At 69.0% G+C, this 56984-nt stretch carries 48 protein-coding genes and 2 pseudogenes; 28 read left to right on the forward strand and 22 right to left on the reverse strand.

From position 1 onward, the window contains the following. Nucleotides 1-385: 385 nt before the first annotated feature. The 7 genes and pseudogenes from PUT80_RS37305 to PUT80_RS37335 all read left to right on the forward strand — a co-directional run bounded on the left by PUT80_RS37305 (nt 386) and on the right by PUT80_RS37335 (nt 9615). Nucleotides 386-2464 carry a hydantoinase/oxoprolinase family protein gene (locus PUT80_RS37305; protein WP_275294928.1) on the forward strand — a complete coding sequence of 693 codons (2079 nt, stop codon included), beginning with the start codon at nt 386-388 and terminating at the stop codon, nt 2462-2464. Next, the gene (locus tag PUT80_RS37310; protein WP_275294929.1) at nt 2461-4173 is read left to right on the forward strand and encodes a hydantoinase B/oxoprolinase family protein; all 1713 of its coding nucleotides are present in this window, start codon (nt 2461-2463) and stop codon (nt 4171-4173) included. The genes PUT80_RS37305 and PUT80_RS37310 overlap by 4 nt, the downstream gene beginning before the upstream one ends. Before the next feature lie 40 nt (nt 4174-4213). Further along, nucleotides 4214-5542, forward strand: coding sequence for an MFS transporter (locus tag PUT80_RS37315; RefSeq protein ID WP_275294930.1), 1329 nt, complete (start codon nt 4214-4216; stop codon nt 5540-5542). Continuing rightward, nucleotides 5539-6090, forward strand: coding sequence for an isochorismatase family cysteine hydrolase (locus tag PUT80_RS37320; protein WP_238604701.1), 552 nt, complete (start codon nt 5539-5541; stop codon nt 6088-6090). The genes PUT80_RS37315 and PUT80_RS37320 overlap by 4 nt, the downstream gene beginning before the upstream one ends. Next, entirely contained in the window at nt 6087-7250 is a 1164-nt protein-coding gene (locus tag PUT80_RS37325; RefSeq protein WP_275294931.1) for a glycine C-acetyltransferase, read from the forward strand. The genes PUT80_RS37320 and PUT80_RS37325 overlap by 4 nt, the downstream gene beginning before the upstream one ends. After that, the gene (locus PUT80_RS37330; RefSeq protein WP_275294932.1) at nt 7247-8041 is read left to right on the forward strand and encodes an SDR family NAD(P)-dependent oxidoreductase; all 795 of its coding nucleotides are present in this window, start codon (nt 7247-7249) and stop codon (nt 8039-8041) included. The genes PUT80_RS37325 and PUT80_RS37330 overlap by 4 nt, the downstream gene beginning before the upstream one ends. An 85-nt stretch (nt 8042-8126) precedes the next feature. Beyond that, nucleotides 8127-9615: pseudogene (locus tag PUT80_RS37335) on the forward strand (CoA-acylating methylmalonate-semialdehyde dehydrogenase). Between the two features lie 42 nt (nt 9616-9657). Here PUT80_RS37335 and PUT80_RS37340 read toward each other — a convergent pair. After that, entirely contained in the window at nt 9658-10416 is a 759-nt protein-coding gene (locus PUT80_RS37340; protein WP_037817858.1) for a GntR family transcriptional regulator, read from the reverse strand. A gap of 108 nt (nt 10417-10524) precedes the next feature. Here PUT80_RS37340 and PUT80_RS37345 point away from each other — a divergent pair, with 108 nt between their 5' ends. Both PUT80_RS37345 and PUT80_RS37350 read left to right on the forward strand, forming a co-directional pair. Beyond that, nucleotides 10525-11670 (forward strand): pyridoxal phosphate-dependent aminotransferase, encoded by a 1146-nt coding sequence (locus tag PUT80_RS37345; RefSeq protein ID WP_275294933.1) that lies wholly within the window; start codon nt 10525-10527, stop codon nt 11668-11670. 84 nt (nt 11671-11754) lie between these two features. Further along, the gene (locus PUT80_RS37350; RefSeq protein WP_275294934.1) at nt 11755-12600 is read left to right on the forward strand and encodes an SAM-dependent methyltransferase; all 846 of its coding nucleotides are present in this window, start codon (nt 11755-11757) and stop codon (nt 12598-12600) included. 96 nt (nt 12601-12696) lie between these two features. Here the strand turns inward: PUT80_RS37350 and PUT80_RS37355 are convergent, their stop codons facing one another. Both PUT80_RS37355 and PUT80_RS37360 read right to left on the reverse strand, forming a co-directional pair. Continuing rightward, nucleotides 12697-14223 carry an MFS transporter gene (locus PUT80_RS37355; protein WP_275294935.1) on the reverse strand — a complete coding sequence of 509 codons (1527 nt, stop codon included), beginning with the start codon at nt 14221-14223 and terminating at the stop codon, nt 12697-12699. A 138-nt stretch (nt 14224-14361) separates the two neighbouring features. Further along, nucleotides 14362-14988, reverse strand: a complete 627-nt coding sequence (locus tag PUT80_RS37360; protein ID WP_275294936.1) for a TetR/AcrR family transcriptional regulator — start codon at nt 14986-14988, stop codon at nt 14362-14364. Nucleotides 14989-15082: 94 nt separating this feature from the next. On the opposite strand from PUT80_RS37360, the gene PUT80_RS37365 reads away from it, so the two are divergent. The 6 genes from PUT80_RS37365 to PUT80_RS37390 all read left to right on the forward strand — a co-directional run bounded on the left by PUT80_RS37365 (nt 15083) and on the right by PUT80_RS37390 (nt 20902). Then, nucleotides 15083-15712 carry a DUF5701 family protein gene (locus PUT80_RS37365; RefSeq protein ID WP_275294937.1) on the forward strand — a complete coding sequence of 210 codons (630 nt, stop codon included), beginning with the start codon at nt 15083-15085 and terminating at the stop codon, nt 15710-15712. Between the two features lie 425 nt (nt 15713-16137). Beyond that, nucleotides 16138-16746 (forward strand): CatB-related O-acetyltransferase, encoded by a 609-nt coding sequence (locus tag PUT80_RS37370; protein WP_275294938.1) that lies wholly within the window; start codon nt 16138-16140, stop codon nt 16744-16746. An 18-nt stretch (nt 16747-16764) separates the two neighbouring features. Next, on the forward strand, nt 16765-17604 hold the full coding sequence (locus PUT80_RS37375) for an aminoglycoside adenylyltransferase domain-containing protein (protein WP_158714546.1): 840 nt from the start codon (nt 16765-16767) through the stop codon (nt 17602-17604). 122 nt (nt 17605-17726) lie between these two features. Next, entirely contained in the window at nt 17727-19157 is a 1431-nt protein-coding gene (locus PUT80_RS37380) for an aminotransferase class V-fold PLP-dependent enzyme (protein WP_275294939.1), read from the forward strand. Nucleotides 19158-19391: 234 nt separating this feature from the next. Beyond that, a complete protein-coding gene (locus tag PUT80_RS37385; RefSeq protein ID WP_275294940.1) occupies nt 19392-20420 on the forward strand; it encodes a MerR family transcriptional regulator in 1029 nt (342 codons plus the stop codon). Then, on the forward strand, nt 20417-20902 hold the full coding sequence (locus PUT80_RS37390) for a hypothetical protein (RefSeq protein WP_275294941.1): 486 nt from the start codon (nt 20417-20419) through the stop codon (nt 20900-20902). The genes PUT80_RS37385 and PUT80_RS37390 overlap by 4 nt, the downstream gene beginning before the upstream one ends. A gap of 346 nt (nt 20903-21248) precedes the next feature. Here PUT80_RS37390 and menC read toward each other — a convergent pair whose 3' ends face one another. Both menC and PUT80_RS37400 read right to left on the reverse strand, forming a co-directional pair. Beyond that, entirely contained in the window at nt 21249-22358 is a 1110-nt protein-coding gene (gene menC, locus PUT80_RS37395; RefSeq protein WP_275294942.1) for an o-succinylbenzoate synthase, read from the reverse strand. After that, complete coding sequence (locus PUT80_RS37400) at nt 22355-23209, reverse strand: hypothetical protein (protein WP_275294943.1); 855 nt, start codon at nt 23207-23209, stop codon at nt 22355-22357. Before PUT80_RS37400 ends, menC begins: the two co-directional genes overlap by 4 nt. 92 nt (nt 23210-23301) lie before the next feature. Here PUT80_RS37400 and PUT80_RS37405 point away from each other — a divergent pair, with 92 nt between their 5' ends. After that, nucleotides 23302-24876 (forward strand): helix-turn-helix domain-containing protein, encoded by a 1575-nt coding sequence (locus tag PUT80_RS37405; protein WP_275294944.1) that lies wholly within the window; start codon nt 23302-23304, stop codon nt 24874-24876. A gap of 183 nt (nt 24877-25059) precedes the next feature. Here PUT80_RS37405 and PUT80_RS37410 read toward each other — a convergent pair whose 3' ends face one another. Beyond that, nucleotides 25060-25512, reverse strand: coding sequence for an Lrp/AsnC family transcriptional regulator (locus PUT80_RS37410; RefSeq protein WP_037817843.1), 453 nt, complete (start codon nt 25510-25512; stop codon nt 25060-25062). A 108-nt stretch (nt 25513-25620) separates the two neighbouring features. On the opposite strand from PUT80_RS37410, the gene PUT80_RS37415 reads away from it, so the two are divergent. The 3 genes from PUT80_RS37415 to PUT80_RS37425 all read left to right on the forward strand — a co-directional run bounded on the left by PUT80_RS37415 (nt 25621) and on the right by PUT80_RS37425 (nt 29004). Then, complete coding sequence (locus tag PUT80_RS37415; RefSeq protein ID WP_275294945.1) at nt 25621-27030, forward strand: pyridoxal-dependent decarboxylase; 1410 nt, start codon at nt 25621-25623, stop codon at nt 27028-27030. An 85-nt stretch (nt 27031-27115) separates the two neighbouring features. Further along, on the forward strand, nt 27116-28009 hold the full coding sequence (locus tag PUT80_RS37420; RefSeq protein ID WP_275294946.1) for an SDR family NAD(P)-dependent oxidoreductase: 894 nt from the start codon (nt 27116-27118) through the stop codon (nt 28007-28009). A 35-nt stretch (nt 28010-28044) separates the two neighbouring features. Then, nucleotides 28045-29004, forward strand: coding sequence for an AraC family transcriptional regulator (locus PUT80_RS37425; protein ID WP_275294947.1), 960 nt, complete (start codon nt 28045-28047; stop codon nt 29002-29004). On the opposite strand, the gene PUT80_RS37430 is transcribed toward PUT80_RS37425, so the two are convergent. Beyond that, the gene (locus PUT80_RS37430; protein WP_275294959.1) at nt 29001-30620 is read right to left on the reverse strand and encodes a helix-turn-helix domain-containing protein; all 1620 of its coding nucleotides are present in this window, start codon (nt 30618-30620) and stop codon (nt 29001-29003) included. The genes PUT80_RS37425 and PUT80_RS37430 overlap by 4 nt on opposite strands. A gap of 183 nt (nt 30621-30803) precedes the next feature. Here PUT80_RS37430 and PUT80_RS37435 point away from each other — a divergent pair, with 183 nt between their 5' ends. Together PUT80_RS37435 and PUT80_RS37440 are read left to right on the forward strand one after the other, a co-directional pair. Continuing rightward, a complete protein-coding gene (locus PUT80_RS37435; RefSeq protein ID WP_275294948.1) occupies nt 30804-33140 on the forward strand; it encodes a molybdopterin cofactor-binding domain-containing protein in 2337 nt (778 codons plus the stop codon). 8 nt (nt 33141-33148) lie between these two features. Further along, the gene (locus PUT80_RS37440) at nt 33149-33625 is read left to right on the forward strand and encodes a (2Fe-2S)-binding protein (protein ID WP_037817840.1); all 477 of its coding nucleotides are present in this window, start codon (nt 33149-33151) and stop codon (nt 33623-33625) included. On the opposite strand, the gene PUT80_RS37445 is transcribed toward PUT80_RS37440, so the two are convergent. Beyond that, nucleotides 33600-34565 carry an EamA family transporter gene (locus PUT80_RS37445; RefSeq protein WP_275294949.1) on the reverse strand — a complete coding sequence of 322 codons (966 nt, stop codon included), beginning with the start codon at nt 34563-34565 and terminating at the stop codon, nt 33600-33602. The genes PUT80_RS37440 and PUT80_RS37445 overlap by 26 nt on opposite strands. Nucleotides 34566-34753: 188 nt before the next feature. On the opposite strand from PUT80_RS37445, the gene PUT80_RS37450 reads away from it, so the two are divergent. Together PUT80_RS37450 and PUT80_RS37455 are read left to right on the forward strand one after the other, a co-directional pair. Further along, a complete protein-coding gene (locus PUT80_RS37450) occupies nt 34754-35233 on the forward strand; it encodes a carboxymuconolactone decarboxylase family protein (protein ID WP_275294950.1) in 480 nt (159 codons plus the stop codon). A 179-nt stretch (nt 35234-35412) separates the two neighbouring features. Continuing rightward, nucleotides 35413-35541 (forward strand): annotated as a pseudogene (locus tag PUT80_RS37455) (carboxymuconolactone decarboxylase family protein); the annotation flags it as partial. A gap of 74 nt (nt 35542-35615) precedes the next feature. Here PUT80_RS37455 and PUT80_RS37460 read toward each other — a convergent pair. From PUT80_RS37460 to PUT80_RS37495, 8 genes are all read right to left on the reverse strand, one after another. Next, complete coding sequence (locus PUT80_RS37460; RefSeq protein ID WP_275294951.1) at nt 35616-35849, reverse strand: lipoyl domain-containing protein; 234 nt, start codon at nt 35847-35849, stop codon at nt 35616-35618. Then, the gene (locus PUT80_RS37465) at nt 35846-36880 is read right to left on the reverse strand and encodes an alpha-ketoacid dehydrogenase subunit beta (protein ID WP_037817836.1); all 1035 of its coding nucleotides are present in this window, start codon (nt 36878-36880) and stop codon (nt 35846-35848) included. The genes PUT80_RS37460 and PUT80_RS37465 overlap by 4 nt, the downstream gene beginning before the upstream one ends. 23 nt (nt 36881-36903) lie before the next feature. Next, complete coding sequence (locus PUT80_RS37470; RefSeq protein WP_037817835.1) at nt 36904-37884, reverse strand: thiamine pyrophosphate-dependent dehydrogenase E1 component subunit alpha; 981 nt, start codon at nt 37882-37884, stop codon at nt 36904-36906. Nucleotides 37885-37973: 89 nt separating this feature from the next. Then, nucleotides 37974-38711 carry an IclR family transcriptional regulator gene (locus PUT80_RS37475; RefSeq protein WP_275294952.1) on the reverse strand — a complete coding sequence of 246 codons (738 nt, stop codon included), beginning with the start codon at nt 38709-38711 and terminating at the stop codon, nt 37974-37976. A gap of 78 nt (nt 38712-38789) precedes the next feature. Beyond that, the gene (locus PUT80_RS37480; RefSeq protein WP_275294953.1) at nt 38790-40415 is read right to left on the reverse strand and encodes a hypothetical protein; all 1626 of its coding nucleotides are present in this window, start codon (nt 40413-40415) and stop codon (nt 38790-38792) included. A gap of 126 nt (nt 40416-40541) precedes the next feature. After that, nucleotides 40542-41498: a hypothetical protein gene (locus tag PUT80_RS37485; RefSeq protein ID WP_134728834.1), complete on the reverse strand. Its 957-nt coding sequence runs from the start codon at nt 41496-41498 to the stop codon at nt 40542-40544. Nucleotides 41499-41541: 43 nt separating this feature from the next. Further along, entirely contained in the window at nt 41542-41886 is a 345-nt protein-coding gene (locus tag PUT80_RS37490) for a PadR family transcriptional regulator (protein ID WP_238604677.1), read from the reverse strand. Nucleotides 41887-41937: 51 nt separating this feature from the next. Next, nucleotides 41938-42339 (reverse strand): RidA family protein, encoded by a 402-nt coding sequence (locus PUT80_RS37495; protein WP_275294954.1) that lies wholly within the window; start codon nt 42337-42339, stop codon nt 41938-41940. 93 nt (nt 42340-42432) lie between these two features. On the opposite strand from PUT80_RS37495, the gene PUT80_RS37500 reads away from it, so the two are divergent. From PUT80_RS37500 to PUT80_RS37510, 3 genes are all read left to right on the forward strand, one after another. Continuing rightward, nucleotides 42433-43407 (forward strand): WYL domain-containing protein, encoded by a 975-nt coding sequence (locus PUT80_RS37500; RefSeq protein WP_275294955.1) that lies wholly within the window; start codon nt 42433-42435, stop codon nt 43405-43407. Nucleotides 43408-43512: 105 nt separating this feature from the next. Continuing rightward, complete coding sequence (locus tag PUT80_RS37505) at nt 43513-44820, forward strand: lipase family protein (RefSeq protein WP_037817822.1); 1308 nt, start codon at nt 43513-43515, stop codon at nt 44818-44820. Between the two features lie 119 nt (nt 44821-44939). Further along, nucleotides 44940-46133 (forward strand): cytochrome P450, encoded by a 1194-nt coding sequence (locus PUT80_RS37510; RefSeq protein WP_037817821.1) that lies wholly within the window; start codon nt 44940-44942, stop codon nt 46131-46133. A gap of 67 nt (nt 46134-46200) precedes the next feature. On the opposite strand, the gene PUT80_RS37515 is transcribed toward PUT80_RS37510, so the two are convergent. The 5 genes from PUT80_RS37515 to PUT80_RS37535 form a co-directional block, all read right to left on the reverse strand. After that, nucleotides 46201-48924, reverse strand: coding sequence for an alkaline phosphatase family protein (locus PUT80_RS37515; protein WP_275294956.1), 2724 nt, complete (start codon nt 48922-48924; stop codon nt 46201-46203). Nucleotides 48925-48928: 4 nt separating this feature from the next. After that, on the reverse strand, nt 48929-50278 hold the full coding sequence (locus PUT80_RS37520; RefSeq protein ID WP_037817819.1) for an ABC transporter permease: 1350 nt from the start codon (nt 50276-50278) through the stop codon (nt 48929-48931). Beyond that, the gene (locus PUT80_RS37525; RefSeq protein ID WP_037817817.1) at nt 50275-51204 is read right to left on the reverse strand and encodes an ABC transporter ATP-binding protein; all 930 of its coding nucleotides are present in this window, start codon (nt 51202-51204) and stop codon (nt 50275-50277) included. The genes PUT80_RS37520 and PUT80_RS37525 overlap by 4 nt, the downstream gene beginning before the upstream one ends. 119 nt (nt 51205-51323) lie before the next feature. Then, a complete protein-coding gene (locus PUT80_RS37530) occupies nt 51324-52277 on the reverse strand; it encodes an MsnO8 family LLM class oxidoreductase (protein WP_037817814.1) in 954 nt (317 codons plus the stop codon). A gap of 76 nt (nt 52278-52353) precedes the next feature. Next, a complete protein-coding gene (locus tag PUT80_RS37535) occupies nt 52354-53748 on the reverse strand; it encodes an APC family permease (RefSeq protein ID WP_134664913.1) in 1395 nt (464 codons plus the stop codon). A gap of 164 nt (nt 53749-53912) precedes the next feature. Between PUT80_RS37535 and PUT80_RS37540 the strand changes: the two genes are divergently transcribed. Both PUT80_RS37540 and PUT80_RS37545 read left to right on the forward strand, forming a co-directional pair. Next, on the forward strand, nt 53913-54524 hold the full coding sequence (locus PUT80_RS37540) for a TetR/AcrR family transcriptional regulator (protein WP_238604670.1): 612 nt from the start codon (nt 53913-53915) through the stop codon (nt 54522-54524). Next, nucleotides 54521-55588, forward strand: a complete 1068-nt coding sequence (locus tag PUT80_RS37545; RefSeq protein ID WP_275294957.1) for a P1 family peptidase — start codon at nt 54521-54523, stop codon at nt 55586-55588. The genes PUT80_RS37540 and PUT80_RS37545 overlap by 4 nt, the downstream gene beginning before the upstream one ends. A 106-nt stretch (nt 55589-55694) precedes the next feature. Here PUT80_RS37545 and PUT80_RS37550 read toward each other — a convergent pair whose 3' ends face one another. After that, the gene (locus tag PUT80_RS37550) at nt 55695-56408 is read right to left on the reverse strand and encodes a hypothetical protein (protein WP_275294958.1); all 714 of its coding nucleotides are present in this window, start codon (nt 56406-56408) and stop codon (nt 55695-55697) included. Between the last annotated feature and the right edge of the window lie 576 nt (nt 56409-56984).

A 56984-nucleotide genomic window follows, 5' to 3' on the forward strand; every position in this document is an offset into this window, starting at 1 on the left:
CCTCCCCGCCGCACGCCACATCGCGACCTCGTCGCACCCCACCTCGCCTCCGCACCGCATCCCCGCCGCACCCCCTCGCTTCCCCGCCGAGCCCCACCGCACGTCCTCGCCGGGCCCCACCTCACACCGCCGAACCCCCTCGCATCCCAGCCGCGCCGCACCTCGCGTCGGGCGCCTGCCGCGGCCGAAACCCGGACATCACCTCTCCCGCACCATCCAGCCCTGCCGAACCCGCAGGTCCACGCACTGAACCGCACCGCAAACCCCCGCCTCACCGCTTCCTGTTACTACCAGTTCTGAATTAAAAAATGGCAACTGCTCCTTGCTGATATCTCAACGCACACTTACTGTGATCCCAGTCGCTCGCTGAACGAAGGAGATCGCAGTGCCTCGCAGTCACGATCCTCAACCGGCCGGCTGGCGGGTCGGCGCCGACATCGGCGGTACGTTCACCGACGTCATCGCGCTGGGCCCGGCAGGCGAGGTCGTCCCGATGAAGGTGCCGTCGACCCCGCCCGAGTACGGCGAGGGCGTGGTGACGGCGACGACGGCGGTGCTGTCGGCCGCCGGGACGGAGGCGGAGTCAGTCGTCGCGATGCTGCACGGCACCACGGTGGCCACCAACGCGATTCTGTCGATGAGCGGAGTCCGGACCGCGGTGGTCACCACCCGCGGCTTCCGCGACGTGCTGGAGATCGGGCGGCTGCGGCGTCCGTCGCTCTACGACCTGTCCTGGTCGAAGCCGGAACCGTTGGCGCGCCGGAGGAATCGCTACGAGCTCGACCAGCGCATCACCGCCGACGGGCAGCTCTCCCCCTCGGCCGACGCGGACGAGGTCCGTGCGCTGGCCGGGCGATTGCGCGCGGACGGCATCGAAGCAGTCGCCGTGTGCCTGCTCAATTCCTACATCCGGCCGGACGAGGAACGGCGGGTCGCCGAGTTGCTGCGTGCCGAACTGCCCGAGGTCTACGTCACCGCATCAGTCGACGTATCCCCTCAGCCGCACGAATTCGAACGCACCAGCACCGCGGCCGTCAACGCTTACGTCGGCCCGGCGGTGCACGGTTACCTCACCCGGCTGGAAGCGGGACTGCGCGCCGAGAACGTCCGTGCGCCACTGCTGGTCATGCAGTCCAGCGGGGGCCTGCTCGATGCCGCTTCGGTCGTGCGACGGCCGGTGCAGATCATCGAGTCCGGCCCTGCCGCCGGGGTCACCGCCGTGCAGAAGCTCGGGCAGCTGATCGGACTGTCCACAGTGGTCGCCTTCGACATGGGCGGCACCACGGCGAAGGCCTCGCTGATCGAGCACGGGGAACCGTTCGTCTCGGCGGACTACGAGGTCGGCGGCGGGATGAACGTGGCGCGCGGGCTCAGTTCCGGGGCGGGCTACCCGGTGCGGGCGCCGTCGATCGACATCGCCGAGGTCGGGTCCGGCGGCGGCAGCATCATCTCCGTCGACTCCGCGGGTGCGCTCCACGTCGGACCGGCGAGCGCCGGGTCCCGGCCGGGGCCGGCCTGCTACGGCCAGGGCGGCGAACTGCCGACCCTGACGGATGCCAACGTCACGCTCGGATATCTCAGCCCGCAGTCCCTGGCAGGCGGGCGCGTCGCGATCCATCCGGACCTCGCCGAAAAAGCACTGTCCACAGTGGCCGAACAGCTCGGCGAAGACATCCCAGGGGCCGCACGCGGGGCATATCAGGTAGCCGTCTCTAGTATGACAACCGCGGTCAAAGCGGTCACCAGCGAACGCGGCAGGGATCCGCGCGAAGCCACGATGGTCGCGTTCGGCGGCGCCGGCCCGCTGTACGCCGCCGCGCTGGCCCGCGAACTGGGCATCGACACTGTGCTCGTGCCGGTGCACCCCGGACTCTTCAGCAGCCTCGGCCTGCTCGTCGCCGACACCGAACGACACGAGCTCTCCCCGTACCGCGCCGAATTCGCTGAGATACCAGCGCTCGCCGAGGAATTCGCGCGACTGTCCGAAAAGGTCCGCGAGGAACTCGGCGAGGACGCGATCGTGGACCGCCTGCTGGACATGCGCTACCGCGGACAGCGCTTCGAACTACGCATCCGTGTTCCCGACGGCGAGCTCACCGAGGACCTGCTCGCCGAGACCCGCGCCCGGTTCCACGCCGAACACAAGCGCACCTACGGCCGAGCTGGCACCGACGACCTGGTCGAGCCGGTGAACCTCCGGGTGCGCGGAAGGCAGCCCACTCCGGTGTCCATTTCGGACGTACTGGCTCTCCCGGAGTCCGAGAGCACGACACCATCGACCCGGGAATGTCGTTTCGCTGAAACAGTTTCCGCTCCAGTCATCACCCGCGCCGCGCTCGGTGCCGCCCCGGCGCCCGGACCGATGATCATCGAGGACATGGACGCCACCACCCTCGTCCCGCCCGGTGCGCAGGCGCACCGCGACCGGTTCAACAACATCGTGATCACCTGGAGTGCCGCATGATCCGCGACGCCGTGACGTTCGAGGTCTTCCGCAACGCCGTCACCGGGATCGCCGACGAAATGGCGATCACCGTCCTGCGCACCGCGCATTCGCAGCTCGTCGCGTCCAGCATGGACTTCTCCGCCGCGCTGTGCGACGCCCGCGGCCGGGTGATCGCCCAGGCGAACACGCTTCCGGTGCACCTCGGGTCCATTCCGGACGCGATGGAAGCGATCCTCGCCGAGTTCGGCGATTCGGTGGCGCCCGGCGACCTTTACCTGCTCAACGACCCGTCGCTCGGCGGCATGCACCTGCCGGACATCTTCGCGGTTTCCCCGGTGTTCGGCGGGGAAACGCTGCTCGGGTTCGCGGTCACCGTCGTCAACCACACCGACGTCGGCGGCTGGGCGGCCGGGTCGATGGCAGTCCAGTCCACTAATATCTTTGCCGAGGGAATTCAGATCCCACCCTCGCGGCTGATCGACGCGGGCACCACGAACGAAACCTTTCTGCGCGTGCTGCTGCGCAATGTCCGCGAACCGGAACTCCTGCGCGGCGACCTGGAATCCCAGCTGGCCGCCTGCCACACCGGAGCCGAAGGACTGCGCGCCCTCGCCGCTCGCCACGGCGTCGAACGGCTCTCCGAGCTGATCGACGAACTGCTCGACTACTCCGAAACCCTCCTGCGCGCCGCACTCGCCGAAGCCGTTCCCGGCACGTACGAGTTCACCGATCACATCGACGACGACGGACTCGGCTCCGGGCCGATCCCGATCCGCGTCAAGGCGACCCTGTCGGAGTCCGGAATCGAACTCGACTTCACCGGTTCCTCGCCGCAGGTCGGCTCCGCGCTCAACGCGACCGAATCGTTCACCCGCTCCGCCGCCTACGCCGCGCTGCAAGGCGTCCTCGCCTCCGACATCCCGGCGAACAGCGGCTTCTACCGGCCGTTCAGTTTCGTCATCCCGCCAGCGTCCATCCTCAATGGACAGCGCCCGGCCGCTCGCGGGGCACGCGGACTGGTCGGCTTCCGGATCATCGACGCGGTGCTCGGCGCGCTCGCACCGGTGTTCCCGGACCGGGTGCCCGCCGCGGGCGAGGGAGGTCCGGACGGCATCGCGATCGGGCTCGTCGGCCCGGACGGCGAATCCATGGTGCTGTGGGACCCGCTCGCCGGCGCGTGGGGCGCCCGGCCCGACCGCGACGGCGTCGACGGGATCAGCTCGCTGGGCGCGAACCTGACCAACACCCCGGTCGAGGAACTCGAACGCTCCGGCCATCTCCGCATCGACGGCTACGGCTACCTGCCCGACAGCGGCGGCGCGGGCCGCTGGCGCGGCGGCCTCGCGACGTTCCGCGACATGACGCTGCTGGCTCCCGAGGCCAGCGTGCAGATCCGGTCCGACCGGCGGAAGTTCCTGCCGTACGGGCTGTCCGGCGGTGCGCCGGGGACTCCGTCGCTCAACGTCCTCGACCAAGGCGGTCCGGGCGAACGCGTGCTGGAGTCCAAACCGCATTTCGCCATGACCGCCGGAACCCGGCACCGGCACGTGACCGCAGGCGGGGGCGGTCACGGACACCCGTTCGGCCGTGAGCCGGAACGGGTGCTCGAAGACGTCCTGGACGGCAAGGTCACCCGCGAGGGAGCCGAACGGGACTACGGCGTCGTAATCGACGACGGGGGGATCGACCTGGCCGCCACCGCCTCCGCACGCGGCAAGGCGCGCTGACGCACCACCACTCCCATTCCCCGACAGATCGGACTTCGCCATGAGTTCCCATGTCGCCGCCGGCCGGAGCACCGTCGCTCCGCGCACCTGGCGGAAAGCGGGCATCCGGATCATCCCGCTGGTCGGCCTCGCCTACGTGGCGAGCTACATCGACCGCGCCAACGTCGGCTACCTCGCCGCCCCGATGTCCCGCGACCTGCACTTGAGCACCGGCCAGATCGGGCTCGCCGCCGGACTGTTCTTCATCGGCTACATCCTGGTCGAGGTGCCGAGCAACCTGGCGCTGCGGCGGTTCGGCGCGCGCAAATGGATCGCGCGCATCATGATCACCTGGGGCCTGGTCACCGCGGCCACCTCGGCGGTGAACTCGGCCGCGACGCTGTATCTGGCCCGGCTGCTGCTCGGGTTCGCCGAGGCCGGGCTCGCCGCCGGGATCCTGCTCTACCTGACGTTGTGGTTCCCGCGCCGCCAGCGTTCCTGGGCGTTGTCGGCGTTCTTCCTGATGACACCGGTGTCCTCGATCATCGGCTCGCCGCTGGCCGCCGCGCTGCTCGAATGGGGCCAGCAACTGTTCGGCATCGCGGGCTGGCGCTCGCTGTTCCTGGTCGAGGGCCTGCTGACGGTGGTGGTCAGCATCCTGGTCTTCGTCTTCCTTCCCGACCGCCCCGCGACCGCGCGCTGGCTCGACGACGACGAGAAGGCAGCGATCGAGGCGACGCTCGCCGCGGAAGCCGAGGAACACCGGGCCCACGGCGCGCTTTCCGGCCTGCGCGAGGCACTGACCAGCCGCCGGGTCTGGATCATGGCCGTGACCTGGTTCGCCATCGCGTTCGGGCTCTACCCGCTCCAGTTCTTCCTGCCGACGATGCTGCGGTCCATCACGCACAGCATCGGCGGCGCGGGAGATGTCAGCAGCGTGCTGTTGTCCGCGATTCCGTACGCGGTGGCATTGCTGGCGCTGCTGGTATGGGCTCGTTTCGCCGCCCGGCGTACTGCAGTGACGGCCACTGCCATACCAATGGCGCTCGGTATTGTCGGCCTGCTGCTGGCGACGTTGACCAGCAGCGGCACGCTGTTCGTCATCGCGGTCTGCCTGAGCGTCTCCGGGATTCTCACCGCGATGCCGCAGTTCTGGCGGATCCCGGCGATCGGGCTGACCGGCGCGGCCGCCGCGTCCGGGATCGCGCTGATCAACTCGGTCAGCAATCTCAGCGGGTTCATCGGGCCGTACTTCACCGGCGCGGTCGCGTCGGCGACCGGCAGTTTCACCTATGCGCTGCTGGCGATCGCGATCATCATGACGGCAGGACTGACCGCCCTGCTCACCACGGGGCGGCGGATGGAACGACTGGACGGGAACCTTTCATGACCACTGCACTGATCGTCGGCGACATCCAGCGGGGCATCACGGACGGCTACCCGTTCGCCCGCCAGGTCGTGGCACCGCTCACCGGGCTGCTGCCGCGCGCCCGGAAAGCCGGGGCGCTCGTCGTCTTCGTGCACTTCGCCATGCGGGACAACGGGACCGACCTGCCCGACGGCGCGCTCTACCGGTCGTTCTTCGACGCCGGCGACGCGTTCCACGAAGGCTCGCCGGGCACCGAACTGGCGTTGCCGGTGTCCGAAGAGGACGTCGTCGTCCTGAAACGCCGCGCCAGTGCGTTCGCGGGCACGGACCTCGATCTCGTGCTCCGCGCTCGGGGCGTCCGTGACCTGGCGGTCGCCGGGGTGGCGACCAGCGCGATGGTCACCGCCACGTGCTACGACGCGGCGGATCGCGGTTACCCGGTGACCGTGCTGCGCGACGGATGCGCCGACAGCGATCCGGCCGTCAACGACTTTTTGCTGGACAAGGTCTTTCCCAGCCGAGGATTCGAGGTCGTGTCCTGCGCCGAATGGATCGGAGACACTGCGTGAACACGGCGTTGCTGGACCGGCTCCGCACCGAACTCGATGGCCGCCCGCCTCGGCACGACCTAGTGGTCTCCGGTGCGCAGGGACCGACGTTGAGCTTGGACGGCCAGACCCTGGTCAATCTCGCTTCGAACGACTATCTCGGCCTCGCCGGATCCCCGGAAGTCCTTGCCGCGGCCCGGGAAGCGATGCGCGATCAAGGACTCGGCGTGGCCGCGGGCCGAGTGCTCTGCGGCACTCGGAGTGTCCACAGTGCACTCGAGACGGCCATCGCCGAACTGGTCGGCACCGAGGACGCCGTGTTGTACGGCTCGTGCTTCGACGCGAACCTCGGTGTCTTCGCCGCCCTGCTCGGCCCGGACGACGTGATCTTCAGCGACGCGCTCAACCATGCCAGCCTGATCGACGGCATCCGGCTGTCGCAGGCCCAGCGGCGCGTCTACGCCCACTCGGATCTCAACGAGCTGGAGCGATATCTCACCGAGAGCACGGAGGCACGGCACCGGCTGATCGTGACCGACGGCGTGTTCAGCATGGACGGCGACCTCGCCGCGCTCCCCCGGCTCGCCGAGCTGGCGCGGCGGTACGACGCGGTGCTGCTGGTCGACGATTCGCACGCGACCGGGGTGCTCGGCGGCGGCACTGCCGAGCACTTCGGCCTTGCCGGTGAGGTCGACCTCGTCACCGGAACACTCGGCAAGGCACTCGGCGGCGCGGCCGGAGGCTTCGTCGCCGGGCCGCGCGCGGTCACCGAAACCCTGCGCCAGGTTTCGCGACCATACGTCTTCACCAACGCGATGGCACCTCCGCTCGCGGCCGCCGCACTGACCGCGATCCGGCTCGCCACTCACCGCCTAGAACTGCGAGAACGCCTGGCCGCCAACACTTCCTGGCTGCGCAGCGCCTTGCGGGATCTCGGGTACGAGGTGCTGCCCGGCGAACATCCGATCGTCCCGGTGATGCTGCGAGGCGGAACGCTCGCCGTTGATATGGCAGCGGCACTGCGACGGGAAGGCGTCCTGGTCTTCGCGCTCTCGCACCCGGTCGTCCCGGCGGGTGAAGAGCGGATCCGCGTGCAGGTCTCGGCCTCGCACACGCGGGAGCACCTCGAACAGGCGGCCGCGGCTTTCGGCCGGGTCCGCGGTCTGCTGGCGGCCGCATGACCGCCGTCGAGGATCTCCGCGCTCCTACCAGCACGGACAGCCGGGAACTCGCCGGACGGGTCGCGATCGTGACCGGCGGCGCGAGCGGCATGGGTCTGGCCACAGTGCACGCGCTGGCGAGCCGGGGCGCGACCGTCACGGTGTTCGACCCCGCCGCGCCAGCCGCCGAGGAACTGGCGGCGACGCTGGCGGTTCCGGCGGAGCGGATCCGGTCGATCGCGGTGGACGTCACGGATGCCGCTCGGGTCGGCCGTGCGTTCGACGCGGTGCTGGCCGAACAAACCCGGCTCGACATCCTCGTCAACGCGGCGGGTATCGCGCCACCGACAGCGTTTGAAGATATCACCGAGGCCGAGTGGAATCGGGTGCTCGCGGTCAGCGTGCACGGCACCTTCCTGTGCTGCCAGCGCGCGCTGCCCGCGATGCGAGCCGGCGGCTGGGGCCGGATCGTCAATTTCTCTTCTACCGCGGGAAAAACGATCAGCACCGCGGGCGGCGCGCACTACACGACGGCCAAGCACGGCGTCCTCGGCCTCACCCGGCACCTCGCGAAGAACTTCGGGCCGGACGGGATCACGGTCAACGCCGTCTGTCCCGGCCTGATCGACACCCCGATGGTCCGCGGCCTGCTTTCCGCCGCCGCGCTCGGCGACGCCACCCGCTCGTTCCCGGTGCCGCGCGCCGGGATGCCCTGGGAGGTCGCGGAACTCGTCGCGTTCCTCGCGTCCGACCGAGCGGCCTACATTACCGGCGCCGCGATCGACATCAACGGCGGCGACCTCATCGTCTGAGCTTCACCTCGGCGAAAACCCTTGCCAGATCACAGCACCGGGGCCCGGTGCTGCCCGAAACCCTGACCAGAAGGCGAGTTCCCTCGTGCACCCCACCATCCGACACCGCATCGGCGGCCGGGAAACCACCGGTCATTCGACCCCGGACCGCGCCGGTGTGGAACCCGGCGACCGGCGAGCGCCAAGCCGACGTCCTGCTCGCCGAGCCGGCCGACGTCAACGCCGCGGTGCGAGCCGCGCGCATCGCGGCGCCGGACTGGGCCGACACCTCGGTCATGCGCCGGGCGCGGCTCATGTTCGCGTTCCGCACGCTGGTCGAAAGCCGCCTCGACGACCTGGCACGGATCGTTTCCGCCGAACACGGCAAGGTTTTCGAGGACGCGAAGGGCGAACTCGTCCGCGGCCTGGAGGTGATCGATTTCGCCTGCGGAATCCCGCAGCTGCTCAAAGGCGAGTACTCCGACCAGGTCTCGACCGGCGTCGACCTGTTTTCCTTCCGGCAGCCGCTCGGCGTGTGCGCGGGCATCACGCCCTTCAATTTCCCCGCCATGGTCCCGATGTGGATGCATCCGATCGCCATCGCGACCGGCAATACGTTCGTGCTCAAACCGTCCGAACGCGACCCTTCCGCGGCCAACTTCGTCGCCGAACTCTACGCCGAGGCCGGTTTGCCCGACGGCGTCTTCAACGTCGTGCACGGCGACAAGGTCGCGGTGGACGCGTTGCTGGACCATCCGGACGTCGCCGCGGTGTCGTTCGTCGGCTCGACCCCGATCGCGCGGTACGTGCACGAGCGCGCGACCGCGAACGGCAAGCGCGTGCAGGCACTCGGCGGCGCGAAGAACCACGCCGTCGTCCTGCCCGACGCCGATCTCGAAAACGCGGCCGAGCACCTGGTTTCCGCCGCGTACGGATCTGCGGGCCAGCGGTGCATGGCGATTTCCGTGGCCGTCGCGGTCGGTGACGTGGCCGAGCCGCTGGTCAAGCTGATCGGCGAAAAGGCCCGTGCGATCAAGGTCGGTCCTGGGCTGGCACCAGGGTCTGAGATGGGACCTGTCGTGTCGCCGGAAGCACTCGAGCGCGTCCGGGGCTACCTCGACGCCGGGGTCGCGGCGGGTGCCGAACTCGTCGTCGACGGGAGAGATATCACCGTCGAGGACAGCGGATTCTTCGTCGGGCCAACGCTTTTCGACGGCGTCACCCCCGAGATGAGCGTCTACCGCGACGAGATCTTCGGCCCGGTGCTCGTGGTCGTGCGCGTCGATTCGCTGACCGAGGCGATCGACCTGATCAACGCGAGCGACTGGGCCAACGGCACCGCGATTTTCACCGGCAGCGGCCGGGCGGCGCGGCAGTTCCAGCGGTCGGTGCAGGTCGGGATGATCGGCGTGAACGTCCCGATCCCGGTGCCGATGGCGTTCTACTCGTTCGGCGGCTGGAAACAGTCCCTGTTCGGCGCGCACCACATGCACGGCCCCGAGGGCGTCGCCTTCTACACCCGCGCCAAGGCGGTGACCAGCCGCTGGCCGGAGGCGCCAGAGGAGGCGAGCCTGCACTTCCCGACCGCGGTCTGAGCGGTGCGGTCCGGGGAGACCGTGCTCCCCGGACCGCACCGGTCAATTCAGCGGTATTTCGATGTTCGCCCTGCTGACCGAAGTGCTCTTGGTCAGCACTTGGAGCACGTCACGGCGCACCCGCTCGCACCGGGCCCGCATCGAGAAGCGCGCACCCTCCGCGTCGCGGTCGCGCAGGCTCTCGAAAATCGCGTGCAGTTCACCCGGCGGGCTCGCGACGTCCGGAGCGATCATCAACACCATCCGCAGCACCCGTTCCAGTTCGTCGAGGACGTCGACGAGCGATTTGACGAGCCGGCTGTTGCCGCTGAAGTGGGCCATGATGGCCTCGAATTCGATCCCGACCGGCAGCCAGTCGTCGAGCGCCGTCTCGCCCGGGACGTAGTCCGACGCGATTTTCGACAGCACTTCGAGCCGCTCGATCGCGGGCACCGAGATGCCGTTGCGGGCCGCTTCGGCAGCCGCCTCGGCGGCCAGCAGCGTACGCAGGCCGCACAGATCGTCGGTGTCCTGCAACGTGATCGAGCTGACGAGGTAGCCCGCGCGCGGAAGCGCGCTGACCAGACCGTCTCGGCGCAGCCGGGCCAGCGCCTCGCGCACCGGCGTCTTGCTGATCTGCCACTGCTGCGCGAGCGAGGTCTCGGTGAAACTGCTGCCGGGACGCAGCGTCAGATCGATGATCTGCCGGCGGATCGCCCGGTACGCCTGACTGGTCCGGTCGAGGCCGGATTCGTCCTGGCCGACCAGCAGCAGCGCGGGGATGTGCGGCGTGCCGGTGAGAACGTCGTGGATGTCGGACACCCACTCAGAATACCAGTATTGCTGGTTGATATGGCACGGGTACATCTTCAGAGACCTCCAGAGATATCTACCGTTGATACTGATATCTCAATGTGCGAAGCTGGTCGTATGCCGCGAAGCAGTTCGACCTCCTGGACTCTCCCCGCCTCTCGCGATGTCCCGGCGCTGGGCGCGCTGAGCGCTCGCGACCGGGCCCGCCGCACCGGCGTCCGGATGCTCCCGCTCGTGGGAGCCCCGGTCCTGCCGATGCCCGAACACGTCCGCGAGGCCGTCCGGCTGGCGATGGACAAACCCGACCCGCGCGACAGCCGGGGCCTTCCCGAACTCCGGTCGGCCATCGCCGCGGAACTCGGTCCCGGCATCGATCCCGAACGAAGGCTGCTGGTGACACACGGCGCGCAGCACGGGCTTTCCCTTGTGCTGCGCACCGTCCTCGAGCCGGGCGACGAGGTGATCGTGCCGACCCCGGCGTACTTCTTCGACGGGGCGATCCGCGAATCCGGCGCCGTGCCCGCGTACGTCCCCTCCCGAGAGGACTGGACCTTCGATCTCGACCGCATGGCCGCCGCGGTCACCCCGCGCAGCCGCGCCATTCTCCTGTGCAATCCGGTCAATCCCACCGGCTACCTCCCCGATGCCGCAACCATCGCCGCGGTGGTCGGCCTCGCCGCCCGCCACGGCCTTGTCGTGATCTCCGACGATTCGTGGCGGCACTTCGCCTATGACCGGAACGAACACCATCCGATCGAGGGAGCGGCCGGGGAATGGCCGCACCTGATCACCGTCACCAGCCTCAGCAAGTACTACGCGCTGACGACCTGGCGGATCGGCTACGTGCTGGCCCCGCCGGAAATCGTCGACGCGATGGAACGCCGTCTGCAATGGGAAGCCGTCTGCTGCGGCGCGGTCGCACAGCACGCGGCGGCCGCCGCCCTCACTGGACCGCGCGAGTGGCTCGACCGCGAACTCGTGACGTACCAGCGGAAGCGCGACCTCGTGTGCGAGGGCATCGCGGCCAGCGGGCTCCCCGCACCAGTGCGCCCCGGCGGCGGCGCGTTCCTGCTCGCCGATTGCGGCCGGCTCGGCGCTATCCCGGAAGACATCGACCGAGCCTTGCTGCGCAACGGAGTCACCGCGATCCGCGGCGCCGACCTGCACGCTCCGGACACACACGTCCGGCTCACCTTCGGCGCGCCGGAACCCGTGCTGGAGGAGCTGGTCAGCGCGCTGAAACGAGCCCTGCTGGAGTCTTAGCCGCACCGGTTTCGCGGCGTCCCCGAAGTCCGCTACTCTCGGTGTGGCATCTATCACCGTGTCAACACGCGGGAGGTACGCGTCGTGACCGACGCCGTCAACGCACCGCCGGGGGTCAACCCGAACCAGTCGAGCGCCGCCCGCGTGTACGACTATCTGCTGGGCGGGAAAGACAATTACGAGATCGACCGGCAGGTCGCCAGGGAAGCCGCCCGGGTGATGCCGGACATCGCGGAAACCGCGCGGGTCAACCGGCACCTGATGACCCGGATCTGCCGGTTCCTCGCCTACCACGCGGGCATCCGCCAGTACATCGACTGCGGTTCCGGCATGCCGACCGCGGAGAACGTGCACCAGATCGTCCAGCGCGCGGACCCGCAGACGAAGGTCGTCTACGTCGACTACGACCCGGTGGTGGCCAGCCACGGGCGGGCGCTGCTCGACGAGAACGAATTCACCGAATACATCCAGGCGGATTTCTTCGACCCGCCGAGCATTCTCGACCACCCGACGGTCACCGAGCACCTCGACTGGAACCAGCCGATCGCGGTGCTGTTCCTGCTCGCCCTGCACCACCAGACCGGCGACCGCGAGCTTCCGGGCAAGGTGACGAAGGAATTCATCGACCGGCTCCCGTCCGGTTCGTACGTGGCGATCTCGCACCTGCTCGACCCGCACGACGGGTCCGAGGACGACGAAGCGGTGCAGGGCATCATCGAATCGGTCCACAACGGGTCGATGAAGGACGTCTCGTCCCGCACCCGCGCCGAGATCAAGGACCTGTTCCACGACATGGAGCTGATCCCGAGCGGACCGAACAAGGCCGCGGAAATCGTGCCGGTGGTCGAATGGTGGCCGGACGGCCCGCTGCTGGGCGAGCCAACCGTCGCACAGCGGATCGTGGCGGTCGGGGTCGCGCGGAAACCCTGAGATCTTACGACTGCGGGCCGGTGGTCCGGCCGGGCTGAACGCTCGGCTGGACCACCGGCCCTCTTGTCACAGGGAAACCCGTTACCGCACAACAGGTTACGACGCGACCAGCACCGGTTCCGCTGCCTTCGCAGCCGCCGGGGAACGCCGCAGCGCGACCATTCCCACCACCGCGAACACCACCACGATCGCCGCGCCGATCCCGGCGACCGTGTGCAGTCCCGAGCTGAACGCGTCGCGTGCCGTGGCCAGCAACTGCTCGCCGGTCGCACCGGGCATCGTCGCCGACGCCTCCATCGCACCGGCCATGCTGTCGGTCGCCTGGGCAGCCGCCGCGGCGGGCACGTGGGCCGGGACCGCGATCTGGTCGCGGTACACCGCCGTCGCGACGCTGCCGAACACCGCGATCCCCATGGCAATCCCGAATTCCGCACTGGTCTCCGACATCGCCGAAGCCGCGCCGGCCCGCTGCGGCGGGACCGAGCCGACCACCATTTCGGTGCACAGCACGCCCTGCGGCCCCATGCCGAAGCTGGCGACCGACATGCCCAGCACCACGAAAGCCACCCCGCCTGCCCCATTGGCGAGCGTGAACAACAGGATTCCGCCCGCCGCGACCAGCATTCCGAAGCCCAGCACGAATTCCGGCCGGAACCGGCGCGCCAGCCGCGGCGCGATCATCGACCCGGCGACCACCGCGAGCGCCTGCGGAACCAGCAGCAGCCCGGCGTCGACCGTGCTCAGCCCGGCGACCATCTGCAGATACTGGCTGACCAGCATGAACACCCCGCCCATGGTGACCGCGCCGACCAGCATGATCGCCACGGCGGCACTGAACGCGCGCACCTGGAACAACTGCAGGTCCAGCAGCGGATGCTCGAGCCGCTGCTGCCGCCGGACGAACACCGCGCCGACCGCGAGCCCCGCGGCGAGCACAACGATTTCGGTCAGGGACAAGCCGTTCTTGGCGATTTCCTTGAGCGCGTATATGACCGGCAGGATCGCGGCGAGCGACAGGGCGACGCTGGCGAGATCGAGGCGTCCGGCGTCGGCGTCGCGGTATTCGGGAAGCAGCTTCGGCGCGGTCGCGAGCAGCAGGACCATCACCGGCACGCCCATCAGGAACACCGAACCCCAGCGGAAATGCTCCAGCAGGAAGCCACCCGCGACCGGGCCGACCACCATGCCGCCCATGAAACAGCTCATCCACACCGCGATCGCGGTGCCGCGCTGTTTGGGGTTCGGGAACATGTTGCTGATCAACGCGAGCGTCGACGGCATGAGCGTCGCCCCGGCGATTCCGAGCACGGCCCGCGCCGCGATCAGCATCTCCGGAGTGGTCGAGAACGCCGCCGCGACCGACGCGAGCCCGAACGCGCCGCCGCCGATCATCAGCAGCTTCCGCCTGCCGATCCGGTCGCCGAGCGTGCCCATCGTGACGAGGAATCCGGCGATCATGAAGCCGTAGATGTCGATGATCCACAGCAATTGCGTGCTGGAAGGCCGCAGATCCGCGGCGAGGTGCGGAACCGCGAGGTGCAGCACGCTCATGTCCAGCGACAACAGCACGGTCGGCAAGGCCAGTACTGCCAGGCCCAGCCACTCGCGTCGTCCGGCGCTCATTTCTGTCTCCCCTGCGTGTCTTTCCAGTCGTCTCACTGAAGCGACGATCGGGGTGCACGCGGATCGACATCACCGGGAAAACTTCTTCGGACGGCGGGGAGGCGGCTGCTCGAACACTGTCTGCGGAGGCTCCCCGGATCAGGCCACCGCGTAGTCCCCCAGCGCAGGTTCCAGCAGGTCGAACGCCCGCGCCGCCTCCGCCGCGACCGTCTCCGCGACCTCGTCGGCGGGCCGTCCGGCCAGCGTCAGCTCCTCGATCCGCTGGAACAGGCTGTGGTGCACGGCCCCCAGCACCGCGGCTGCCGTGCGGACGGTGATGTCCGTCCGGGGGCTGCCGACTGCGTCGGCCAGTGCCTGGGCCAGCGTCCGTTCCCGCTGTTCGTGCAGGCCGCGCAGGCAGGCGGACAGCGTCGGGCTCTCGGCGATCATCCGGCTGAACTCCAGCCCGGCGAACCCGACGACCGGGTCCCTCGTCGCGACCGCCGCCTCGAACGCCCGCCGCAGCGCCGCGAGCGCCGACTCCCCCGGTTCGCGCGCCCACACCGCCGCCGCCAGGGTCGCGACGAACTCGTCCTGATGGTCGAGGACCAGGTCTTCCTTGCGGGCGAAGTAGTTGGTCACCGTCTTCTTCGCGACCCGCGCGGCCGCCGCGACCTGCGCGATCGTCGTCTCCTCGAAGCCCTGCTCCAGGAACAGCCGCGTCGCGTGGTCGGAGATCAGCTGGCGCGTCTCCTGCTTCTTGGCTTCCCGCAGGCCCACATCCATCGAAAACTTACCTCCGACGTAAATTTACCTTGACACCCATGGGGACTCGGCATACTTTTACTACCGACGTAAATATAGCCCGAAGGAGAACCACTTGTCGATCGCTGCCCTCCCGTCGCTCGCGGACCAGGCAGACCACCTCATCGCGCTGGGAGTGCCCGAGATCGCCCAGCTTTCCGCCGACGACCTGCGTGCTTTCGCCGCGGAGCACCACGCCGCGGCCGGTGCGCTGCTGGCGGTCCACCAGGACCGGGCACCCGCGTCGGCGCTCTCGCCGCTGCTCCGGCGCGAAGGAAAGGCCGGATTCGTCGTCACGGACATGCCGGACGTCGACCAGTTCGCGCCGCGTGACATCGACCTGCCCGACGCGCCGCTGTACCTCGTCACCGGCCTCGACCGCGGCGACGAGATGGCCAACTGGAGCCCCGAGGAAGCCCTGCCCGCGATCACCAAGGCTGGGCGCAGTCCGCTGCTGCTCACCGAGGGGATTCACTGGGTGCTCCAGCAGCCGTCGGCGCTCGAGCGCAACCATTGCTTCATGACCATCGGCTCCCGGCTGCGCAAGGAGAACGGCAAGTTCGACGCCCGCACGCCGGCACTGTGGATCAGCAACGGCATCGGCCGCGACGGCAGCGAACGCCGCAACGCCCCCAAGGTCGGCTGGTGCTGGTGGGGCAACCGGCACACGTGGCTGGGTTTCGGGTCTGCTGCTGCGCGTTGCTGAATCCGTTGTTCGTTGCCCGTTGCCCGTTGCCGAGCCTTCCGCTGAACCCGCCGCTGTTCGCTGCTAAGCCCTCCGCCGAGCCTGTCACTGTCCGCCGCCGAACTCACCGTCCGCCGCTGAACCCACCGCTGTTCGCCGCTGAACCCGCCGACCTCCGCCGAGCCTGTCAACGCCCACGCCTAACCCGACGCCCACCGCCGAGCCCCTCACCGTCCGGCGCCGAACCCGTCACCGCGCGCTGCCGAACCTGCCGCCGTCCGCCATTGAATCCCGCCGTTGCTCGCCGCTAAGCCAGCCCACCGCCAAACCAGCCATCGCTCGCTGCTGAACCCGCCACCCCTGCCGAGCCCGCCGTTGAACCCGCCGCTGAGCCTGTCACCGCGAGGAGAAAACCCATTTCCCCCGATCCGAACGTCCTGCACCCGATGCCCGAGCAGCCGCGAGTGGTGCTGCTGAAACCGCTGGTCACGTCGCCGCTGATTGACGTCGGCGAGTTCTCCTACTACGACGACCCGGACGAGCCGACCGCCTTCGAGACTCGCAACGTGCTGTACCACTACGGGCCGGAGAAGCTCGTGATCGGCAAGTACTGCGCGCTCGGCGAGGGCGTGCGGTTCATCATGAACGGCGCGAACCACCGGATGGACGGGCCGTCGACGTTCCCGTTCCCGATCATGAGCGGCGACTGGGCCGAGCACTTCGACGCCATCACCGGCCTGCCCGGCCGCGGCGACACGGTGCTGGGCAACGACGTCTGGCTCGGCTACCGGGCGATGGTCATGCCGGGCGTCCGCATCGGGCACGGCGCGATCGTCGCGTCCGGGGCGGTCGTGGTCGACGACGTGCCCGACTACGGCATCGTCGGCGGCAACCCGGCCAAGCTGATCCGCCGCCGGTATCGCGACGAGGACGTCGAACGCCTCCTGGCGATCGCGTGGTGGGACTGGCCGTTGGACCACCTCACCAAGCACGTCCGCACGGTCATGTCCGGCAGCGTCGACGACCTGGCGAGGGCCGCCGCCGAACTCGCGTAACTCGGTAACGTGGCAGGCGTGCCGAGTGAGATACCTGAGGAAGTCCGCCGGAGCACCACACTGTTTCTGTCCACAGTGGACCGAGCCGCACCCGGGCTGGTGACCGGTTTTTACCTGGTCGGTTCGGTCTGCTTCGGCGACTTCCACGCCCGCGGCGCCGGGCGCGGACGGCTGAACACGGCCAGCGACATCGATTTCGTCGCGGTCACTGATCGACGTCCGGATCGGGTTGAGATCTCAGCGCTGGCGCAGGCTCATGCCACGACAGTCACCCGGTTTCCGAAACCGCATTTCGACGGCTCCGTGCTCACCTGGGCCGATCTCGCTGCCGGACCCGACAACTGCCCGGACGTTCCGTGCGCGCAGGAAAGCCGTTTCACCGAGGCGGGACGAGACGGTCTCAACCCGGTGACGTTCTGCGAACTCGCCAGGCGCGGGATCGCGCTGCGCGGACCGGAGCCGTCCGATGTGGACGTGTGGGCGGATCAGGATGCCTTGCGCGCGTTCACTGTCGACAACCTGAGCAGCTACTGGCGGCCGTGGTGGGAGAAGAACCGGCGCACCAGTGCGTTGTCGCTCGCGCTCGGGATGAGCCCGCTGTTCCCGGTGTGGGCGGTGCTCGGGGTGAGCCGTCTGCACCATCTCGTCGCCACCGGGGAGCTGACTTCCAAAACTGGCGCAGGACGTTATGCAGCAAGGCAATTCGACCCTCGCTGGCAGCGCATCATCGCCGAGAGCTTGAGCCTGCGCACCGGCGGCGCGGAAGGTCGGCGCAGCTATCGGAATCCCCTGGCCCGGCGACGCGACACGCTCGCGTTCCTGGACGCCACCATCGACGACGCACTCACCCTGGCCTAGCGCACGAATCGGGCCAGCAATGGCCGGATTTACTTCCTTGCGGCACCGTTCGAGTCCACTTAGCCTCGTCTCAAGCTAGTACAGAACCTGTTACGTGCTAGCACAATCTGGGGAGAGGGCTGATGACGAGCGAGCAGGACCGCGGCGGGGTGGCGACGGACGCGGAATCGGCGGCGAAGCTGCTGCACGGTGTCGTAGATCAGCTGGTCGAGGGGTGGCGCACGCGGCCGGAGCACCCGGCGAGCCCGGTGACCGCCGACGCCACGGAGATCCGCGCCTGGCTCGACAAGTACCCGCTCGAGAAGCCGGAAGACCTTGAGCAGGCCGTCCCGGAGGTGCTCGCCGCGCTCGATCGCTGGACCGTGCACACCGATCATCCGGGGTATTTCGGGCTGTTCAACCCGTCCGCGACCTGGGCAGCAGTCACCGGAGATCTCATCACCGCGGCGGTGAATCCGCAGCTCGCTGCGTGGAGCCACGCACCGTTCGCGGTCGAGGCGGAACAGCGGTGCATCGACCTGTTCTCCGCGCGGCTCGGCCTCCCGGCCACCGCGGGCGGCCACTTCACGAGCGGCGGCGCGGAGGCCAACGCGACCGCGGTGCTGACCGCGCTCACCCACGCGTTTCCCGAGTACAGCACCGGCGGCTTGCGTGCCCTCGACGCCGCGCCAGTGTTCTACGCCGGTGCGGATTCGCATCTGGCCTGGCTGAAAATCGCCCACGCCGCCGGTCTCGGCCGCGACGCGTGCCGACTGGTGCCGTCCGACGCAAGCGGCCGGATGGATGTCGCCGCGCTCGAAGCCTTGCTCGCCGAAGACCGGCGGGACGGCAAGGCGCCGTTCCTCATCGTCGCCACGGCCGGGACCACCGGGGCCGGAATGATCGACCCGCTGCCGCGCATCGCCGATCTCGCACACGACGCCGGTCTGCGGTTCCATGTAGACGCGGCCTGGGGCGGAGCCGTCTGCCTGTCGGATCGGCTGCGCGGCGTGCTGACCGGCATCGAACGCGCGGACACGATCACCGTCGACGCGCACAAGTGGCTGTCAGTGCCGATGGGCGCAGGGATGTTCTTCACCCGCGACCGAGCCGAGCTGAGTTCGTCGTTCACCGTGTCGACCTCGTATATGCCGGGCCAAGTGGACGACACTGCAGACCCGTACACGACGAGCAATCAATGGTCGCGGCGGTTCATCGGACTGAAGCTGTGGCTGAGTCTGCTGGCATACGGAGTTTCCGGCTACGGCGCCCAGATCGAACACGACGCGGCGTTCGGGCAGGAATTGCGGGATCAGCTCACGGGCGCGGGTTGGCTCGCCATCAACGACACGCCGCTGCCGATCGTCTGCGTGACGCGCGCGGACGCACCCGCCGATCCGACGGAATCCTGGCAGTGGCACAGCGACCTCGCGGACCGGGTCAACGCCACCGGCTCCGCGTGGTTGAGCCCAGTCCGCGTCGCGGGACGACCGGCGTTGCGGGTGTGCGTCATCAGCTGGCGCACGCGAACCGAGGACATCGTGCGGCTGCGCGAGCTTCTGGACCGGGTCTGAGCGCGGTCGGCGCCACCGTGCTGAAGGAGGCCGAAGGAAACCCCTCCAGGACTACGCCGATCCGGCCAGGCATCCCTTTGCCTGGCTGGTCGCCGAGCAGCTAGACCGAGCAACCGCGCCCACCGGACAGCGCCGCCTCCTCGATCGGGTCAGTCACCCGTCTGCACTAGCACGATCCCGTGGTCACCGTGCTGCGGTTGACCTTCAAGCTGCTTGAACCCCGATGATGGGCGGGTGCCCGACCTGCTGACCATCGGAGCGTTCGCCCGTCGCTGCGGCCTCACCGCCAGCGCGCTGCGCTTCTACGCCGATTCCGGACTCGTGCGCCCGATCCGGGTCGACGAGGAATCCGGCTACCGCTACTACTCCCCCGGCCAAGTCTCGGCCGCGCTGCTTGTCCGGCAGTTGCGGGAGATCGGGCTGCCACTGGAGCGAGTCAGCGCGGTCCTCGCCGCCGACCCGGCCGAAGCGTCGCGGATCATCGACGACCACGTCGCCGGGTTGGTATCTCAGGTACACCAGGCCCGGAAAACCGCCGCGGCGGTAAAGGCCACGCTGGGCACCCCGGCCCCGGTGCCGTCGGTCCGGCTCACCGGCCCGGTGTTCACCGCCGCCGTCGAGCAGGTGCTGACCGCGACGACGCAGGACCTCCCCGTGCTGAATGGCGTGCACCTCGAGGTCTCCCCAGAGGCGATCGTGCTCGCGGCCACCGACCGGTACCGCCTCTCGACCCGCACCCTCGTCCCAGCCGAACCAAGCACCTCCACCTGGACCGCGACCGTCGACGCCGACGACCTGCGGCTAGCAATGCCGTGGACGCGCCGGCAACACGAACTCCACCTGAGCCTCCACGCCGACGAGATCTCCTTCCAGGGCGACGCCGTACGAACGTGCCGCACGCTCGCCGACGACTTCCCCGACTACCGCCTGATGCTCGCGTCATTGCCAGAAGTCCTTACGCGGGCAGTGATATCTCGCAACGCGCTCGTGGCATGTCTAGAGCGCCAATATGCCCCGCAGATCCAACTGGACCTCTCCGCCACGGCTGTCACAGTCGGCACCGAAGCAATCCCCGCGGACGTCACCGGCCCGCCGATTTCGCTCTCGTTCGCCGTGAGCACGCTGCACCCGGCGATCAGCACCGCCGTCGGCCCGGACGTGATGCTGGACGTCGCGGGCTCGCACCTGCCAGTCGTCGTGCGCTCCGCCGACGACGGCGACCTGACCACCCTTGCCATGCCAGTGAAAGGAACTGCCGAATGACGGACACGATGGCCGAGATCACCGCCGCGGTGACGCAAGGCCGAGCGGGCGCGCCGGATGCCGCGCGAGCGCGTCTGCAGGAACTGTGGGACGAACTCGGCCCGGGCGGCGATCCGTTCTACCGCTGCGTTCTCGCGCACTACCAAGCAGATCTGTTCGCTGACCCGGCAGAGGCACTGGTCTGGGATGTCAGAGCCCTGGACGCCGCCGCGACGGTCACCGACGAGCACGTCCAAGCCCACGACGCTGGGCTCCGGATCGCGGGCTTCTACCCGTCACTGCACCTGAACTTGGCCGACAACTTCCGCCGCCTGGGCTCGTTCTCCGCAGCGGCGGAACAGCTCGCCGCAGCGCGAGCATGTCAGGACGCGCTGGCAGACGACGGATACGGCGCGATGCTCCGACAGGCGATCGACGGCGTCGCGGAAGCGATTGAGCGCCGGTCCACCGAACGACGCGCTACGGCACCGGGGGTCGGATAGGCGGGACAAGGCTCGGCGGATGGGGTCCGGGCGGTTGCCGCGCTGGGGGACGCCGCAACCGCCCGGACGTTTAGTGGAGGTCGCAGACCAGTACGCCCCACGATGGCGTCCATCCGGTCTGACCGGGCCGCCGAATATTCTGCTGTGTCACTGAACACGATGACCGAGAGTTTTCCGTTACCACGCTGCGGAAGTCGTGGCCGCTGGCGGTTTCGCTGCAGCAGTCGCCGGATGGTGATCTTGCGGGATTGGATGGGTTTGGCGGAGCACGCGGCAGTAGATGCGGTGGGTGCGACCGCCAAGGTTGCGGTCCAAGCTCGCAGGTCGTCTCCTTCTGCTGGAATCGTCAGCCCGCGAAGAGGGTTTGCGAAGCGACGGTGTGCTTGCGCAGCGCGAGCGGATCGACAGCGACGCCGCCGCCCGGTCCGTCTGGAATGGACAGGCAACCGTCTTCTAGCTCGAACGGCGCGGTGAGATCGGTGGCATAGTAACGGCTCGACGCTGAGATATCATTCGGCAGCACAAAGCCCGGCAGTGCGGCTAGGGCGAGGTTCCGCGCGCGGCCGATGCCGGTTTCCAGCATTCCGCCGCACCACACCGGGATTCCGTGTGCGGCACACACGTCGTGGATTCGTCGTGCTTCGAGGTATCCGCCGACGCGGCTGGGTTTGATGTTGATGATCCGGCACGCGCCCAACCGGATCGCGAACGCGGCGTCGCGGGCGGAGCAGATCGACTCGTCCAGGCAAATCGGGGTGCGCAGGAGTTTCGCGAGTTCGACGTGCCCGCCGAGGTCGTCCGCGGCGAGTGGTTGTTCTAGCTGGACCAGGCTGAACTCGTCCAGCCGGCGCAGATGGTCGGCGTCGGACAGGGAGTAGGCGGTGTTCGCGTCGGCCTGTAGCAGCAGGTCTGGGCCGAACTCGGCGCGGACGGCGCGGACTGGTTCTAGGTCCCAGCCGGGTTCGATCTTCAGCTTGATCCGGACGTATCCCTCGGCCAGATAACCGGCGACGGTGTCGATCAATTCCGGCACGGTGTCGGTGATTCCGACGGAAACTCCGGCCGGGATCCGGTCGCGCACGCCACCAAGGTAGGTCGACAACGGCATCGCGTAGGCACGGCATTCCGCGTCGAGGATGGCGGTTTCGAGCAGGGCTTTCGCCAGCGGGTTTCCCTTGACCGGAGCCATCGCGCCCGCGACCCGGGATGCGGTCAGCTGCGGCAAGGCGGTGACGCGCGGGACGAGATGATCGCGCAGGATCCGTTCGGCTCCGGCGGCGAACTCCGGGCTGTACACCGGTTCCGGGTCGCCGCCGAATTCTGCCCAGCCCTCGCTGACGTCGGTCACCACATGTAACAGAAGGGTGTTGCGTTCGGTGTCCACCGAGCACGAAGTCCGGAATGGACGGACGAGCGGGAGGCTGACTTCGATCAGGTCGATTCGTTCGATTTTCACGCCCGCTCCCCTTCGGTCAGGTGGTACCACCCGGACCGGCTGAACCCGGTGGCTGTGTAGCCGTCGGCGAACAACGGGACGAGCATGTCGCGGATCGCGTAGCGCCACTCCGCGCCGAGGCGCGCGTTCAACCGGCGGAGGCTCACGATGTCGGACGGGACCCGGCACCAATAGCCGGAACCGTCGCGGACCAGGAACGGTTCGCCGTCGGGGGCGCGGCGTGAGTCGACGTCCACAGTGGTCAAGTCCGGACCCGTAAGCTGGGCTGGATTCGGGTCCCGCAGCGGCCACACCACGGTGAAGCGGTCGGTTTCGTCCGCGCCGTTGACGCCGTCCTCGATCTGGCCGTAGAAGTCCACTGTGTACTCGGTTCCACGCGCGCCGAGTTTCGCCAGGTTGAAATGCGCGTTGCGGCTCACCAGCGGATCGAAGGTCCAGACCATGGTTTCCGCACCCTGATCCAGCGCCCACACCCGCTGCGCCTGCTTCAGCGCGAAGCCCACTCCGCGGTCGCTCGCGCGCGCGGCGGCGATCAGCGAGTAGACCGCGCGGGTCACCGGCGGACAGAAAATCAGCCCGGAGGCGGCGACAATGCCGTCGTCGTCCGCCGCGTAATGCACCGCGCCGCCCGCGTGGACGACGGCGCGCAGGGCGTCCGCGCCGAACGGGGCGTGGGATTCCGGCGTCTGCCAGACCTGGGCGAGGAACCGCGACACCGCTTCGAGCGTCCGGACGTCGTCGGCGAGCCGGATCCGGACGCCCGCCCGGTTCGCGGCGCGCAGGGCGGTCGAGACGGCTGTGTCCTGGGCCGGAGGGAGTACGGTCGCTGGTGCGCCTGGTGGAACGTGCATGCTGACAGCCTCGCGGCCGGATCGTCCGGGTGCGTGCAGTGCTGGTCCAGAGATTCCGCGGATGTTTTGTGCGTCTGGCTAAAGAGGTGACGATGCTCGATCCGGTGGCGCCCGATCTCGGGCAGGTCCTCGCCGCGCTCGGCGCTTCACTGCTGCGGCCGGTCACCCCGCTGCCGGACCGGCCGGTGCCGGTGTCCGGCGTGCTCATCCACGAGCGCCGCGGCGGTGTGCCGCCGGGGCAGGACACGATCCTGCTCGCGGTCGGGGCGGATCCGGCCGAGGCGAAAGATCTCATCAACGCGGCGGTGGGATACGCGGCGCTGGTGGTGAAAAGCTTCGGCGAACCCCTCACCGAGCTTTCGGACGCCGCGCAGGACGCCGGGGTGGTGCTGCTCGCCGCCGACGAGGCCGTGCCGTGGCACCATCTCGAAGCGATGATCTCCTCGGCGCTCGCGCCCGCCGTGCGCACGCCCGGCGCACCCGCGGCCGGCGATCTGTTCGCGCTGGCCAACGCGATCGCCGGGATGGTCGGCGGGGCGACCACGATCGAGGACCTCCACCGGCGGATCCTGGCGTATTCGACGCTACCCGGCCAGCCGATCGACGACGGCCGCCGCCAGGGCATCCTCGGCCTGCAGGTGCCGGAGGGGCCGGTGTTCTACGACGACCAGTACCGCGAACTCGCGCGGACACGGCGGACCTGCCGGTTCCCGTCGCTGCCGGGCGGGCTGCCCCGGCTCGGCGTCGCGGTGCGGGCGGGCAGCGAGATGCTCGGGTCGATCTGGGTGGTCGACGCCGAGAACAGCCTGGACGAGACCGCCGAGCAAGCCCTGTTCGACGCCGCCGAGATCGCCGCGCTGCACCTGCTGGCCGCGCGCACCGCGGTCGACGTGGTCCGTCGGCGGCGCGCTGACCTGCTGCAACGCCTGCTCGCCGACCCGAGCAGCGTCACCGCCGTCGCGCCGCAGCTCGGTTTGGACCCGGACGCGCCCGTCGCGGTCGCCGCGTTCACCGTCGCCGATCCAGAAGACGTCCTGGCCGCCCACGCGGCAACGCGGCTGGCCGATTTGGTGAGCCTGCACTGCGAGGCGCACTACGGCAGGCACGGCTGCGCGCTGATCGACGGGACGGTCTACGCGCTGCTCCCCAAGGGCCCCGCACACCGCGAATTGGTCGCCGACATCGCCCGCCGAGCCCACGGCGCGCTGCGGATGCCGGTGCAGGCCGGGCTCGGGTCGCCGGTCCCCGGGCTCCGGTCGATCGCTTCCTCGCGGGCCGACGCGGACCTCGTCCTGCGGACGCTGGCGGAACAACGCACCGCGCCGGAACCGTGCCAGGTGGCGGCCATTGAGGAGGTGTGGGCCGGGGCGACGTTGTTCGTGCTGGCGCAGTTGCTTGCCGGTGACGCGTCTTTGCCGCGGCGTTTGGGCCCGGCGGTGCGGGCGCACGACGTCGAGCACGGGACCACTTACGCGCCCACGATCCTCGCTTACCTCGACACGAACGGCGACATCGCGGCCGCGTCGGCGCGGTTGTCGGTGCACCCGAACACGATCCGGTACCGGCTTTCGCGGGCGGAGGAGATCTTCGGGTTCGATCTGGCGGATCCGGACGAGCGGCTGGTGCTGTGGCTGCGGTTGCGGCTCGGGGACCAGCTCGGCTGGTGAACGACTTCTCGGCGTTCACCGACGGCGGACGGCTCGGGTCGCGGCGATGAGGTGGACGGCGGTCTCCTGCCACGGCCCGGTTCCGGCTGGATCGCGGCAGCCCTGGACGAGAACCCAGAGATTCGGGCCGGGCATTGTGGCGGTCGTCAAAGCAGCGCCCGAGCGGTCGGCGTCGGCCGCGGATCACCAATGATGACCTGGCGTCGTCTTCACCGTCTTCATCGCGAACTGCGAATTCGTCCTCGCCACGCCCGGCATCCGGGTCAACTCCGTCATATACAGCTGCTCATACGCTGCCATATCAGGCACCGCGATCTGCATCAGATAGTCCGGCGCACCGAACATCCGGCGGCACGACACCACGTCGTCCAGCCCCAGAGCGGTGTTCTCGAAAGCCTCGATGACCTCGCTGCGCTGATCCGCCATCTCGACATGCAGCAGCACTCCGAGTCCGCGGCCGAGCGCGGCTGGGTCGACTGACGCGTGGTACCCGGTGATCACCCCGGCCGCTTCGAGGGCGCGGACCCGGCGGAGGCACGGTGACGGGGACAGTCCGACACGGTCGGCGAGTTCGTTGTTCGGTAGCCGGCCGTCGGCCATCAGCTGGCGGACGATTGCGTGATCAGTCTTATCCATGGCACAGGATGCTAATCAGGCTGCCAGAAAACGCAATATTCAGCATCGGCTGCCCTGCCGTCCGCACTACCGTCGATTCCGGCACTCGATCTCCCGGAAGGCAGCACCGTGCACCCTCTCGTCCTCTCCCCCGCGGAACGCGCGCAAGCCGCCGACGCACTGGCCCGGTTCGTCGACAGCTACGAGGAATCCCTGCCCACGAGGCCGATCCTGCCGGACGTCGACCGCGACACGCTGGCGAAGCTTCTTGCCGAGCCGTTTCCCGCGGAAGGCATTGGCGTGGAAGGGTTTTTCGCCGACCTCCGCGACCGCATCGTGCCCAACTCGACCACCATCGCGCACCCGCGGTTCCTCGCGTACGTGCAGGGGCCGCCCAACGGGATCGCGCCGTACGCGGACGCGATTTCCGCAGTGCTCAACCAAAACTGCAACTTCTGGCAACTCTCCCCCGCGGCGAGCGTTGTCGAACGGTCGGTGGTGCAGTGGCTCGCCGGTCTTTTCCACCTCGGCCCCAGCGCGGGCGGCATTCTCACCAACGGCGGTTCCGGCGCGACCAAGGACGCGATCACCACCGCCCTCACCGACCGCCGGCCGGATTTCCGTGAGCGCGGCTTGCAATCCGGTGCTCCGCCGCTGGTGTTGTACACCTCGGAGGAGGCACACCGGTGCGTGGACAAGGCCGCTGCCACTCTCGGCATCGGACTGGGCCACGTCCGGCACATCCCGACTGACGACGAATTCCGCCTGCGAGTCGACCTCCTCGCCGACGCGATCGCCGCGGACCGGGCCGCTGGGCTCGAGCCGTTCTGCGTCGTCGCCACCGCTGGCACGGTCACCAGCGGCTCGATTGATCCGATCGGACCCATCGCTGACCTGTGCGAGCGAGAAAACCTTTGGCTGCACGTGGATGGCGCGTACGGCGCGCTGTTCGTCCTCGCTGACTCCGCGCGGGAGACGTTCGCCCCGCTGTCCCGCGCGGATTCCATCGCGCTGGATCCGCACAAGATGCTGTTCACGCCGCTCGAAGCCGGGGCGTTGGTGGTGAAAGACGCTGCGAAACTGCGGGCGGCCTTCGCGTTCTCGTCGTCGTATCTCACCGTCGCCGAGGACGACCTGATGCTCGACTTCATGGACTACGGCCCGCAGCTTTCCCGTAGTTTCAAGGCATTGAAGGTGTGGGCCGCGCTGCGGACGTTCGGCGTGGACGCCTTCCGCGAAGCCGCCGAACGCTGCCTGCGGCTGGCCGCGCGACTCGGGGAACGCGTCGCCGCCGAACCCGGCTTGGATCTGCTGAACCCGGTCGCGCTGACCGCCGTCTGCGTGCGTATCGATGGCCGTCGCGACGAGGAATACCCGGAACTGCTAGCCCAACTCGCCAACGAAGGCACTGCGCTGCTGGGTCCGGCACGGTTGCGCGGGCAGACCGCGATCCGTGCGTGCGTCGCGAACTATCGCACCACCGAAGCCGACATCGACCGCATCGCCGACCGGCTGGCCGAGCTCGCCGGAAAGCCGTGACGAGCGTGGAATGCGCGGAACGGTCCCGAAACCTGCGAACCACGGTCCTGGTGCGGACACCAGCGGCGAACCTAACGTCGCTGCTGTGTCGAAAATAGCTCAACCGGAACGGATCGACGGCCAGGTCGTCGCGATCACCGGGGCCACCTCCGGAATCGGTTTCTTCGCCGCCGCGCAACTCGCCGAACTGGGCGCGCGCGTGCTGGTGCTCGGGCGATCGGAATCCCGGGGCCGCGCGGCGGTTTCCGCGCTGCCCGACCCACGGCTGCACGAGTTTGTCCCGCTGGATCTCGCCGACCGCACGTCGATCGGCCGGGCCGGCGACCGGCTCGGCGCCTTGCCGCGGCTGGACGCGCTCGTGCTGAACGCGGGTGTCGTCGCCGGAGCGTTCGGTCCGGGACCAGCGCACCGGATCGGGGCGTTCGGGGTGGAGGAAATCGTCGGGATCAACCATCTCGCGCACGCGGAACTGCTGCGCCGCGCGCTGCCCGCGGTCCGGCGAGTGGTCAGTCTCGGGAGCGCGCTGACCCGCAAGATCCCCTTCGACCGCGAGAATTGGCTGTCCGAAAGGGATTACCGGGCGCGGGTCGCGTACGCGATGTCCAAGCACGCGGTGGAGATCCTCGGCTTCGAATCCCAGCGACGGCTGGCTGAGATCTCAGCGCAGTCGATTGTGGTCCACCCCGGCTCGGCGATCGACGCGCTCACGCCGGGACGGCCCGGTGCGCGGGTGCTGCGTGCGGCGGCCCGCGGGATCGTGCTGGGGAAGGATCAGGCGGCTCGACCGGTCGTGGCCGCGGTCGCTTCGCCGGGCCTGCGCGGCGGCGAGTACCTCGGTCCGCATCGCAGCGCCGCCGCGGAGGTGCAGCAGCCGGTGCCGACGAGCCGGGATCCGGAGCTGGGCGCGTGGCTGTGGACGGAGACCGAACGGCTGCTCGGCGCGCGATTCACGACCGAGCCCCGTCACCCGATCGGGTAGAAAATCGCCCGTTAACCGCCCGCTAGCCTTGAACCGTGGACGACGCGGCGGTTCTGGACACCTTGGCCCGGCGGCTGGCGCGGATCGGCGAACGCCGGAACCTCAACGTCCCCGCGCTGCTGCACCGCCTCGGGATCCGGCCGGACCGCACCGGCGTCACCCGCAGGCAGGTCTCGGAACTCACCCGCGAGCTGTGGCTCCAGACCGACGACGAACTCTTCGCGCTCGGCCCGCGAGCCCCGCGCGGACTGTTCCGGCTGGTGATCCGATCGGTCGCCCCCGCGCCCGACCTGCGCACCGCGCTGCGTCGCCTGGAGGAAGCCGCCGAGGTCCTGCCCGGGATGCCCGCGGTGGCGGTTCGGGCGGCAGATCCGCTGGTCGAGGTGGACATCGACGTCCGAGGGCTCAACGACCCGGAGCACGTCGCGGCGGAACTGGTCGCCATCGTCGTCCACCGGCTGCTGAGCTGGCTCACCGGACAGCGCATCGCCCTGCGCGAACTTCGGCTGCCGTGGCCGGAACCGGACCACGCGCCGCACTACGAGGCGGTTTTCGGCCGCCATCCGCGGTTCGACGCGGACTCGCTGGTCCTCGTCTTCGACCGCGGGCTCCTGTCCGCCCCGGTGATCCGCGGCGAAGCCGAACTGGCCGCGTTCCTGGACGACCAGCCGGACGTCTGGCTCGCCACCCGCGACTACGGCTCGGCCCACGCGGACCAGGTCCGCGCCGTGGTCGAGCAGGGCATTACCGCGCCGGACGACATCGCCGGGCGGCTCGGGATCAGCGCCCAGCACTTGCGGCGGTTGTTGCGCACAGAGAAAACGTCCATCAGCGAAATCCGGGACGCGGTCCGCCGGGACGCCGCGATAGCCAGTCTCGGCCGCGGCGACGAACCCATCGAGAAATTGGCGCAGCGACTGGGTTTCTCCGAAGCCAGCGCCTTCCGGCGAGCGTTTCGCCGGTGGACCGGGCGATCGCCCGGAGACTTCCGCTAACCCGGCACCTTCAACGCCCGCATCCGCGCGTACAACGTCGTCCGCGAAATCCCGAGCGTGCTCGCCGCCCGCACCTTGTTCCCGCCGGCCGACCGCAACGCCGCGACGATCGCGTTCCGTTCCGCCCGTTCGATCGGAGCCAGCTCGTGCCCCGAAGCGTCCGCCACCAGCGCGGGCGGCAAATCCCCCGGGCCGATCGCGCCCACCGACCGTTTGCGGATCGCCTGGCTCAGCACGCCGCGCAGTTCAGGCAGATTCCCCGGCCAGTCGTACGAGCCGAGGATACGCAGCGCGCCCGGCGTGATGTTGTGCGTGCGCGCGGCCCCGAGTTCGGCCAGCATCCGGGCCGCGACCTCGGGAAAGTCCGGCCGGTGCGCCAGCGGCAGCAGCTCGACGTTCTCCCCGCACGACGCGATCAGCGCCCGCTCCGGACCGGTCAGCCCCTCGCGCGGGCCGGTCGTCAGCACGAGGTGCGGGCCGACGCCGCGGGCGGCATGCCTCGCGACGAGGTCGACCAGTTCAGCGGGCAAGAGATCCGCACCGTCCACGCAAATGCTGCCGGAGCCGGTCTCGACGGCGGCGGTGAACCTCGCGGCCCAGGCTGCGGATCCGCCGAGCACGGCTTCCGAGCCGGTCAACGTGGTGCACGGTTCCTCGGGCACGCGCAGCCGGGCTTCAGTGGTGCGGCCGGTCCCGGGCGGGCCCGAGATGTGCACGTGCCCGGCCACCGGACCGGGCGCGACAGCACCACGGCGGCGCGTCCGCCGGGCCTCGGCCGGGCTCAGCGGGCGGATCTCGACCAGCATCCCGCCCCGGGCGCCGGGCACCGGTTCGGCCCGGACCCGCGCGCGCTGGCCGGAGCGCAGTTCAGTCTCCATTTCGGACGGTCCGGCCGCCTCGCCCGCCAGGTTCCACAGCAGCGCGACGTCCGCGCCTTCCAGCAGGTCCGCGGCGGCTTGGTTGCACAGCAACAGGTCCGGGCCGATCGCGACCACCGGCCGGGTCGGGCGGGACGCCGACTGGAACGCGGCGAGCAGCGACCGCTCCGACACCCGGCTGCCTTCCAGCAGCTGCCGTTCGATCTCCTCCACCGCCTTCGCGACCAGCGGCGCGAGCAGCGGATTCGCCTCGGCGGCCAGCAGCGTGATGTCGAGCGCGCCCTCCAGCCTGCGCGTGACCGGGTGGAAAATCGGGTGCCCGTAACAGCTGAACCCGCGCAGCGCCTCGGCGTAGTGCTCCTCCCCGTGCACCACGATGCTCGACCGGGTTTCCAGCGCGGTGCCCGGGCCGGTGGTCCCGACCTCGTCCTCCAGCAGGCAGGTGCCGACGCCGATGCCCAGCTGGTCCAGGCAGTCTTCGACGGCGCGGTCGGCGCTCCAGCGGTGCACGAGCCTGCCGTCGTGGTCTACGAGCACAGTGGACATCGCGGTCCCGGCGAGACGCTCGTCGAGGTCCTCCAGCACCGGCGCCGCCGCCGACAGGAGCCTGCTGGCCGGGTCGACCTCGTCGAACCGCAGGTCGAGCAGCGCGGTTTCGGGGCGCACACCGGCGAGCGAGGCGCGCCGCCAGGACTGGGCGATCGGTTCCCGCAGCACCACGCTGCGCGAGGACGTCATCGAGCTCACGCGATCTCCACCTTCGTTGGTGACGCGCAGCAGGATAACCATCGCTCTCCGCTGACGCTGTACAGAACTTGAACACTCAAGCCCCGATTCACCCGGCAAGGTGGTCCATCACCACCACCCGCGTGCACGTGTTGCCATCCGGCACGCGGTCCTTACCTCGAAAGGGGAATCAGCGTGACTCTCAGTCACTCCGAGCCGGACACCGGGAAGGAGCGCCCGGGCGTTTCCCGGCGCGGTTTCCTCGGGTACGTCGTCGCGGCCGGGACCCTCGTCGTGGCCGCGGACGTCGGGCTCGCCTCCTCCGCGTCCGCCGCCGTGCCCTCCGCTCCGCAGCCGCCCGAGCTGTACGACCTCAACGACGCGCTCACCGACGCGGCGCTCCCGACGTCGCAGCTCATCACCGTCACCATCAACAAGGACGGCAGCGCTTCCTTCGAGATCCCGCGCGCCGAGGTCGGCCAGGGCATCACCACCTCGACCGCGATGATCATCGCCGAGGAACTGGACCTCCCGGTCGAGAAGGTGCACGTCACGCTCGCGCCGGCGCGTCCGGAACTGCTGTTCAACCAGCTCACCGGCGGGTCGAACACCACGGTCTCGACCTACACGCCGATCCGCGTCGCCGCCGCGATCGCCAAGCAGCAACTGCTCGAAGCGGCGGCCATCCTGCTCGGCGGGACCGCGGAACGGTTCATCGTCAAGGGCGGCGTCGTCACCGCGCCGAACGGCAAGACCGCGACGTACGGCGAACTGGCGACGAAGGCCGCGTCCAGCACCACCAAGCAGGTGCAGCTGGACCCGAGCAAGCTCAAGGGCTCCAGCGAGTTCAAGGTGCTCGGCAAGCCGCAGAACCGCCTCGACGCCCACGACATCGTGACCGGCAAGAAGCAGTTCGCGATGGACCTGGACATCCCCGGCGCGCTGCCGACGATGATCTGCCGTCCGCCGACGCTCAACGGCACGCCGAAGGCCGTCCGCAACAAGGCCGACGTGCTGAAGCTGCCCGGCGTCACCGACATCGCGATCATCCCGACCGGCGTCGCGGTCCGCGCGGAGACATTCGGCCAGTGCATCGACGGCGTGCGCGCCCTGCAGGTCGACTGGGGCCCCGGCAGCGTCGAGGGCCAGAACGACGAATCCGTGCTCGCCAACCTGCGCCGCGCCGAGCTTCCGCTGGCGGTGCCGAAGGTTCCGGTGCTGGCCAAGACGGTCGAGGCGGATTTCGAGTTCATGTTCCGCTCGAGCGCCGCGCTGGAGCCGTACTGCGCGGTCGCCGACGTCCGCGACGGCAGCGCCGAGATCTGGGCCGGGCTGAAGTCGCCGATCGTGGCGCAGGGCGAGGTCGCGCAGGCGATCGGATTGCCGCAGGGCAAGGTGAAGGTCCACGTCGTCACCGGCGGCGGTTCCTTCGGCCACAAGCTGTTCGGCAACCACGCCGTCGAAGCGGCGCAGGCGTCGAAGGCGTTCGGCAAGCCGGTGCGGCTGATGTGGCACCGCGCCGACGAGCCGCGGCAAGGCAGGCTGCACCCGATGGCGACGTCGCGGATCCGGGCGACCGTGCTCGCCGGGAACGTGCTCACCTTCGAGCAGCGGCACACCTCGGTCGAAACGTCGTTCCGGCACGGGCTCGGCGAAATGCTCACCTCGGTCGCGACGAAACTCCCGACCGGACTGGGCAACCTCGGCGTCGCCGAGGCGGTTTTCGTGCTGAGCCAGGAAATGCCGTACAACTTCGGCGTCGTCGACCAGACGCTCACCGAAACCGACCAGCGGTTCAACACCGGGTCGATGCGCAACGTCTACTCGCCCGACGTCGGCTGCGCCAACGAGCTGGTCGTGGACATGCTCGCCAAGGCGATGGGCAAGGACCCGTACGACTTCCGGATGGAGTTCCTCAAGAACGACAAGGTGAAGGGCGTGCTGCGCAAGGTCGCCGAGGTCGGCGGCTGGGGCAAGAAGATGGCTCCGGGCACCGCGCAGGGCATCGCGATCCACAAGGAATACAAGGGCGCGAGCGCCTGCCTGGTGGAAATCGACTGCCGCCCGGAGACGGTGAACCGCAAGGTCCGCGACGGCGTGACCGGTCCGCGCGTGACGAAGGCGGTCATCGCCCTCGACGCCGGGCTCGTGCTCAATCCGCGCGGCATCGAGGCGCAGATCATGGGCGGTTTCGCCGACGGGCTCGCGCTCGCGCTGACCAGCAGTGTCCACCTGAAGGACGGGCACTTCCTGGAAGCCAGCTGGGACAACTACTTCTACACCCGGCAGTGGAACATCCCGCAGGACTTCACCGCGATCGCGATGCCGTCCAACGGGGAGCAGCCGGGCGGCGCCGGCGAGGCGGGCGTCGCCTGCTCCGTCGCGGCCGTCGCGTGCGCGTACGCCCGCGCGACCGGGAAGGTCCCGAAGCGGTTCCCGATCAACCACGACGACCCGATCGCCTTCGAGGTCAAGTCGTTCGTCCCGCCCGTTCCCGAATCGCCGACCGACGGCCTGAGCCACACCTACTGAGGAGCACGATGAGCAAGCACACCTTCATCCTCAACGGGAAGCCGGTGTCCGTCGACGTCGACGACAATGTGCGGCTCCTGTGGGTCCTGCGCGACGTGCTCGGCGTCCGCGGCCCGAAGTACGGCTGCGGCATCAACGTGTGCAAGGCCTGCACGTCGCACTTCAACGGCAAGGCGTTCAACCCGTGTTCGGTGCGGGTGGCCGACATCAAGGCCACGGACGAGATCACCACGATCGAGGGCCTGCCGGACACCGTGAAGGCCGACCTGCACCCGATGCAGGAAGCCTGGCTGGAGAACGACGTCGCGCAGTGCGGCTACTGCCAGCCCGGCCAGATCATGGCGGCGGTCGCGAAGGTCAAGGAGGCCAAGGCGAAGGGCCGCGAGATCAACGACGCCGACCTGGACGAGATCCGCAACGTCTGCCGCTGCGGCACGTACTCGCGGATCCGCGAGGCGATCAAGGCCGGCGCCGCGAAGATGTGACCGGGTTCGCTTGCCCCGCAGCCGATTCCGGCTGCGGGGCAAGCTTTCCCGTCTGTACCAACACTCCGCCGCCGAGCAGCACCGCCACTCCGATCAGCTGCACCGGACCCAAGGCCTGGCCCAGCAGCAGCCACGCGAGCAGGGCGGCGGCCAAAGGTTCGGCCAGCGCCAGGACTCCGGCCAGGGCGACCGGCAAACTGCTCAACGCGTGCAGCCCGGCCAGGTACGGCAGCACCGTGCCGAAGACTGCCAGAATCAGCAGGGCCAGCCAGACTGGGATCGTCGCGCCGCCCAGCGATACCGGATTCGCGGCGATCGCTAGCGTCCACAATGGACTTACCGCGAGGGTCGCCACCGCCCCGATCGCCAGTCCCGCGGCGGTCATTCCGAGCGGATCGTGCCGCCGCGCACCGCGTTCGCCGAGCAGGAAGTATCCGGCGGAGCAGACCGCCGACGCCAATCCTGCTGCGACGCCGAGGAAATCCAGCTGCGTCCCGGGTCCGAGACCGGCGATCAGCACCAGCCCGGCGATCGCCAGCGCGATGCCCAGCCACACCGCCGCGGGCAGCCGCGTCCGCCGGACGACGCGCACCCACAGTGCGACCAGCACCGGCGACAGGTTCACCAGCACCATCGCCACCGCGACCGGAATCCGGGACACGGCAACGAAAAAGAACAGTTGCACGCCCGCGACGCCGAGCAGTCCGTAGCCGAGCGGCAGCCACAGTTCAGCACGCCGGAACCGCAGCGCCCGCGGCCGCAGCAGCGCGACGCCGGGTGCCAGCAGAACCGCGGCGAGACCGATCCGCACGGCGGTGACCGCGGCCGGGCTCCAGCCCGCGTCCAGCACCGCCTTGGCGAGCGGACCGGAACTCGCGAACAGCGCCCAGGAGACCAGGCTCAGCCCGGTCGCCCGCGCGGTACCGCCCTGGTCGGCCATCTCCGCATTCTGCGACCCGGCACGACGGCCGGGCCACCGGTTTTCCGCAGCCCCCGTCTCGGCAGCGCCCTCACGGACCTCTCGCGCAGCGGGCTGGCCGGGTGCGACGCGGGTCACATCCAGGGTTGTCACATCCGGCGGACGGCCGGCATCTCATGGGCATCCGCTACACACCACTGGAGGATCTGATGAGCGCACGGTTCGACCTGATGAACAACGACCTCGGCAAGTCGCTCGGCAAGCGGTTCGCGGGACTGGCGATGCTGCTGAACAACACGGCGCTGCCGAAGGCGACGCAGGAGCTGGTTTCGTTGCGGGCCAGCCAGATCAACGGCTGCGGCTTCTGCGTCGACATGCACACCAAGGACGCCACCGCGGCCGGCGAGACCGCGGAACGGCTCCACCTGGTCGCCGTCTGGCGCGAGGCGACCGTGTTCACCCCCGCCGAGCGGGCCGCGCTCGCGCTGGCCGAGGAAGGCACCCGGATCGCGGACGGCGGCGGCGTTTCCGACGAAACGTGGGCGCAGGCTCGCGAACACTACGACGACGACCAGCTCGCCGCGTTGATATGTCTGATCGGGCTGATCAACGCGGCCAACCGGATGAACGTCATCGTCCGCATGCCAGCCGGGCTGTACCAGCCGGGGCAGTTCGCGACGGTCAGCTGACACGAGCGCGGGCCGCTGCCGGGCATACGACGACGACCAGCTCGCCGCGTTGGTATGTCTGATCGGGCTGATCAACGCGGCCAACCGGATGAACGTCATCGTCCGCATGCCGGCCGGGCTGTACCAGCCGGGGCAGTTCGCGACGGTCAGCTGACACGAGCGCGGGCCGCCGCCGGGCATACGACGACGACCAGCTCGCCGCGTTGGTATGTCTGATCGGGCTGATCAACGCGGCCAACCGGATGAACGTCATCGTCCGCATGCCGGCGGGCCTGTACCAGCCGGGACAGTTCGCGACGCTCAGCTGACGCGATCGCGGGCCGCCGCCGGGCAACGGTGGGACCCGGCGGCGGCCCGTTCCAGCACGGGGCTACCCGTGCGCTTACTCGATGCGGGCGATCGGCGCGCCCTGCTTCACCACCTCGCCCTCCCCCACCAGGAACCGCACCACGCCGGTCGCGGGGGCCGGGACCTCCGCGTCGACCTTGTCCACCGCGACCTCCGCGATCAGCTCGCCCTCGCGGACGGTCGCGCCGTCCGCCGCGAACCAGGTGGCGAGGACTCCCTCGCCGTCCGGGTCGTTCTCGGACAGGACGGGGAACGCGACGTCGGTCATGCGCCCACCAGGTTGAGGACGGCTTGGCGGATCCGCGCCGGCGTCGGCAGCACCGCGTACTCCAGCGGACGCGCGTACGGAATCGGCACGTCCGGCACCGCTACGCGCGCGGCCGGGGCGCGCAGCAGGCTGGGGTCCCGCTCCACCACGCGGGCGATCACCTCGCCGGACAGGCCGAACGACAGGTAGTCCTCGTCGACCACGAGCAACCGGCCGGTTTTGCCGACCGAATCGAGGATCGTGTCGGTGTCCAGCGGCACCAGGCTGCGCAGGTCAACGACCTCGCAGTCGACGCCCTGTCCGGCGAGATCGTCGGCGACGTCGAGGGCGTGGTGCACCGACAGTGACAGCGTCACGACGGTGACGTCGCTGCCCGGGCGCACGACGTTCGCCTTGCCGATCGGGACCTCGTGGTCGCCTTCCGGCACCGGGCCGATCGACCGGCGGTTCTTCGCCATCCACGGCAAGCCCATGACTCCCTTGTGGAACAGGTACACCACCGGGTTGTCGTCGCGGATCGCGGAGGTCATCAATCCCTTGGCGTCAGCGGGATTGCTCGGCACGACGACCTTCATCCCCGGCAGATGCGCGAACGTTCCCCACAGGCACTGGGAATGCTGCGCCCCGTCCGAGTACCCGCCGCCGACCGCCGCGGTCAGCACCATCGGCACGGACACGTGGCCGCCGGACTCGTAATGGATTTTCGCCATGTGGTTGTAAATCTGGTCCATGCAGACGCCGAAGAAGTCGACGAACATCAGCTCGACCACCGGCCGCAGGCCCTCGACCGCCGCTCCGATCGCGGTGCCGATGAAGGCGGTCTCGGAAATCGGCGTGTCGAGCACCCGGCGCGGGCCGAACCGGTCGAGCAATCCGGTGGTGGAACTGAAGATCCCGCCGTAGGACCCGACGTCCTCGCCGAGCACGAACACCCGCTCGTCGCGGTCCATTTCCTGGGCGATGGCCTCGACCATGGCCTTCGCGGTGCTGAGTTTCCGCCCGGCGGGCGCGGAGGGTTCGGTGAGCGTCATTGCTGCTTCTCCTCGCTGTGTCGTCAGGCTCGCGCGAAAACGAAATCCAGCGCGGTGGCGGGATCCGGTTCGGGGCTCTCTTTGGCGAACGCGATCGCCGCTTCGACCCGCTCGCTGGCCGCGGTTCTGCATTCCGCGACCTTCGCGTCGTCGAGATCGCCGTCGGCGCGCAGCTGGTTCTCGTAGGTGGGCAACGGATCCCGGCCCGGCACACCGTCCAAATCGGACCGATATCCTTGCGCGTCGCCCTCGAAATGCCCCCACAGCCGCAACGTGTGCACCTCGATCAGACTCGGCCCTCCCCCGGCCCGAGCCCGCGCGACCGCCTTGCCCGCCGCTTCGTGGACCGCCTCGACCGAGTTGTCCTCGACGCGCACGCCCGGAATCCCGTACCCAGCGGCGCGGTCCGCGTTCGACGTGACGCAGGTGGACGCGCTGCGCGGTACCGAGATGCCCCAGTCGTTGTCCTCCACCAGGAAGATCACCGGGAGCTGCCACAACGCCGCGAGGTTGAGCGATTCGTGGAACGCCCCTTGGTTAGCCGCGCCCTCGCCGGTGACCGCGACGGCGACCCGGTCGGTCCCGCGCCGCTGGAACGCGAGCGCCTGCCCGAGCGCGGGCGGGTAGCCCTCGGCGATGATGCCGGAGCAGGAGAAATGCACGGCGGGGTCGAACAGATGCATGTGCCCGCCGCGTCCCCTGCCCAGTCCAGTTGTCCTGCCAAAGATCTCAGCGGTCATCCGGTTCAGGTCGACGCCGTGCGCGATGGCGAAATGGTGCGGCCGGTGCGTCGCGGTGACCGCGTCGTCGCCGGTGAGATGCGCACAGACGCCCGCCGCCACCGGTTCCTGCCCCGCGGACAGGTGCATCTCGCCGGGGACCAGGCCGGCCCCGATGTCGAAGACGGGTTTCTTGTCGGCGTGGTACTCGCGGAGGATGGCCTCCTCGTAGGTGCGGATCAGGACCATCGTGCGGTACAGGTCGAGCCTGTCCTGCGCTTCCATGGGACCTCCCGTTCGCTCTGGAGGCCACTTTCGCCGGGCGCGGACCGCCGGACAACGGGCGGGATTTCAGATGGTGATAACCGGCGGGTTCAGGGTGTGACGGCGAGGGCGCGAGACACCCGTTGGGCTGCCCGACGCAACGACTGCAACGGCGCCGAGCCCAGGCGGCGCGCAGGCAACGAGATCGCCACCGCGCCCAACGCGCCCGGCGTGCGGACCGTCGTCGCCAGGCATGCCGTGCCCAGCAGATACTCCTCACGATCGTTGAACACATCCCCGCTCTGCGACAGCCGCTGCTCCAGCACCCGGCTGTCGGTGATGGTGTGCGGGGTGAGGTCCGCCAGCTGATGCCGTGACAGGTAGTCGCGGCGGCCTTCGCTGTCGAGGCCGGACAGGATGCACTTGCCGAACGCCGTCGCGTGGGCCGATTCGTGCACGCCGACCCACAGGTCGACCGACGGGGCGGTCGGGCCGTCGGCGATGTCGATGAGTTTGATGTCGCCGTCGGAGTACAGCGAGAGGTACGCCGCGCCGTGCACCTCGTCTCGCAGGGCTCGCAGCACCGGGCGGATCTTCGGCAGCAGCGCGTGCAGCGACGTGTGCTGGCGCAGTTCGCTCACCTGGCTGCCGAGGGCGTAACCGTCGTCGAGTTTGCACAGGTATCCCTCGTGGACGAGGGTGCGCAGCAGGTGATACGTCGTGGGCAGCGGCAGCCCGACCGTCCGCGCGAGCGCCTTGGCGGGCACCGGCCGCTCGCTCGCGCCGACCGCGTCGAGCAGGTGCAGGGCGCGCTGCACGGATCCGATCAAGGTCGGCTCGGCCGCCATCCCCTCACCTCCGCGTCGCTGCGGACTCCAGCATGCGCTACCGCTCTGACCTGGGCAAGAGCAGTTCCACCGGACGGATCACGGGCTTCCGCAGAAGGTCCGCTCCGCCTCGAACGGGTCCGGCGGGACAGTCACCGCGGTCCGGTGCACGGCTCCGGTGAGGTTGGCCCAGAACCGGCCCGGCGACATCGGTTCGCGGGTGGACCGCTGGATCTCCGCCAGGTCTCCGCAGCTCAGGGCGTGCCGGGCGGCGGCGACCTGGTCGGCGGTGATGTCGGCGCGCAGGGCGAAGTTGCCCGGGCTGAGGACGGGGGCCGCCGGGTCCGCGTAATCCGCCAGCAGCCAGGCGTTGCTCAGCGGTTTCGAGTGCCCAGGTTTCACCGTCGGAAACTCGAACCGCGCGCCGATCGGGTTGGCGAGGCCCCAGAAGTCGACGACGCCGACGTCCACCGGCGACATGACCCCGACTGTCCCCAGATACACCCCGATGATCATGGACTTCGACGGGACGTCCGCGCGCAGTGGTGTCGTCAGGATCTGCTGCCGCGGGCCTTCGTAGGTCAGGGTGCGCGGACTGACGGCGTCGTTGAGATATTTCATCCTCGGGGTGAAATCCGCCGACTCGGTGGGATACGACTGGCCGGTCCACGCGTGGTAGTAGCCGCGCTCGTCGTCGATGAGCTTGCCGTCTTGCGGGACGAACTGGCCGATGCCGGCGCAGAGAACCGCCCACGCCAGCAGGACGGCGCCGAGCACACGCGTCTTCTTCGTCGCCGGGAGCACCAGCACCGGCAGCATCAGCAGGAAGAAGATCGGCAGCGCCATGCGCGCGTGCATGTAGTCGCCGCCGACCTTCAGCAGATATCCCAGCGACAGCACACCGGCGACCACCGGGGTGAGGGTGACGATCCGATCGGTGCTTTGCCGCCGTAGGACCCCGGCGAGCAGGACCGTGCAGAGCACCAGCGGCAACCACAGAAGGTACGGGTTCACGAAATCGCCGACGTACCCGAATCCGCGGCCCCAGAAGGATTCGCTCGCGTTTTTGGTGAGCGCGGGCATCGGCACGAGGATGCCGTAGAAACCCATGCGGAAGATCTCGTACCCGACCGGCAGCGCTCCGGCAACCGCGACCGCGGCGCAGACGACCCGCCAGTTCGGTTTGGTCACCAGCCACAGTGCGACCAGGAATACCGCTGCCACCAGCGTCTGTTCTGGACGGACGAGCGGGCCCAATCCCATCACGAACGCCGCGGTGACAACGTGTTTGGCCGAGGTGCTGCCTCGGAAGCGGACCAGCAGCCACCAGCAGAGCGCCATCCAGAACGTGTTCAGTCCGGTCTCCAGCCCGGACGTCGCGTACTGCCACACCGGCCGCACCCCCAGCAGCACGAGGACGCCGCACGGCACCATCGCCGCGACGCGCCCACCGTGCAACCGGATCGTCGCGCTGACCGCGAAGCCGAACCCGGCGGCAGTGAGCAGGAGGCCGAGTATCCAGGACAGCGTCGAGGTGTCCGACTGGCCGAACACGAATCCGGCGAACGCCAGCAGCCATTGCCACAGCGTGCTCGTGGAAGCTTCGGCGCGTTCGCCAAGATTGTAGACCGGACCGTTCCCGGCGAGGATCTGCTCGACGATTCTGGTGAAGATCAGGGCGTCGTCGCAGATCCAGCGGGTGACGTAGCCGAGAATGGCGATCAAGAGGACGGATCCGACTATTATCCAGCTGTTTCTTCGTCTGTTCTTAAGCGTGGAATCGGGCTGATTCAAGGCGCGCGGAAGCGCCCTTGGCATGGTGTTCAATTAAAACTCCTTGCGGAAAGAGCGCTATGCGGTTTGCCGCCGGTAATCAACGATTCCGGTCGCGGTCAACGCTGCGATGCCCGCGCCCACCAGGAAGACCTGCACGAGAACCAGCGGCTCGAAGGCGTCCGCGGCCATGGTTGAGAGGAGGACAAGCGGCTGAATCAACACCAGCGAACAGCACACGGCGAGCGAGAACGACCACGCAGGCGTGCGTCGCCGTAAGGCGAAATAAGCGAGAATTACAAGCGCGGCCGCCCACGTGAACCAGGAAAGCCCGCGCAGGTCCGACTCGACGAAGGAACCGAAGTAAAAAGCGGCAGCCACGACGCCGGTCAAGGCGATCCACCATTTTCGCGCGGACGGCAGCGGTGCGCCGAGGTGGAATCCGGCGATCAGGAGCAGCAGCGGCAGCCATTGCGGGATGAAATAGCCGAGCAGATCAGGACTGAAACTGAACGAATACTGGTACAGGAACGCGGCGAATCCGGCGACCAGCACGACCCCGGCGACGCAACGCGCGGCTCGGCGGCGTCCGGCGAAAAGGAGCGCGAGAGGGACGACCGCGGCGGCGACCAGAGCGACATCCTGCCCCAACTGCTGGGCCGACGAGGCAGCGTAAAGCGACAGAGTCACCTCGCCGGTCGAGGAATACAGACCGGTCGCTCGCGGGTAGCCGAGCGCGTCGCACAAGTCGTGACCGAGGGAGAAAGCACCCTTCATTACTCCCCAGAGGAGTCCGAGCAGGGCTACCAGCCGGACAGTGTCGCCGAATGCGACCACACGAGCCGGGGCTGAGCCAGCAGCCAGCCGAGCGCGCAGGCCCAACCCCAGCATCGCGAGCAGTTCGCGCCCTTCCGCGAGACGACCGGCTTCCCGCGCGTCCAGCAGGGTGCCGACCATCTCGTCCTCGCGGTCGGCGCGGTACCAGCGGGGAAGAATCCGCACCATCCGGCGGTATCGCAGCTCCGGCGCGGTCATCCCGCGACCTCCGCAAACAACTGCCCGGCCGACCGAGGAGCGCTCATGCCCCACCCCCGAGCGCCCAGCCCCGCGCACGCAACACCGACTCGGCAGCGGCGGCGTTCGCGGCCAGCCGCCGGGTCTGCTCGGCCAAAGTGCGGCCCCCGAGGTCGGTCAGCCGGTAGTACCGGCGGAGCCGCCCCTGGTGGATCTCCTCCTTGTCCCGCTCCGCCCATCCGTCCGCGACCAGCCGGTCCAGCACGCCGTACAACGTGCCGACCCGCAGCCGGACCCGGCTTTCGGACAGCTTTTCGACGGCCTGGACGATGCCGTAGCCGTGCTTCGGCTCATCGGCGAGCGCGGTGAGGATCAGGAAGACCTGCTCCGACATGCCTCGTTCGGTCACCCGTCCATATATATCACGTCGCGATACATACTGGTGGCCGAAGCAAGGAACCTACTCGTCAGCGACCGCGGTCCCCTCCAGCTCGACCAGCAGCGTCGGGATCGCCAGCCGCGTCACGCCGAGCATCGTGGTCGACGGGGCGGCGCCGGCCGCGGCCAGACGGCCGGCGAGGACGCCGTAGTGCTGGAAAAGCAGGTCGACGTCGGTCGTGTAGACGTTGAGCCGGACCAGGTTCTCCAGCGACATGCCCGCTTCGGCGAGGACCGCCTCCAAGTTGTCGAGGCTCAGCGCCACCTGCTTCGCCATGTCCCCGGCGTGCTGGGGTTCGCCGTCGCCGTTCATCGCGGTCTGCCCCGAGCAGTACAGGGTCCGGACCGGCCCGGACACGAGTTCGCCCTGGTGGTAACCCATCGCCGTCGACCACGCCCACGGGTTGACCGTCGTTCTCTCCACCATTTGCTCCTGTTCGCGTTTTCAGCAGTACGCGGAGCAGCCTCGCAAGCAATACGCGACATCCTGTGTCGTGTATTCGGTAGGGTTTTCGGCATGCGCGCCGACCGGTTGGTCTCGCTGGTCCTGCTGCTGCGACAGCGCGGCCGGCTGTCCGCGGCCACCCTCGCCCGCGAACTTGAGGTGTCCACGCGCACCGTGTTGCGCGACATCGACGCGCTGTCCGCGGCGGGCGTCCCGGTCTACGCCGAGCGCGGACGGAACGGCGGTTTCGCGCTGCTGCCCGGATTTCAGACCGAACTCACCGGGTTGAACCACGACGAAGCGCTCGCTCTGCTGGTCGCCGGATCGCGGCGCGGCGCGCAGGCGTTCGGTCTCGGTTCGGCGCTCGCTTCGGCCATGCTCAAGGTGGTCGACGCGCTACCGGAAAGCCATCGGACCACGGCCGCGGGCGTGGCCGAGCGGTTGCTCATCGACCCCGAGATCGACCTCCTCTCGCGCCGCGCCGTCGCCGAGGAGGTGCCCGACGCCGTGGTCGCCGAGATCCGGCGCGCGGTGTTCGCCGGGCACCAGGTGCGCATCCGCTACCAAGCAGTCGGCCAAGCCCCGAAGTGGCGCACAGTGCACCCCATTGGACTGGTCACCGTGCGGGAGCTGGGATATTTGCTGGCGACCCGCGAAGGCGAGGACCGGACTTACCGGCTGTCCCGGGTGCTGGCCGCCGAGGAACTCGACGAGCCCGCGCAGCGGCCGGATCGCGTGGACCTGGGCCGGGCCTGGCAGGAACGCAGCACGCGGTTCCGGACCGGTGGCGACCAGATCGTCGCGCTAGTCCGAATTCGTCCGGAACGGCGGGAAGAATTGGCTCGCACCGCGCTCGCCATTCGCGCTGAAGAAATCAGGACGAACGGATGGTTACAGCTGGAGGCGGCTTTCCAGGATTCCCGGCACGCCGAATGGGCGCTGTGGCAGCTCGCCACAGCCGCGGAAGTCCTTGCGCCGCAAGCGTTGCGTACCGCCTTGCACCAGCGCGCCACGGCGATCGCCGCGACCTACGCCGGGCCCGCCTGAGCCCTCCGCACCGGCACTGCCTGCACCTTCCGTAGTTGTGCGGATACCTACTCGCTGGTAAGTTACCCGCCAGTCGTGATCCACTTCATGGTTCAAAGGGGAGTCATGATCCGGAAACCCGTCCGTGCGCTGATCGCCGCCGCCGCTCTCGCGATCACGTCCGCCGTCGCGCTGCCCGCCGCGGCTTCGGCCGATTCCTTCTACAGTTACGACGGCAGCACGCCGCTTTCGTCGTACGCTCCGGGCACCGTCCTCAAGAGCCGGACGCTGAGCTATCACGTCTTCGGCTTCCCGACTCCAGTGCAGGCCACCCAGCTGCTCTACCGGACTACCGACGCACAGGGAAATCCCACCGCGAACGTCACCTCGGTCGTCCGCAATCCGTTGGGCGGCAACGGGAAAGCCATCTCGTACCAGTCCGCGTACGATTCGCTCGATCCCGCCGACGCACCGTCCCGCGCGATCGCGGGCGACGTCCGGCTCGGCGGCGTGCTGCCGAACGCCGAGTCGGTGCTCATCGCGCCGGCGCTCGCGCTCGGGTACAGCGTCGTCATCCCGGACACCGAAGGCCCGACCGCCGATTTCGCGGCCGGTCCGGAATACGGCAAGACCACTTTGGACTCGATTCGCGCCGCGACGCACGCGTCCGGGACCGGAATGACGGAGTCCACGAAATTCGGCCTTCTCGGCTATTCCGGCGGTGCGATCGCGACCGGCTGGGCGTCGGCGATCGCCGGGAGTTACGCGCCGGAGGTCGAGAAGAACCTCGTCGGGTTCGCCGAGGGCGGGGTGCTTGTCGACCCCGCGCACAACCTCAAATACGTCGGCGGCAGCCCGGTCTGGTCCGGCGTGATCCCGATGGCGCTGATCGGCGTCTCGCGCAGCTACGGCATCGACCTCAAGCCGTACGCCAGCGAGTACGGCCTCAAGGTGCTCGCCGAGCTCGAGCACGCGTCGATCGCCAACGCGCTCGGCCGCTACCCCGGGCTGACCTGGCAGAAGCTGGTCAAACCGGAGTACGCGAACCCGAACTCGGTGGCCCCGTACGTCGACGCGGTCAACAAGGTGAACATCGGCTCGGCGGCGACGCCCTCGATCCCCGGGTTCATCGGGCAGGCCAGCAACGGCGCGCTCGAAGGCACCGTCAGCAACGAACCGGGCATCGGCGGCGGCGACGGCGTGATGGTGGCCGGGGACGTCCGCGCGCTCGCGAATCAGTACTGCGACACCGGAAACACCTCGATCAAGTACACGCAGTACGACGCGCTCAGCCACGCCACCGCCCTCCCGGTGTGGGCGCCGACCGCGATCGCCTGGCTCAACGACCGGTTCGCGGGCAAGGCCGCGCCGTCCAGCTGCGGGCACATCGCGGCGGGGAACTCGCTGGCGCCGGAGCAGCACGCCGGGTCTTGAGAGGCAGATGCCGCAACGCCTGGGCGGGCCCGAAAGGGGCTTGCCCAGGCGTGCCCAGTGTGCATAGGGGCGTCGCGTTAGGGGTGCTCTCCTCCCGGAGGACTCGATACACACGAAGAATGACCAGTGATGTGCAGATCGAGCCCATCAGATATCCCTTCGGCTCAGCGGAGGGGGTCGACCTCGACCCGGCCTACACGGAGGCACGCGACGCGCCGGGGATGATCCGGATCAAGCTGATCTACGGCGAGCCCGCGTGGCTGGCCACTCGCTACGACGACGTTCGCATGGTGTTCGGCGACCGGCGGTTCAGCCGGGCCATGGCCGCCGATGCCGACGTGCCGAGGATGACGCCGCACAAGCTCGACGGCGGGATCGTCATGATGGATCCGCCGGAACACAGCCGGCTGCGCAAGCTGGTGGCCCAGGCCTTCACCCAGAACAGGGTGCAGCGGTTGCGCGGGCGGGTCCGGCAGCTGGCTGAGGACCTCGTGGACGCGATGGTGGCCGGCGGCGGGCCGGCGGACCTGGTGGAGAATTTCTCGTTGCCGCTGCCGGTGGCCGTGATCTGCGAGCTGCTCGGGGTGCCCATGGCCGACTGGCCGAAGTTCCGGGTCTGGAGCGACGGGATCCTGTCCACGAGCGAGACCACCGCCGAGGAGTACGAGGCCAACGAGGCGGAACTCCAGGAGTACATGCGCGGGCTGATCGCCGACCGGCGCGCGGAGCCCGCCGACGACCTGATGACCGCGCTGGTCGAGGCCCGCCACGAGCACGACCGGCTCTCCGAGGCGGAGCTGATCGATTTGTGCGACGGGCTTCTGGTGGCCGGCCACGAAACCTCCGCGTCCCTGATCGCCAGCTCGGTCTTCGTCCTCCTGGAGCACCCCGAGCGGCTGGCCGAGCTGCGGGCCGACCTCAGCCTGTTGCCTGCCGCGGCCGAGGAACTCCTGCGGTTCGTCCCGCTGAGCCATTGGGAGGGCTTTCCTCGTTATGCGACGGAGGACGTCGAGGTGGGCGGTTCGCTGGTGCGCGCGGGGGAGCCCGTGGTGACCGACTTCGCCTCGGCCAACCGGGATCCCCGGCGGTTCGAAAATCCCGACGTGCTGCGCTTCGACCGGAAGGCGAACTCGCACCTGGCTTTCGGGCACGGCGTGCACCACTGCCTCGGCGCGAACCTCGCCAGGGTCGAACTGCAGGAAGGCCTGCGCGCGCTGCTGACCAAGCTGCCGGGGCTGCGGATCGCCGGAGAGATCGAGTGGAAGGTCGACATGCCGGTGCGCGGCCCGCGCCGGATGCCGATCGGCTGGTGATCGCAGGTCACTGAAAGCCCCTGCCCGCTCAACGGCGGGCAGGGGCTTTCCCTTGCCGGCTAACGGATCAGCCGTCCGAATCGGCCGACGGGATGAACGCGCCCGGCACCTGGTCCGGGGCGAAGATCTTGTCCTCGCCCGGATACGGCTGGGTCCATCCGTGCACCTGGTACCACGTGAAGTGGTCCATCTGCGCGGGGTTGGCGTAGTCCGCCGTGGCGTTCGGGCCGGTCAGCTTCTGCTGGGACTGCCATTGCTGCCACTGCTGGGCCAGCTGCTGCTTGTCCGCGGGCACCGTCGCCGACGCCGCCGCGGTGGAGGCCGTCGGGACGTTGTCCGTGCCGCACGACGGCGGGGTCTTCAGGCCCGCGGTCAGCGACGTCTGGTTCGGCACCGCGGTGAACGGCGTGTTGTCCGGCTTCGGCGTGAACGCGGTCGCCATCGGGGTGGCCGCGCTGTCCTTCTGGTTCATCGGGTGGATCCCGAGGATCTGCTCGATGGTGCGGATCATGGTGATCTGCGAGTAGTACCGGCTGTCGGTCACGCCGCGCTGCGCGTACGGGCTGATGATCTGGACCGGGGCCCGGTGCCCGTCGACGTGGTCCAGCCCGGCCTGGGAGTCGTCCTCGACGACGAAGATCGCCGAGTCCTTCCAGTACTGGCTGTGCGAGATCTTGTCGACGATCTTGCCGACGGCCAGGTCGTTGTCGGCGACCTGCGCGGCCGGGCTCGGCGGCCCGCCGGTGTGGTCGCTCGACAGCCAGAACATGTTCAGGTCCGCCGGGCCGTTCTTCTCGAAGTCGTTCTTCCAGATCTCGTACCGGTACTGGTCCGGCACCGCGGTGTCGAACTTCGGGAAGCCCGGCACCGAAACGCTGTTCAGCGACGGGATCGGCGACGACGAGACCAGCGGGTACGCGGTCGGCTCGCCGGTCGCGGCCATGTTCTTCGAGTCGCAGTAGAGGTTCTGCCAGCTCGCGTCCGCGGGCTTGGTCAGGAACTGGTGGAACTCGCCGAAGTCGCGCACGGTCTTGCCCGCCGCCTGCGCCCCGGTCCACAGGAAGCCGCTGCGCTGGTGGCCCAGCGCGTCGTCCTCGGTGTCGTAGCTGCGCTTGTACTCGCCTGCCGACGACTCGGTGTACTCCGGGTTGTCGGCCTGCATCAGCCAGTTGTGGCCCTCGGCCGAGTTGGTGCCGATGTCGTAAGTGTTGTCGTACAAGCCGAACTGGGTGGCGAGCGCGTGCTGGTTCGGCGTGACCGCCTGGCCGAACTGCGCGAGCGCCGGGTCGCCGTTGCCCTTCTTCATGTCGCCGAAGAGCTGGTCGTACGTCCGGTTTTCCTTCACCAGCAGGAAAACGTGCTTGATCGTCGACGGGTCGCCGAGCCGACGGGGCACCGGGACCGGCTTGACGTCGCGGTTGCCCGTCTGCACCGAACCCGGCGTCCAGCCGTTCTGCTTGAACACCTGACGCGTCTGCGTCCAGGTCTGCCAGTCGGTCGGCAGGGTGAACCGCTGGAGGCTCGACGTGGTGTCGTGCGTGGCGTGCCCGGCCGCGGTGGTCGGGCGGCGGGCGTCGATGCCGCGGGTGTTGGCGACCAGGATGTTGTTGCCCGACGCTGAGATACCAGACGGGAAGTAGTCCGTCGGCAGCAGTCCGATGAAGGCGGCGGGGGCCTGCGGGAACCAGTAGCGGTAGACCGCGACCGCGTTGGCCCGGCCGAGGGTCACCAGCAGGTGGCCGTCGTCGGTGAGCGCGATGTCGGTCGGCTCGTACCCGACCTGCGCTTCCGGCCACGGCTGCGTCGCGATGGTCTGCACCACGACGTTGCGCTGGGCGTCGATCACCGAAACGCTGTCGCCGCCGGTGTTCGCGACGAACAGGGTGTTGTTCTTGGCACGCAACGCGGTCGGGTGCAGACCGACGTCGATGTTCTTGACCGGAGCGGACGGGTTCGCCAGGTCGATCACGCTGACCGTGCCGGTGGTCGCGGCCCCGGTCTTCGGGTCGGCGACGATGTCGGTGCCGTACGAGTTGATCGTGGTGTCGCCCGGTTTGGCCGCGCGGCCGCCCTCGTTGCTGACGTAGATCCGGTCGCCGATCCGCACCAGCGCACGCGGTGCGTTGCCGACGGTCCAGCTCTGCTTGATCTGGCCGCTGGCCGCGTCGATCGCGACGACCCGGTTCTGGCCGTTCACCGCGGAGTACACAGTGGACCCGTCCGCGGAGAAGATCGCGCCCGCGGCGAGGGAATGCTTGGAGCCGTCGGCCGGGATCGGGACCCACGTGGGGTTGGCGACGGTGCCGTCCGGGTTCACGGTGAACTTGCGGTAGCCGTCGATCTGGCCCAGCCACAGCGTTTTGCCGTCCGGCGAGTACGACGGGCCTTCCTGGCCGACGTCGTTGCCCGGCAGTTGCAGGTCGGCCTTCTTGTCCTTGCCGACGAGCTGCTGGACCTTCCAGGACTTCAGGTCGACGATGGTCAGCGCGATGCCGCCGTCGGTGGTCAGCGCGGCGAGGTGGCTGCCGTCCGGGCTGACCGTCGAGGACATGATCTTGCCGTTCGGCAGGACCAGCCGCTCCCCGATCGGCTTGAGGTACTGGTCGCTGGAGATGGTCAGGCCGTTTTCGGTTTCCTGGCCGACCTGGTCGGTGCCGAACTGCTTGGTGGAGGCGAGGCCGATGCCCGAGCCCGTGGCGACGAGAGCGACCGCGGTCGCCCCTGCCGTGACGAAGCGCAGCCTGCGGGATTCTTTCTTCCCGCCACGCCTGCGACGGCGCGTTACTTGCATGTCCTCATCCCTTCGTGGAGGAGAGCAGCTCGACGTTGCCGTCGAACTGCCACAGCGGGTTCGGCTGGTCCCCCTGCGGGGTCCGCACCTGGAAGTAGCCGTTCACTTCCTTCGGTCCGTCGCCGTCGGCGACATACCGCCCGTCCGAGGTGACATCGAGCTGGTAGATCGCCTGCCCGGTCGCTGAGATACCAGGGAGATGCCAGGAGACGACGCAGCGCCAGTCGTTGCCCGGGCCTTCGGCCTCGACGAGGCCGCCGCCCTTGGTGCATTCCGTGCTCGCACCTAGCTGCTCCTCCGTGACGTCCGGGCGGTGCAGTTGTGCGGCCTGGATCCGGTAGAGATGCGCGAACTCGGTGGACAGCGACTGCTGCAGCTTCGCCTGGTCGATGCCCGAACCCGACGCCGGTGTAGCGACCGCGACGACTGCCACCGTGACGCCGATCAGCCCGGCCAGCGGCAACAAGCCCGCGGTTAGTACGCGACGACCCGCACCGTCGTATGTCAGATCGGTGAAGTCGCGTCTCACGAACAGCACGTAGGCCAGCGCAGTCGAGACCGCTGCCCAGACCAGGCTCACTCCGACGCCGATCAGCAGCGGCCCGAGCTGTACCGGGTCGGTGAAGAGGCCGTTCCACGAGATGAACGCGTACGTCGGCAGCGCAAGCCGCACGACGACTGGCAGCGGCAGCAGCTGCGCCACCGCCATCACCAGCGCGACCACCGCGGGCAGCAGCAAGCCCATCGGCGACCGTCCTAATGCGACAGATCCGAGCAGGCCGATCCCCGCCAGGGCGAGGGTCGGGGCGAGCACGCAGATCCAGGCGAGCACGACCTTCACCGCCGCGTCGCCCGAGGACAGCAGGTGCCCGTCGAGTCCGGTGAGCGGCTGCCCGCCGACCGCGACGAGACCGCCGACCGTGCTGGACACCGCCAAGCCGAGGACCAGCAACAGGATCACGGTGAGGCTGGCGAGTGCTTTCGAGACGAAAATCCGCCGGTACGACCGCATCGCCACCAGGAGGTGCCGCCAAGTGCCGAGCCGGTCTTCGGCGGCAAAGACGTCCCCGGCGACCAAGGAGGTCAGCAGCGGAAGCGCGTAACTGCCGGCAAATCCGAGCAGGACGAGCGGGCCGGCCCAGCCGGTGGCGTTCATCAGGCGGCCGAACAGGGTGTCCACCGGGAGGTCGCTTTGCTGGCTGACCGCGGCGACGAACACCGCGGGCGCGAGCCAGCAGGCGAGCAGCAGCACCCGGATCCGCCACTGCGACAACAGCTTCACCAGTTCGAACCGGTAACCGCGGCCCAGCCCGACCGAGGCTTGCTGCTCGACAGGTGCGTCGAGGACGGTCATCGCTTCTCCCCCTGCTCCGTCAACTCCAGGAACGCGGCCTCCAGCGGCGAGACGACCGGAGCCAGTTCCCGTACGCCGATGCCCTTGCCGACGACGCGCGCGACCAGGTCGTCCAGCGCGGGCACCAGGCCACGCACCACTAGGACGTCGGCCTGTCCGCGCGGGGTCTGAGCGTCGTCGATCCGCAGGCCGGGCACGTTCTCGGCGATCTCGCGCGCGGCCTTCTGGTCCGACGTGACCAGGCGGTAGGCCAGTTCGCGGTCCTCAGCGGACAGTTTCGCCAGCGGGCCGGTGAAAACGACGCGGCCGGCGGACAGGATGGTGACTTCCGAGCAGAGCGCTTCGAGGTCGTCCATCCGGTGGCTCGACAGCACGACCGCGGTGCCCTCGTCGGCGAGCCGGGCGAGCACGCCGTGCACGTGTTTCTTGCCTGCCGGGTCGAGGCCGTTGGCGGGCTCGTCGAGGATCAGCAGCCGCGGTTTGGTCAGCAGCGCGGCGGCGAGGCCGAGGCGCTGGCGCATGCCGAGGGAGAAGCCGCGCGCCCGGTCGTCGGCGACGTCAGTGAGCCCGACCTGCGCGAGGAGGTCGTCGAGGTCGACGGTCTGGCCGCGCAGCGAGGCCAGCGCGGCGAGGTTCTGCCGCGCGGTGAGCGACGGGTACAGCCCCGGCCCGTCCACGAACCCCGAGATGCCGTCCGGGGTGGCGAGCGCGCGGCCGACCGGGCGGCCGAGGATCTCGAGTTCGCCTTCGTCCGCGACCGCGAGTCCGAGCAGCAGGCCGAGCAGCGTGGTCTTGCCCGCGCCGTTCGGGCCGACGAGCCCGTGGATCTCGCCGTGCGCGACGTCGAGATCGACACCGTCGAGCGCGAGCACGTCGCCGAAACACTTGGTGATCGCGCGGGCTCGCACCGCGTCGCTGGTTCCCATGAATCCCCACTTTCCGAAGCCGTGAGGAACTTAGGCACGACAAGTGACATGCGAACCCGCGCCAGGTTGAACGTTGGGGAAACCCCGGGCGGCCCAGCCGATTAACCGGACAAAAAGGATCAAACTTGCGCGGACAGCGCGTCCGAGATCTCCCGGACCAGCACATAGGACCGTTTCCGCTCCGCGTGGTCGTGGATCGGGGTGGTGATCATCAGCTCGTCCGCGCCGGTCTCGGCGATGACTGTGCGCAACGAATTCCGCAGTGCCGCCGGGGCTCCGGCGAGCACCGGACCGGGGCCGATCGCCGGGTCGACCACCGCGTCTTCCGGCCGGGGCAACAAGATCCGCTCGCCGCGCGAACGGCTCAATGCCTTAGCCCGAATGGACCTGGCGAGCCATTCCGCGTGCTCCTCGGTCGCGGCGGCGACCACCGCGACGCTGACCACAATGGACGGTTCGGCGGTGCGGCCGGGGCGGAAGTTCTCGCGATAGCTTCGCGTCGCGGCAGCAGCTTCAGCGGGACGGAGATGGTAGGCGAACGCGTACGGCAGGCCTAGTTCGGCGGCGAGGCGAGCGCTTGCCGTGCTTGAGCCGAGCAGCCAGACATCCGGCACGTTGCCTTGTGCGGGAGTGGCGCGCAACGGCTGCTCGGCGTCGGCGAAATACTCCAGCAATTCCCTGACGCGGCGGGGAAAGCTTTCCGCCGGGCCGGGATTGAGCGCGTCCGCCACCCGTTGCGGGCCGCCGAGCGCGCGGCCGAGCCCGAGGTCGATCCGGCCGGGGTGGAACGCGGCGAGCGTGCCGAACTGTTCGGCGACGACGAGCGGCGGGTGGTTGAGCAGCAGAACGCCGCCCGCGCCGACGCGGATCCTCTTCGTGGCATCCGCGATGCGGGCCGCTGCCACGGCAGGCGCGGCGCTCGCGACTCCACGCATGCTGTGGTGTTCGGGCAACCAGTAGCGGTGATATCCCAGTTCGTCAGCCAGTTCGGCCAGGTCGAGCGTGCGTTGCAGCGCCTCGCGCGCGGTCGACCCCGCGACGATCGGCGATGTGTCCAGCACTGAAACCCGCACCCGGGCATCATCCCGGACCCGATGCGGGACGACAACCGGACCGTCCACGGTCTCAAGTGGACGGTCCAGCCGCGGCTTACGAGGTCTCCCGCACCGGCGCGGGCGCGTCCTCTTCTTCCTCCACCGCTTCGCTCAACTGCCAACCGCCGCGGCGGCGCAGCACCACGAGGTAGTACCCCAAGGCCAGCAACGCGATCGCCGCGGTGACGATGAGACTCGGCCGTCCGATCACCGGGTCGGTCGCGTTCACGTACAGCACGAATGCCAGTGCGACCAGCGCGACCACCGGCGCGATCGGGAATCCGGGCATCCGGTACTTCGCCCCCGCCGTCGCACCGGAGCGGCGGCCCAGGATGGCACCGAGGCACAGCGCCGCGTACACGACGACGATCGACGTGCTGGTCACGACGGTCAGGATCTGCGGGTCCACAAAGCACAGTGCGGCGGCGATGAAACCAGTCGCCAGCGTCGCGACCCACGGAGTGCCGAACTTCGGGTGCACCGCGGCGAGCGCGCGGTTCATCGCCTTCGGCCAGGCGCGGTCGCGGCCGCTGCTGAACACCAGCCGGGAGCTGATCAGCACGATCGCGAGGACCGCGTTGATGATGGCGAGCGCGACCGCGAGGCTCAGCACGGTGTCGAGCGTGCTGCCGCCGCGGGACTGCACGAAGTACGACAACATGTTGGGAGAGCTGAACAATGTGCCGAGATCCGGTGCGCCCATCAGCACCGCGGTGACCGGGATCAGCTCGGCCAGCACGGTGACCCCGAGTCCCATGAGGACAGCGCGCGCCACCCCGCGGCCGGCGTCCTTGGTTTCCTCTCCGAAGTAGACAGCCGAGCCGTAGCCGTTGTAGGCGAAGATCGCGATCGCCGTCGCGATCATCACCGCGCTGATCGTCGCCGGACCGCCGCCCGGGGCGACCGGATGCGCGAGCAGGTCGGTGAACGGACGGGCCGGCTTGACCAGCCCGAGCACCGCGACCACGGCCAGCGCCAGCAGCTCCACCGCAAGGAAAACGCCGGTGACCCAGGCGTTCAGCTTGATGTCGAACACCGCGACGACGGCGGCGAGCACGCAGGTCACCGACGCCACGACCGCGGGCGAGACGCCAGGCAGCACCACGCTCAGGTAGGTGCCGACGCCGAGCGCGATCACCGCGACGATCAGCACCTGCGTCACGATCATGATGCCCAGCACCATGAATCCGGGCAGTTTGCCCAGCGTGCGGGCGGCGATCGTGTACTCGCCGCCCGCGCTCGGGAAGGCCGAGCCCAGTTCGGCGTACACGAAGGCCATGAACACGCCGACCACGGCGGCGGCGAGGAAGGCGTAGAAGGCGCCCGATCCGGCGCCGGTGAGGACGCCCGGTGCGATGACGAACACCGAGGACGCCGGGCTGATCGCGGAAAGCGTGATCAGCAGCATGCCGAGGGTGCGCAACCCGCGGCGCAAGACGGGGGTGGACAACGCTGGCCTCCATCAAGTCGTTGCTCAAGTACGTTGTTTGAATGGAACTCAAATAACCAGCCGGGCGTTCAGCTAAGGCCCTCACGCCCGCTACGTCAAGGCTTCGCCGGTCTCGATCCGGATCGGGGGTTGCGTTTTTCGAGATTTGTTCAAAGAATCAAGGCATGGCAAGACCGAGCAAGGCCCCCGAGCGGCGGGCGGAACTGGTGGCCGCGGCGCGGCACACGGTCGTCGAACGCGGCGTGCTGAACCTGAAGCTGCGCGACGTCGCGGACCACGCCGGCATGTCGCCGGGTTCCCTGTTGTACTACTACCCTTCCCTGAGCGACCTGCTCGAAGACGTGCAGCAGGAGGCTGTCGAACGCTTCTGCGTCGAGCGCGAAGCCGCCGTCGCCGCCGAGGCCGACCCGCGCGCCCGGCTGCGCGCGATGATCGGCAGCGGACTGCCCAACGGCAAGAACGACGAACTGTGCGTGCTGCTGTACGAACTGGGCACCATCGCCCGCCGCGACCCGGCCTACGCCGCGCGGCACATCGCCCTGTACGAACGCCAGGTGCGCGGCTACGTCGGCATCCTGGAAGCCGGTGCCGCGACCGGGATTTTCGACCTGACCGACGACCCGGTCACCATCGCCCGCAACCTCGTCACCCTCGAAGACGGCTACGGCCTGCACCTGACCCAAGCCGTCCCGCCGCTCGACCGATCCGTCGCCGAGACCGCGGTCTTGTCTTATGCCCGCGTTTCGACCCGATGCTCCCTGGAGGACCCCGCATGACCCGCGCCCGCGACCTAGGACTGGCCCTCGGCGGCAAGCCCGGCCCGCACAACGCGATCACTGACATCCCAGGCGTCGAGGTCGGATACACCACCCTGATCGAAGGAGATTCGGTGCGGACCGGGGTCACCGCGATCCTGCCGCGCGGCCGTTCCCAGTTCGACGTGCCGTGCTCCGCGGGCACCTTTTCGTTGAACGGCAACGGAGAAATGACCGGCCGCGCCTGGCTGGCCGAGACGGGTTCGCTGACCCTGCCAGTGCTGATCACCAGCACGCACTCCGTCGGGCAGTGTCACCGGGGAACGATCGACTGGGTAGTCCGCGAACGCCCGGACGCCGCGGCGGAGTGGCTGCTGCCCGTGGTCGCGGAGACGTGGGACGGGTACCTCAACGACGTCAACGCCCCGACCATCCGGACCGACCACGCAGTCGCGGCCATCGACGCAGCCACCTCCGGCCCCATCGCGGAGGGCTCGGTAGGCGGCGGCACCGGCATGACCTGCTACGGCTTCAAGGGCGGGACCGGCACTTCGTCACGGGTCGTCGCGCATGGGTCGGACAGCTACACCGTCGGGGCCCTGGTGCAGGCGAACTTCGGCAGCCGCCCGGAACTCACCGTGGCCGGTTCGCATCTGGGCGCGGAACTCGCTGACGACAACCCCATGGCCGACACCAGCTGGCTCGCCCCTGCCGGTGCCGGTTCGGTGATCGTGGTGATCGGGACGGATGCGCCTCTGTTGCCTGGTCAGTGCACTGCGCTGGCCCGTCGCGTGCCGTTGGGGCTGGCACGTACCGGAACCACCGGGTCGCACTTCTCGGGCGATCTGTTCCTGGCGTTCAGCACAGCCAACGCGGGCGCTCTGACCAGCCATTTCCCCGGGCCGGACGACGAACCTTACGAGAGCATGCGATTCGTGCCGTGGGGTGCGATCGACCCGTTCTTCGAGGCGGTGGTGCAGGCGGTGGAGGAGGCGGTGTTGAACGCGCTGGTGGCGAATGAGGAGATGACCGGGCATCGGGGGCACCGGGTTCCGGCGCTTCCGTTGGCGAGGTGGGGGGCCTAGAGCAGGCGCGGCGGGCTCGCCTGGGCGCTTGGCTGACGACGCGCCGCGTCCGGGCGAGCCGGGGCTTTCGTGTCGGGAACCGTCTGCTGTCGAGGAAAGTCCCACGTCACCGGTCAGGGCGCTCCGCGTCCCGCATCTTCAGCGCTGGCGTTTTGCCTAGCTGCAAGATGCCGATCGCTTGATTGCTGACTTGGGCCCCGTTCGCGACCGAGTGCAGGATGCCGTTGTACACGAGATCCCAGATTCGCCGATCGCGTTGAAGTTCTTCGCTGCTGCGAGTCAGTCCCATGTCTTTGTCGTACAGCCACAGATGGAAGGTCGTCCCGCCGTACGCCGCGTCTATCTTTGTCAGCTCGTAGGTATCTATCCAGGCCCGGCTCTTCACGCCCCACCGTGTGCGCTCGACCATCAGCCAGTCCGCGCCCGCCGCATAAGTGAAGTAACTGAACGGGCTGGAGATCAAGAAAACGGCGACGACGATTACCGCCCAGATCGGCCACGCCGTCAAGATCCCGAGTCCTCCTCGGTGGAACAAGGAGATGACCAAGGTTCCGGCGATCAGGATGGCCGCGCTGGTCAGGATCAGCGCGATTTTCCCGCGGCGGCTCTCCCGATGCCAGGCGAGAACGGGGCCAAGGCCAGGCGGCGGGTCCGGACGATGCGCCAGCCTGCTCTCCCGGTGGACATCGTGCTCCGAAGCTGCTTCCCCGCCGCGAAAGTAACTCAGACCGTGCGGGGGAAACGGCTCGCCCGTCTCCCGGTCCGGTCGTGGTGGAAGCGCATCGATCACGTGGTCGTCGGCCCCTGCTGAATCTGTCATCGAATCCGGCTCCTTGATTATTTCGGCACGAGCCAGTCAGCGACAGCTTGACCCCCGACAGCACCGGCTATTCCGCCGGCTGTGCCCGCCACGAAAGAACCGACCGGGCCCAACGGGGCGCCGAAGAGAGCACCCGCGGCCGCACTCGCCCCCGCACCGGCAAGGGCCGCCCCTGCCGCACCTCCGACGATCAGACCACCCGAATCAGCGACAGCTTTGCCCCAGGACTGCTCACCGCTCATTGCTCCCGCAGCCTCGTTGACCACGGTGAGCGCGCTGCCGACGTACGGCATTCCCTTGAGCAGCTTCTGGCCGGCTTTCAGGCTTGCTCCCGCTTCTTCGGGCAAGACGTGGTACTTGCCCTTTCCAGGGTAAGCCGCGATAGCTCTGCGCACGGGCTCCGGAACTTTGTCGACATACTGCTGAAACTGCCGCGCCCGTGTCTCGTAGGGTCTATCCCATGATCGGTGTTCCGGCGTTGTTGATCAGTAGGTTTCGGCTCCCGGCCAGCGGTCACCGAACGTGATGGCGAATGCGTTGATCACGGGTTTCCAGCGCATCGTCCATCGGGCGCGG

The sequence above is a fragment of the Amycolatopsis sp. La24 genome (assembly GCF_029087445.1).
Classification (GTDB): domain Bacteria; phylum Actinomycetota; class Actinomycetes; order Mycobacteriales; family Pseudonocardiaceae; genus Amycolatopsis; species Amycolatopsis nivea.

What these genes read in the sequence shown, in the direction of transcription:
- PUT80_RS37550 (WP_275294958.1), bottom strand. Translation starts at nt 56,408, where the DNA reads ATGACAGATTCAGCAGGGGCCGACGACCACGTGATCGATGCGCTTCCA.
- PUT80_RS37310 (WP_275294929.1), top strand. Translation starts at nt 2,461, where the DNA reads ATGATCCGCGACGCCGTGACGTTCGAGGTCTTCCGCAACGCCGTCACC.
- PUT80_RS37510 (WP_037817821.1), top strand. Translation starts at nt 44,940, where the DNA reads ATGACCAGTGATGTGCAGATCGAGCCCATCAGATATCCCTTCGGCTCA.
- PUT80_RS37500 (WP_275294955.1), top strand. Translation starts at nt 42,433, where the DNA reads ATGCGCGCCGACCGGTTGGTCTCGCTGGTCCTGCTGCTGCGACAGCGC.
- PUT80_RS37405 (WP_275294944.1), top strand. Translation starts at nt 23,302, where the DNA reads ATGCTCGATCCGGTGGCGCCCGATCTCGGGCAGGTCCTCGCCGCGCTC.
- PUT80_RS37370 (WP_275294938.1), top strand. Translation starts at nt 16,138, where the DNA reads ATGCCCGAGCAGCCGCGAGTGGTGCTGCTGAAACCGCTGGTCACGTCG.
- PUT80_RS37505 (WP_037817822.1), top strand. Translation starts at nt 43,513, where the DNA reads ATGATCCGGAAACCCGTCCGTGCGCTGATCGCCGCCGCCGCTCTCGCG.
- PUT80_RS37465 (WP_037817836.1), bottom strand. Translation starts at nt 36,880, where the DNA reads ATGACGCTCACCGAACCCTCCGCGCCCGCCGGGCGGAAACTCAGCACC.
- PUT80_RS37330 (WP_275294932.1), top strand. Translation starts at nt 7,247, where the DNA reads ATGACCGCCGTCGAGGATCTCCGCGCTCCTACCAGCACGGACAGCCGG.
- PUT80_RS37540 (WP_238604670.1), top strand. Translation starts at nt 53,913, where the DNA reads ATGGCAAGACCGAGCAAGGCCCCCGAGCGGCGGGCGGAACTGGTGGCC.
- PUT80_RS37410 (WP_037817843.1), bottom strand. Translation starts at nt 25,512, where the DNA reads ATGGATAAGACTGATCACGCAATCGTCCGCCAGCTGATGGCCGACGGC.
- PUT80_RS37345 (WP_275294933.1), top strand. Translation starts at nt 10,525, where the DNA reads ATGCCGCGAAGCAGTTCGACCTCCTGGACTCTCCCCGCCTCTCGCGAT.
- PUT80_RS37515 (WP_275294956.1), bottom strand. Translation starts at nt 48,924, where the DNA reads ATGCAAGTAACGCGCCGTCGCAGGCGTGGCGGGAAGAAAGAATCCCGC.
- PUT80_RS37475 (WP_275294952.1), bottom strand. Translation starts at nt 38,711, where the DNA reads ATGGCGGCCGAGCCGACCTTGATCGGATCCGTGCAGCGCGCCCTGCAC.
- PUT80_RS37470 (WP_037817835.1), bottom strand. Translation starts at nt 37,884, where the DNA reads ATGGAAGCGCAGGACAGGCTCGACCTGTACCGCACGATGGTCCTGATC.
- PUT80_RS37445 (WP_275294949.1), bottom strand. Translation starts at nt 34,565, where the DNA reads ATGGCCGACCAGGGCGGTACCGCGCGGGCGACCGGGCTGAGCCTGGTC.
- PUT80_RS37360 (WP_275294936.1), bottom strand. Translation starts at nt 14,988, where the DNA reads ATGGATGTGGGCCTGCGGGAAGCCAAGAAGCAGGAGACGCGCCAGCTG.
- PUT80_RS37460 (WP_275294951.1), bottom strand. Translation starts at nt 35,849, where the DNA reads ATGACCGACGTCGCGTTCCCCGTCCTGTCCGAGAACGACCCGGACGGC.
- PUT80_RS37380 (WP_275294939.1), top strand. Translation starts at nt 17,727, where the DNA reads ATGACGAGCGAGCAGGACCGCGGCGGGGTGGCGACGGACGCGGAATCG.
- PUT80_RS37440 (WP_037817840.1), top strand. Translation starts at nt 33,149, where the DNA reads ATGAGCAAGCACACCTTCATCCTCAACGGGAAGCCGGTGTCCGTCGAC.
- PUT80_RS37320 (WP_238604701.1), top strand. Translation starts at nt 5,539, where the DNA reads ATGACCACTGCACTGATCGTCGGCGACATCCAGCGGGGCATCACGGAC.
- PUT80_RS37315 (WP_275294930.1), top strand. Translation starts at nt 4,214, where the DNA reads ATGAGTTCCCATGTCGCCGCCGGCCGGAGCACCGTCGCTCCGCGCACC.
- PUT80_RS37525 (WP_037817817.1), bottom strand. Translation starts at nt 51,204, where the DNA reads ATGGGAACCAGCGACGCGGTGCGAGCCCGCGCGATCACCAAGTGTTTC.
- PUT80_RS37520 (WP_037817819.1), bottom strand. Translation starts at nt 50,278, where the DNA reads ATGACCGTCCTCGACGCACCTGTCGAGCAGCAAGCCTCGGTCGGGCTG.
- PUT80_RS37545 (WP_275294957.1), top strand. Translation starts at nt 54,521, where the DNA reads ATGACCCGCGCCCGCGACCTAGGACTGGCCCTCGGCGGCAAGCCCGGC.
- PUT80_RS37450 (WP_275294950.1), top strand. Translation starts at nt 34,754, where the DNA reads ATGAGCGCACGGTTCGACCTGATGAACAACGACCTCGGCAAGTCGCTC.
- PUT80_RS37430 (WP_275294959.1), bottom strand. Translation starts at nt 30,620, where the DNA reads ATGACGTCCTCGCGCAGCGTGGTGCTGCGGGAACCGATCGCCCAGTCC.
- PUT80_RS37390 (WP_275294941.1), top strand. Translation starts at nt 20,417, where the DNA reads ATGACGGACACGATGGCCGAGATCACCGCCGCGGTGACGCAAGGCCGA.
- PUT80_RS37400 (WP_275294943.1), bottom strand. Translation starts at nt 23,209, where the DNA reads ATGCACGTTCCACCAGGCGCACCAGCGACCGTACTCCCTCCGGCCCAG.
- PUT80_RS37355 (WP_275294935.1), bottom strand. Translation starts at nt 14,223, where the DNA reads ATGAGCGCCGGACGACGCGAGTGGCTGGGCCTGGCAGTACTGGCCTTG.
- PUT80_RS37485 (WP_134728834.1), bottom strand. Translation starts at nt 41,498, where the DNA reads ATGACCGCGCCGGAGCTGCGATACCGCCGGATGGTGCGGATTCTTCCC.